Origin of the sequence: Martelella alba (genome assembly GCF_006516955.1) — a bacterium.
GTDB lineage: Bacteria > Pseudomonadota > Alphaproteobacteria > Rhizobiales > Rhizobiaceae > Martelella > Martelella alba.
On the sequence record NZ_VHLG01000015.1, the window covers coordinates 56,327 to 113,997 of the forward strand.

Consider the following 57,671-nt stretch of genomic DNA (forward strand, 5'->3'; position numbering starts at 1 on the left):
CGCCAAAAGCGGCCCTACGGCAAGCATAAGGCCGTCAATGCACGGTTTTGAACAGGAAACTCTACCTTCTCAGGCCGGTAGACGGGCCAACAGGACACTCCGCGTTGCATCATCGACAAAACCCGCCTCAATGGCTGTGCGCGTCATCCGGGCGATTTCATCGACCGAGAACCCCATTTCAGTCTCGGCGCGCTGATATTCGAGCGAAAGCGAGGTATGGAAGAATGGCGGATCATCCGACGACAGGGTGACCTTCACGCCAGCATCAAAAAGCCTGCGCAGCGGATGCGCCGTGAAACTCGGATAGACACTGAGCGCAATGTTGGAGCCGGGGCAAACCTCAAGAACCACACCTTCATCGGCCAGGCGCTTGACCAGTGACGCATCCTCTATCGCACGCACGCCATGGCCGATCCGGTCTGGGCGCAGGCAATCGAGCGCCTCGCGCACCGAAAACGCCCCCTCCAGTTCGCCGGCATGAACGGTGAGCTTCAACCCGGCATCGCGGGCGATATCGTAGGCACGGGTAAAATCGGCCATGCGGTGCATGCGCTCATCACCGGCAATGTTGAAACCGGTCAGCAGCTTGCCCTGATAGGCACTGGCATAAAGTGCGGCACCTTCCACCTGCTCCGGCCCCATATGCCGCTCGCCAATCATCACCATACGGCATTCGATACCTGTCTTGTCGCGGGCGCGCTCAATGCCTTCAACGACGGCGCGCATATAGCCATCACGTGAAAGCCCGGCCGAGAGCCCCTGCTCTGGCGAAACGAAAAGCTCGGAATAGATCGTACCGGCTTCCGCCAGTTCGGTGAGATAATCCTCTGCCAGCGCAGCGAAATCATCCTCCGAGCGGAACACGCTGGCAATAGCGGCATAGGCTGCGACGAAACTGGTGAAATCATGCCACTGATAGACGCCGTCTTTCAGATAGGCGCCGAGATCGACGCCGTATTTGTCTGCCAGACGTGCGGCGAGTGCGGGCGGCGCTGCCCCTTCGATGTGACAATGAAGCTCTGCTTTCGGCATGATCATAGGAAAGATGTCCCGTGTTTTCCGCGTTTGAGACCAAGATGGAGCGCTATAGTCTCGCCAATATCGGCATAGCTGCGGCGCACGCCGGATGATCCTGCGGTAATTCCGGGGCCAAACAGCAGAACCGGCACGCGTTCACGGGTATGGTCGCTGCCGCGCCAGGTCGGATCACAGCCGTGATCAGCCGTCAGGATAACGATATCGCCTGGCTTCATCTTCTGGATGATCTCGCCAATGCGCCCGTCGAACGCCTCAAGGGCTGCGGCATAACCCGGCACATCGCGGCGATGGCCGAATTTCATGTCGAAATCGACCAGATTGGTGAAAACCAGATCGCCATCGCCCGCGCGATCCATAGCGCCAAGACTTGCATCCACCAGCGCCGCATTGCCATCGGCCTTGAGGCTCTGCGTCACGCCCTTGGCGGCGAAGATATCGGAGATCTTGCCAACGCCGATCACCTGCCGTCCGGCGGCCTTCAACCGGTCCAGCAGGGTTTCCTCCGGCGGCTCAACCGAAAAATCGCGGCGGTTGCCGGTGCGCTCGAAATTTCCCGGCGCCGTGCCGATGAAGGGCCGCGCGATGACCCGGCCGATATTCAGCTCATAAGTCGCCTCGCGCACGATCCGGCAAAGTTCGAGCAGCTGACTGAGACCGAAATAATGCTCATGCGCGGCGATCTGAAATACGCTGTCGGCAGAGGTGTAGAAGATCGGCTTGCCGGTGCGGATATGCTCCTCGCCAAAGGCGGCGATGATCTCGGTTCCGGAGGCGTGGCAATTGCCAAGACTGCCGGAAAGCCCGGCCGCCTCATAAATGCGCTGCAACAGCCATTCGGGAAAACAGTCGTCCTGATCGGGAAAATATCCCCAGTCGAACATCACCGGCGTGCCGGCGATCTCCCAATGGCCGGAGGGTGTGTCCTTGCCGCGCGAAACCTCGCTTGCAGCGGCATAGCGGCCGAGCACCCGCTCAGGGCGGGTAACGCCTGCGGGATAAAGGCCGGTGGCAAGCCGTGCCGCCTCATAAAGGCCCAGCATCGCCATATTGGGCAGATCAAGCGGCCCTTCGCGCAACCCTTGCCGGTCACCAAGTCCGGCCGCGCAGAACTCGGCGATATGGCCCAGCGTGTCGGCGCCGTTATCACCATAGTCCCGCGCATCCGGGGCACCACCAATGCCGAAGGAATCGAGAACGTAAAGAAAGGCCCGTGCCATCGCGATCCGCCTCCTGAAGACTTTTCTGCGCCTGAAGAGCGGCATGTTTAGCGCGCCAGCCGGGCCTTGGCAAACCTTGCCGTGAGGCGAACAGCCTTCATGTTTTGCTAACCATGTCCCTTAACGCGACTGAAGGGCTGTCTGAACGAAACTGTGGACAGTTAAGATTATCGGAAAAAAAGTAATGCGTGACCACTCCGACCTTGCAGACGACGTTATGGATTCCGGCAGGCTCGGCGATCTTGCCGTGCTTGCCGCCGCCATTCTTGCCGCCACGCTGACGGTGGCGACAGCCTGTATCAGCCTGATCAGCCTTTTCCCGTAACCGCATCCATCAGGCCACCGATGAAAGCCGCATCAGCGCCGACAGCATCAGCTCGGCGCCCTTTTCGATATCGGCCCATTCGGAATGTTCCTCCGGTGCATGGGAAATGCCGTTGCGGCTCGGCACGAAAATCATGGCCGAGGGGCAAAGCGCCATCATCGTCTGCGCGTCATGGCCGGCACCGGAAATCATCGATTTGGCCGGCAGTTTCAGCCGTGCAGCCTCTTCTGTCAGCAGACCGACAAGCTTGCGGTCGAAGGAGACGGGCGGAATAAAACTCCGCTCTTCAATCTGATAGGTTAGGCCATGCGCCCCGGCCACAGCCGCCGTCACATGCGCAAACAGCGTCTGCAAACCGCGCATGACGTCTTCCGACCGGTCACGGATAATAACGGAAAACAGCGCTTCCCCCGGAATCGTATGCGTATGATTTGGCCACAGCTCCACCTTTCCAATGGTGATCCGGGCAATATCCGAGCGTGACCGCTCGATCATCGCCGGGATCTGCGTCGCAATCTCTGCAAGACCGGCGAACGCATCGGCGCGCATGTCCATTGGCGTGGTTCCCGAGTGATTGGCCGTACCCGTCAGACGTACAGACAGGCTGAGGATCCCCGTCGCCCCCGTCGGCAGACCAATCGGCAGCTTTTCCTGTTCCAGCACCGGCCCCTGCTCGATATGCAGTTCCAGAAACGCCTTCACATCGCCGCGCCTGCGCGCCGCCCCCATCAAGGCGCCTGCATCGAGCCCCTGAGCGCGCATGGCATCGCTCAGCAAAAGACCATCGGCATCGGCCGCATGTTCCAGCCATTCCGCCGTCAGGCGACCGGCGATGGTCTGGGAGCCGAGCATTCCGCCGAAACGTCCCTCCTCTTCCGAGGTCGCCACGACCTCGATCGGCACGCGCGGGGAAAAGCCGGCATCTTTCATCGCCCGCACACATTCCAGCGCAACGGCGACGCCGAGCGCACCATCAAAGGCACCGCCATCAACAACCGTATCCAGATGAGAGCCGGCCATGACTGAAGGACCTTCGGCGGCACCAAACCGGCCGAAAAGCGAATTGGCAGCATCGCGCGAGACAGCAAGGCCGTCCGCCTCCATGATCGCGGCAAAGCGATCGCGAACCGCCATATCGGCATCACAGAAGCCGATTCGATTGAAGCCGCCGGTTTCCGGGGAGAACCCGAACGTATTGATTTCAGATAATAATTCCTGAAGCCGTCGCAGGTTGATTCTTGGTTCATCTGGCATGTCGCATTCACTCCCTGACCGTCCATTGCAGCGTTCTTTTATATGGATGGAACCATACTCTCATAAATTTATTATAATAATTATCTTGAACATGACGAAATTTTCATGATTAATTATGAAAAATCCAACAGAGGAGAACTGACATGAAGCGCCTCATCGCTGCGGCCCTTGCCGCTGCGTCACTCATGTTTGCTGTGCCGGCCATGGCCCAGACGCCGCCCAATGTTCTGGTTGTCGGCCAGATTGCCGAGCCGAAATCACTCGACCCCGCCGTTGATACAGCGGTCAACGATTTCCGCATCCTCACGAATATCTATGACGGTCTGGTGCGCTACAAGGATGGCACGCTGGAAGTGGAACCCTCGCTTGCCACAGGCTGGGATATCTCCGATGACGGCACCGTCTACACCTTCCACCTGCGCGACGGTGTGACATTCCACGATGGATCGCCCTTCAATGCCGAGGCGGTGAAGTTCAACTTCGACCGCATGCTGGATGAGAACAGCCCCTATCACGACACCGGCCCCTTTCCGCTGTCCTTCAATTTCTCATCGGTCAAAAGCATCGATGTCGTTGATGATCTGACGGTCAAGTTCACGCTGTCGGAACCCTATGCGCCCTTCCTGTCGAATCTTGCCTATCCGACCGGCCTGATCGTCTCGCCGGAAGCGGTGAAGCAATATGGCAAGGATTACGGACGCCACCCCTCCGGCACCGGCGCCTTCAAGTTTGAGGAATGGGATCCAAACGCCAAGGTCGTTGTTTCGCGCAATGATGATTACTGGGATGGCGCACCGCCGCTTCAGGCCGTTGTCTTCCGCCCGATCACCGATGCCAATACCCGCGTTGCCGAGATGATGTCGGGCGGGCTCGACGTGATGGTCGAGGTGCCGCCGGACAGTGTCCAGCAATTCGCGAGCGATGCCAATTACACCGTCTACGAGCAGTCCGGCCCGCATGTCTGGTTCCTGATCCTCAACATGAAGGATGGCGTTTTCGCCGACAAGAAGATCCGTCAGGCCGTCAATTACGCGGTCAACAAGCAGGCCATCGCCGACAATATCCTGCAGGGGACAGCAAGTGTCGCCGCCGGCCCGATCGCACCGGCCTTCGGCTGGGCCTATGACAAGAATCTCGACCCCTATCCCTATGATCCGGAAAAGGCCAAGGAACTGCTGAAGGAAGCCGGCTATGACGGTAAGGAACTGACCTTCTACGTCACCGAGGGCGGTTCTGGCATGCTGGAACCGCAGGCCATGGCCACCCAGATCCAGGCTGATCTCGAAGCGGTCGGCATGCCGGTCAAGATCGAGACCTATGAGTGGAACACCTTCCTCGGCAAGGTCAATCCCGGCCTGGAGGGCAAGGCGGACATGGCCGAAATGGCCTGGATGACCAATGACCCTGACACGCTGCCCTTCCTGACGCTCAGGACCGAAGCCTTCCCCGACAAGGGCGGTTTCAACTCCGGCTACTACTCCAACCCGGAGGTCGACAAGCTGCTGGAAGAAGCCCGCACCGCCACCGATCAGGACAAGCGCGCCGCGCTCTATGTCAAGATGCAGGACATTGTTCACGACGACGCACCTTGGCTCTTCGTTGCGAACTGGAAGCAGAATGCGGTGACCAAGGCTTCGGTTGAAGACTTCAAGCTGCAGCCCTCCTTCCTTCTGGAGCTGCAGAAGGTTTCCAAGCCGAACTGATCCGCCAGATCCGAAAGGCCCCGGAGTCCGTCTTCGGGGCCTTTTTCATTCAAAGGGACCTGCCATGGCTCGCTATATTCTGAAGCGCCTGCTGACGCTCATTCCCGTTTTATTCGGCCTCACCATCATTGTCTTTGCCATCATGGCGATGATCCCCGGCGATCCGGCGACAGCCATTCTCGGCTCCTATGCAACGCCGGACAATGTCGCGCGGATCAACAAGGCGCTCGGTCTCGACAAGCCGCTGGTGAGCCAATATTTCATCTGGCTCGGCAATCTGATGCATGGCGATTTCGGCCGTTCCTATACCCAGAACCGGCCCGTCATCGACATCATCTCCGAACGTTTCGGCAATACGCTGATTCTTGCCGGTACGGCGCTGGTGCTCTGTTCCATCTTCGGGCTTCTGGCCGGCATCATTTCAGCCGTGCGCCAATATGGCTTCACCGACAAGGCTGTCACCTTTCTGGTGCTGATCGGCATTTCCATTCCCTCCTTCTGGCTTGGCCTGCTCTTGATCCTGGGCTTTGCCGTCAAGCTGCACTGGTTTCCGGCAAGCGGCATGGAGGCGATCTATGGCGGCGGCGGTCCGCTTGACCTTCTCCACCATCTGGCGCTGCCCGCCATCACCCTTGCCGTCGTGGCAACCGGCGTGATCGCGCGGCTGACACGCACCGCAATGCTGGAAGTGCTGAGGCAGGACTATATCCGCACCGCCCGTGCCAAGGGGCTGAAGGAGCGGCGGGTGATCATGGTGCATGCCTTCAAGGCCGCCCTCGTCTCCGTCATTCCCGTTCTCGGCATTCAGGCCGGCTTCGTGCTCGGCGGCGCCGTCTATATCGAAACCGTGTTCCAGTGGCCGGGCATCGGCTCGATGCTGGTGACCGCCATTTCCACGCGCGACCTGCTTTTGGTGCAGGGCGGCGTGCTGGTTGTCGCCGCAGCCTATGTGCTGGTGAACCTTCTCGCCGATGTCATCCAGACCATGCTTGACCCGAGGCTGCGCTGATGAGTGATACAGTTTCCACCACAACCATCGACAAGCCGGCTGCGAAAAAGGGGCGACCCAGCACGTTCGCGCTGCTGCTGAACAACACGCTGGCAACGGCAGGCCTGGTGATTTTCGTCGTGATCGCGCTTGTGGCACTGGCGGCACCGATCCTGCCGCTTGCCCCGCCCAATATCACCGATCCGGCAAAAAGGCTTGCGCCCATCTTCACGCAAGGCCACCTGCTTGGTACCGATGCGCTGGGCCGTGATCTGCTTTCGCGGCTGATCTGGGGTACCCGGGTCAGCCTTGCGGTTGGCATCTCGGCGACACTGATTGCCGCCTTTTTCGGCTCATTGATCGGCCTTGTCGCAGGCTATGCCGGTGGGCGCACCGACAATATCCTGATGCGCGGCATCGATATGGTCATGGCCTTTCCCTATATCCTGCTGGCACTGGCGATCGTCGCCGTGCTTGGCCCCGGCCTGCTGAATGCGCTTTATGCGATCGCCGTTGTCAATATCCCGTTTTTCGCCCGCAACATACGCGGCATGACGCTGGGGCTTTCGCGGCGCGAATTTGTCGAGGCGGCACGGCTTTCCGGCAAATCGCATACGGCCATCCTGTTCGGTGAGGTGCTGCCCAATGTGATGCCGGTGATTGTCATCACCATGTCGACCACGATCGGCTGGATGATCCTCGAGACGGCGGGGCTGTCCTTCCTCGGCCTCGGCGCCCAGCCGCCCCAGGCAGACCTCGGTTCGATGCTGGGCGATGGCCGCAAGGTGCTGTTCACCAATGCCCATGTCTCGATGGTACCCGGCATCATGATTTTCGTGCTGGTGATGAGCATCAACCTTTTGGGCGACGGTATTCGTGATGTGCTCGATCCGCGGCTGAAATCCGGAGCACTGGCCCGTCCCGGCGCCCGCACCGCCGTCAGACGCGGCGCGACGCCCGAGGCGACGCCGCGCGAAGACAGCGTGCTCGATGTTCAGGGGCTGAAGACCCAGTTTCATGTCGGTGGCGATGTCTATCACGCCGTCGGCGGTGTCGATCTTCATCTGCGCGAAGGCGAGTGTCTCGGCCTTGTCGGTGAATCCGGCTCCGGCAAATCGGTGACCGCCATGTCACTGATGGGACTGGTGCCAACGCCGCCCGGCCGCATTGCCGGTGGTGTAGCCTTCCTCGATGGCGAGGATCTGTTTGCCGTTTCCAACGAGCGGATCCGCCAATTGCGCGGCGCGGCCGTCAGCCATGTGTTTCAGGACCCGCTTTCCACGCTGCATCCGCTGTTTCCCGTTGGTGACCAGCTGATCGAGGCGATCCGGGCCCATGCGCCGCTTTCAAAGGCGAAAGCACGGGACAAGGCGATGCGCCTTCTTGAACAGGTGCGCATCCCCAATCCGGCCGAACGGCTGAAGGCCTTTCCGCATGAGCTTTCCGGCGGCATGCGCCAGCGCGTTTCCATCGCCATGGCGCTCGCCAATGATGCAAAGGTCATCATCGCCGATGAGCCGACGACAGCGCTGGACGTGACCGTGCAGGCGCAGATCCTGGAACTGCTCGATACGCTGCGGCGCGAGCGTCAGACAGCGATCCTGTTCATTACCCATGATTTCGGCGTCGTCTCCGCCATCTGTGACCGGGTTGCCGTCATGTATGCCGGACGGATTGTCGAAACCGGGACAACGGCGGAACTGCTTGCGAAGCCTGCCCACCCCTATACCGCCAAGCTGATCGAATGCGTGCCGGTTCTGGGCGAGCCCGAGCGCCGGCTCGACGCTATTGAAGGGCGCCCGCCGGTCGTCAATGCGCTTCCCGATGGCTGCGCCTTTGCCGATCGCTGTCCCTTCGTGCAGGACGATTGCCGTAGAGGCGATATCGCGCTTGAGGCACTCGGCGCCGAGCGCGGCGTGCGCTGTCTTCATCCCTTAAACCGGGAGAAAGCCGATGACTGACGAGATGCTGATTTCAATCGAACGGGCCGAACGCGTCTTCGGCGGCGGGAAAACCCTGTTCGGCCGGAAATTGCCTGCCGTCCACGCCGTGCAGGATGTCACCATTGACGTCAGAAAAGGCGAAACGCTTGGCATTGTCGGCGAATCGGGCTGCGGCAAGTCCACCCTTGCCCGCATGCTGACCGGCCTGGACCGCCCAACGGGCGGCACGCTCACCTTTCAGGGCCTTGATCTGGCAGAAGAGGCGAAGAAAAACCCGAAGGCGCTGGCCCGCCGGGTGCAATATGTGTTTCAGGACCCTGTCTCTTCGCTCAATCCGCGCAAGAAGATCCGCGATGTGCTTGAAGCCCCGCTGATCCACCTGCTCGGTCTGTCCAGGGCGGAGCGGGCAAAGCGGCTGGAAACGCTGATGGACGCCGTCAATCTGGCGCCCGAATTCCTCGACCGCTACCCGCATGAGTTTTCCGGCGGGCAGGCCCAGCGCATCGGCATTGCCCGCGCGCTTGCCGCCAATCCAGAGGTCATCGTGCTGGATGAGCCGGTTTCAGCGCTTGATGTTTCCGTGCAGGCGCAGGTGCTCAACATACTCGATGATCTGAAAGCCCGCTTCGGCCTGACCTATATTTTCATCAGTCATGATCTGTCGGTGGTGGAGACGATCTCCGACCGGGTGGCAGTGATGTATTTCGGCCGGATCGTCGAACTCGGCGGGCGCGAGGCGGTCTTTGGCAGAACCTTGCATCCCTATACACGTCTGCTCTTGAATTCGGCACCGGCTCCGGGCAAAACCGCTGTCTCCGGCGGCGATCGTGATGCGGAACTGCCGGACCCGTACAATCCGCCAAGGGGCTGTGCCTTTGCCGCACGCTGCTCTGAGGCAACTGAGATCTGCGCAACGACCGTGCCGCCGGTCGAGGCCAAGGACGGACGAGACGCCGCGCATCAGACCGCATGTCACCATCCATTGATGGAAAGGACTTCATGAGCAAGCCGACACCAGAGCGACGGCAGAGTTTCGCCACACCGCTTGCGGAGAAAAAACGCAAGCGGCCTGACATGACGGCCGACCTCCTGCGTGAACGCCTGCTTGATGCCGGGCTGAAACCCGGTGACCGCATGCCGGCCGAATGGCTGGCACCGGAGGCACTGAAAGTATCGCGCGGCACGTTGCGCGAGGCGTTGAAGATCCTCGAATTTCAGGGATTGATCGCTTCCAAGACCGGCCCTGGCGGCGGCATTTTCGTGCGCGCCATGACGCCATCCGACGCGATCCAGACCGCGACCAACCTGTTCTTGCAGCGCCCGCCGACCATCACCGACATCTACGCCCTGCGCAAGCAGCTGGAACCCGAACTTGCCGCTGATGCTGCCACGCATCTGCCGGATGAGGCCCTTGTGACGCTCAAGGAAACGATCCGGATCTATGAGAAGCGGCCCGAAAGCGGCGAGGAGGAATATCTTCAGCGTCTCGCCGAACTCGATTTCCATGCCGAGCTGGCCCGCAATGCCTCCAATCCGGTGCTCGGCTTTACCTGTGCCCTGCTTTTGAACCTGTTGCGCGATCTGCCGCAATGCCGGGCCATCTATCAAAAACCCAATCCGGGCCTGCGGGAGACCGGCATCTTATACCAGATCGAGCTGATCCGGGCGATCGCCGAACGCGACCCGCTGAAAGCCCGCGACATCATGACCGGCCATATGATCGAGGCGGAGCGTTATATGCAGACCCGTGAAAGGCTGTTGCTTGAAGACAGCGAGACGGGCGCAGGCGGTTAAGGGAGAGAGCCATGGCGAAGCTTAAGGGCCACACCATCCACAGCAAACACTGCCATTGCGGCTGGAACAACGCATTGGACCCGGCCTTTCATGTCACGTCCGGCGAGACCATGACCTTTTGCTGCCGTGATGCCGGCAACGGCCATTTCCACGCCGGAAGCACCGATGCCGATGTGCTGAGTGAAAACCCGGACGAGGCCAATCCGCTGACCGGTCCGGTCTTTGTCGAGGGTGCGGCGCCGGGCGACGCACTCAAGGTCACGATCAACGCGTTCTCCCCCTCCGGCTTTGGCTGGACGGCGATCATTCCGGGCTTCGGCCTGCTTTCCGATCAGTTTGCCGCACCAAGACTGAAGCTTTGGAACTATGAACGCGATGCGGCAACACCGGCTGTCTTCTCCGATATCGCCCGTGTGCCGCTGCGCCCCTTTATCGGCACGATCGGTGTGGCACCGGCCGCGCCCGGCCTCCATTCGGTAATCCCGCCGCGGCGCGTCGGCGGCAATCTCGACATCAAGGATATCGCTGCCGGAACGACGCTCTACCTGCCGGTCGAGGTGGACGGCGCACTGCTTTCGCTTGGCGACACCCATGCCGCCCAGGGCGATGGCGAGGTCTGCGGAACGGCAATTGAAAGTGCCATGGATGTTTCAATCACGGTCGAGCTCATCAAGAACGCAGCCCCCCGGACACCCTATTTCGTCACCCCCGGTCCCGTCTCCCGCCATCTTGACGGCAAGGGTTACGCGGTGACGACGGGCATCGGCCCTGATCTGATGCAGGCCGCGCGCGATGCAGTCTCGGCGATGATCGATCACCTGGCAGCCACGCGGAACATGAATCCAGAGGATGCCTATATGCTCTGCTCGGTCTGCGGCGACCTGCATATTTCCGAGATCGTCGACGCGCCCAACTGGGTCGTGTCCTTCTATTTCCCGCAGATCGTCTTCGAATAGGCAGAGCGCCGGACGGGGGCGGGCAGACGGCAGACAAAGCCATTCAGATTGCATGTTTGAGGCGGAATGCCCCCTCCATCGTCATCCCCGTGCTTGTCACGGGGATCCAAATTTATAAGGCATTGAATAAGATGAGTCTTTCGCCGCGCGGACGCGCGTCGGCTGGATGCCTGTGACAAGCACAGGCATGACGTCAACGAGATGTGGCGAACTTTGTCAGCAGCCTTTACACTAAACCGAGGCGCGCTCTGACGTCAGGCATGGCCTGGGTGATGCGGTGCATCCGGCGCATCAAGGCGCTCATCCTCGACATCGCGGGACAGATCCTGATTGGCCGCCCCGGTCGGCTGGCGGGTAAAGCCGGTAACGGGCCCCTTGTTGAGGAAATCGCGTTTGATTTCGACCTCGGAGGTCAGATAGACGGTGATCAACTCGGCAAGCGAACGCAGCGCATGCATGTGAATGCGCTCATAGCCATGGGATGCATCAACACCGAAGGTGATCAGTGCCGTACGCACATCCGCACCGGCTTCCACCGCACTGGCGCTGTCCGAGCGGTAATAGCGAAACACATCCTTCTGGTAGCGGATATCGTGCCCCTTGCAGAGATCGACGAGCTTCTTTGTCAGGTGAAAGTCAAACGGCCCGGTCTGGTCCGCCATGGCGATGGTGACGCCGAATTCGGACGAATTCTGGCCCGGCGCCGTGGTGCCATTGTCAACAGAAACCAGCGAGGCCACATCATCGGCAACAATGGATGAGGCGCCGACGCCGACCTCCTCGGCAATGGTGAACAGCCAGTGGCTGTCGACGGGCGTTTCGACGCCGTCATCCTGCATCGCCTTCAGTGCGGCAAGCATCAATGCCACACCGGCCTTGTTGTCGAGATGACGGGAGACGATGAAGCCGTTATCAAGGAATTCCGGCTGCGGATCGATCGCAACAATATCGCCGATCTCGATACCCAGCCGGTCAAAATCATCCATGTCGCGGGTGAGCGCATCCACCCTGAGCTCGACATAATCCCAGCCAATCGGCAGCGTGTCGACCTCGTCATTATAGGTATGTCCCGAAGCCTTGAGCGGCAGGATCGTGCCGCGATAACTGCCTTTTTCGGTGAAGATGGTCGCCCGCGCGCCCTCGGCAAACCGCGCCGACCATGTACCGATCGGCACCAGCGAAAGCCGGCCATTGTCCTTCAGATATTTGACCTGAGCACCCAGCGTATCGACATGGGAGACGATGGCGCGGGCACCCCGCGGCTCCACGCCGCGCCTGACGGCGCGGATTGCGCCGCGCCGCGTCAATTCAACCGACAGTCCGAGTTTTTCGAGTTCACCCGAGACGAAACGCACGACGGGATCGGTATAGCCGGTGGGAGAAGGGATCGAAAGCAGCGCCTTCAGCATATCGGCCAGATAATCGGCATCGATGGTCAGTCTCGGCATGTCTTACTCTTGTTTCTGGATCTCGCGATGAGAGGCCCGGGCAGCCGCCGGCATGGATAGCGGAAACAGAAGATCGACGAAACGTTCCGCCGTTGGCTGCGGTTCATGATTGGCAAGGCCGGGCCGCTCATTGGCTTCAATGAAAGCATAGTCGGCATTTTGCGGTGATTTGACCATGAGATCAATGCCGACAACGGGAATATCGATCGCGCGGGCCGCTTTGACCGCTGCATCCACAAGACGCGGATGCACAATGTCCGTCACATCATGGATGGTGCCGCCGGTATGCAGATTGGCCGTCCGCCGGACGCGGATATCTTCCCCCTCCCGCGGCACATCGGCAAAGGTATATCCGGCCGCGCGCACCGTGCGCTCCGTCTCGGCATCGAGCGGGATATTCGATTCGCCACCTGTCGCCGCCGCCCGTCTGGCACTTTGCGCAGCAATAAGCTGCTCGACGGTGGAGCGGCCATCGCCGACCACATGGGCCGGACGGCGGATTGCAGCCGCCACAAGACGGAAATTGATGACGATCAGACGCAGATCCTCGCCCTCGACCATCTCCTCGATCAGCACGGTGTCGCAATAGGCCTTGGCCTTCTCAACGGCAGCGCCAACCTCTTCAAGCGTCGTCACGCCAACGGAAATCCCGCGCCCCTGCTCGCCGCGCGCTGGCTTGACCACCAGAGCACCGGCATCCTCCAGAAAGCCCGAAATCGCCTCGGTACCGGCATCGGCCGTCATCTGGCGCGGAACGGCAACGCCAGCCTGTTCGACAAAACGGCGGGTCACCGACTTGTCGTCGCAGATCGACATGGCCGTTGCCGAGGTGAGCTCTGACAGGCTTTCACGGCAGTGAACACTGCGCCCGCCCTGCGACAGGCGGAAAAAGCCACCGGCAGCATCGGTAATCTCGACCGAAATGCCGCGGCGGCGCGCCTCGGTGACAATCAGCCGGGCATAGGGGTTGAGGGCCTCATAGTCTTCTGCCTCGGGCCCGGTAAACAGCTTCTCATTGATCTGGTTCTTGCGCTTGATGGTGAAGAACGGTACCCGGCGAAAGCCGAGCTTCTCGTAAAGCCCGATCGCCGGATCGTTGTCATGCAGCACCGACAGATCGAGATAGGCAGCGCCGCGCGCGATGAAGTGCTCGGCAAGCCGGCGCACCAATGCCTCGCCGATACCGCGATGGCGCGCCTGCGGATCTGACGCCAGACACCAGAGCGAGGCGCCTTTTTCCGGATCATTGAACACGCGGACATGATCGATACCGGTGACGGTGCCTAGGACCTCGCCCGTATGCTCATCTTCGGCGACGAAATAGACCAGCGAGCGTGCATCACGCTGGCGCCAGAAGAAGTCCGGGCGAACCTGCACCATGCCGCGCGCGGCATAGATGCGGTTGATCGCCTGCGCATCGATTTCCGACGTCAGGCGACGGATAAAAAAGCCCTGCGTCGGTTTCGATGCGGCCCGATAGGTCGAAAGATCAAGCCTGTAGGTATGTGAGGGATCGAGAAAGATTTCCTGCGGCGCCGTCGCCAGCACCACATGTGGATCACGGACATAGATGGCGATATCGCGCCGGTCCGACCCTTCGGCACGCAGGGTCTCGATCAGCAGCCGGGTATCGGAAAAGGTCTGGCCGAACACCACCCGGCCCCAGCCGCAGTCAATCGACCGGTCCGGCTGCATTGCGCCTTCATCCGGGCCGATCGGCGGCTTCATCCCCTGCGTTCTGAGGCGCTTCAGCCGGTGCGAATAGGCATCGCTGCCACGATGCTCCCGGCCTTCGCCTGCATCCTTGCCGCGCTTGTCACTGACCATTCCGGCCTCCCTCAGATGTCGTGAGACTGCAACCACATTTCCAGCAGTGCCACCTGCCAGAGTTCCGAGCCCCTGAGCGGCGTGATATGGCCGATCGGATCCAGGAACAGATCATCAAGATAGGATTTGTTGAACAGGCCGCGCTCGGAAGAGACCTGGCTCGTCAGTGCATCGCGCACCATGTCGAGATATTCGCCAGAGATATATTTCAGCTGCGGAACCGGGAAATAGCCCTTCTTCCGGTCGATCACCTCATGCGGCACGACCAGACGGGCGGCATCCTTCAGCACACCCTTGCCGCCATCATTGAGCTTGAATTCGGCCGGAATGGTTGCCGCCAGTTCGGCCAGTTCATGATCGAGGAAGGGCACACGCGCTTCCAGCCCCCAGGCCATGGTCATGTTGTCGACGCGCTTGACCGGATCGTCGACCAGCATCACCTGGCTGTCGAGCCTGAGCGCCCGGTCAACCGGCCCGTCCGCACCATCGGCCATCAGATGGGCCGCAACGAATTCGCGGCTGACATCGGTTTCCGCCAGCCAGTCGGGCGACAGATGCCGCGCAAGCTTGGCGCGATCACGGTCAAAGAAGCCCTTTGCATAGTCGCCGACGACATCACCGGAATTTTCAAGCGGCGGATACCAGTGATAGCCGGCAAAGATTTCGTCAGCGCCCTGGCCGGACTGCACCACCTTGATATGTTTCGACACTTCGCGCGACAGCAGGAAGAAGCCGATATTGTCATAGGACACCATCGGCTCCGACATGGCATGGATCGTATCCGGCAAAGCGCTCATCAGATCGGAAGACGGCACGAAGATCTTGTGGTGATCGGTATCGAAATGCCTGGCGATCAGGTCGGAATAGGTGAATTCATCGCCCTTTTCGCCATTGGCCTCTTCAAAGCCGATCGAGAAGGTCATCAGATCCTTCTGGCCTTCTTCGGCCAGCAGGCCGGTGATGATCGATGAATCCACGCCCCCCGACAGCAGCACGCCGACCGGCACATCGGCCACCATGCGGCGCTTGACGGCGAGGCGCAGCGCTTCAAGCACCCGGTCACGCCATTCTTCCCGCGACAGCGAGGCCGTTGCCGGATCACGCTGATGCGGTGGGTTCCAGTAACGCTCGTCTTCGTAAGAACCATCGGCGGCAAAGACCCGCGTCGTTGCCGGCGGCAGCTTTTTCACGCCCTTCAGGATCGTATGCGGCGGCGGCACCACGGCATGAAACGACATGTAATGATGCAGCGCGACCGGATCGATATTCCTGTCGATGCCGCCACCCGCCAGAAGGGCGGGAAGCGTCGAGGCAAAGCGCAGGCGCTTGCCCTCTTCAGCATAATAAAGCGGTTTGATGCCGAAACGGTCGCGCGCCATGATGACCTTGCCGCTGTCACGCTCGGCAATGACGAAGGCGAACATGCCGTGGAAGCGCGACACGCAGTCGCGGCCCCAGGCGTGATAGGCCTTCATGATGACTTCCGTATCGCCGGTGGAGAAGAAGCGATAGCCCTTGGCCTCAAGCTCGGCCCGCAGCTCTGGATAGTTGTAGATGCAGCCATTGAAGACGACCGTCAGCCCCAGCTCGGGGTCGACCATGGGCTGGGCCGCCTTTTCAGAGAGATCGATGATCTTCAGCCGCCGGTGTCCGAAGGCATAGCGCCCCTGGGCGACCACACCGCTTCCATCCGGGCCGCGCGGGGCAAGGGCTGCGGTGATCCGCGCCACAGCTTCCGCATCGGCAAGGCTTCCATCAAATCTCAATTCTCCGGCAATTCCACACATGATCGGTTCGTCGTCTCCATTGTTGTTACGCAATCAGAACGGGCGAGCGCCCGAAAGGTTTCGCGAAATCCATTACATCAAAAATCATTTGAGTTCAAATTATCTCTGTTGTAATAATATCGTCATGACTGAAACGCCCCTGACCGAAGACAATCAAAGAGCCTCTGAAAGCGCCCGCTCGGTGATGAAATCTCTGCGGCGGATTGCCCATGCCATGGACACGCGCTCCAAGCGCATCAGCCGCGAAACCGGCCTGACCATACCGCAGATCGCCGTGCTGGAAGCCGTGCGGGATCAGGGCGCGCTGACCACAATGGCGATCTCGCGCCATGCGGATCTGAGCCCGGCCACCACGGTTACGATCCTTGACAAGCTGGAGGCCAAGGGCCTGATCGAGCGGCACCGCTCGCGCGAGGATCGCCGCATCGTCCGCGCTGTCCTGACGGAAGCGGGTCGTGAAACACTGACGACCGCACCCAATCTTTTCGGAGCGCAGTTTGCGACGGACTTCACCCGTTTCTCTGCGGAAGAGCGCGCCGAGATCGCTTCAGCCTTCCGCAAGGTCGCCGATCTTTTCGACCAGCCAAACATCACGCCGCCCCACACCGCCGACCTTCCGGCTGGCGGCTGATCAGCCATTGCCCGGCTGGCTCGGCTTGATTGTTCTTCGTTGCTTGCACGATGAACGAGCCAGGGCGACAACAGGTTCCCGGCCTTTTGCTATTCTTGCATCCTACACCGCGCTTCGGCCGAGCGGATGATATCCTTCAGCGCGGCGGCAACGCGGGTCTCGTGGGCAAAGGCGCCATCGGGCGACAGACCCGGATCCTCATCCTGTTCGCGCACATTCAACAGCCCGCCGATCGCGCGACCGAAAGCGGCGCTGAGCGTCTTGTCCTCAAACATTGCTGCCAGCATGGCCACCACTGTCTCGTGCTGGGCGGCGACCCGGGCCTCCAGCTGTTCGAAGCGTTCATCATTCATCGTGTGATCTCCCGTTCCTCATAAAATCAAGCTGGCCATTCCGGACATTTTTTCAATCCCGGCATCGCATTCGTCATTGAAAGATTTGCCATCAGGGGGTGTTATGGTCTTGTCCAATCCTCCTCTCCCCAAGGATGCCAGAACGTGAGCAAAGCGATTAAGCCGAACATTCTGCTGATCACGGCCGACCAGTGGCGCGGCGACTGCCTCGGTGTTGCCGGCCACCCGACGATCAGAACGCCGCATATCGACGCGCTGGCCGATGAAGGCGTGACCTTCCTCAAACATTATGCCGGGACAGCGCCCTGTTCGCCAGCGCGCGCCACGCTCTATACCGGCCTCTACCAGATGAACCACCGCGTTTGCCGCAATGGAACGCCGCTTGATGCCCGGTTTGACAATCTGGCGCAGATGGCACGGCGCGCCGGCTATGATCCGACACTTTTCGGCTATACCGACACCTCGCCCGATCCGCGGTCCCTGTCCGAGCGCGATCAGCAGCTGACCAGCTATGAGGGCGTTCTGCCGGGCTTTACCGTGCGCCAGCTTTTGCCCGAGCATGAGAAGCAATGGCTCTCCTGGCTACGCCTGCGCGGTCATGAGGACGCTCTCGACCGTTCCTATCACACCGCAACCGGAAAACACGGCGACGGCGTTTCCAATGCACCGCCGCGCTACGGCAAGGACGAAACCCAGACGGCCTTTCTGACCGACGAATTCCTGCGCTGGCATTCCGAACAGGAGGCAAGCTGGTTCGCCCATGTCTCCTTCCTGCGCCCGCATCCGCCCTATGTGGTGCCTGAACCCTACAACACCATGTTCTCACCCGAGCAGAATATCGCCGCTGCCCGCGCCACAAGCCGCGAGGAAGAAGCAAAGCTTCACCCCTTCGTCCGCTGGCTGGTCGAAGATCAGGGGACAAAGAAGAAAAAGAGTTTCATTCCCGGTGCCAAGGGCAAGATCGAGGAATGGGATGCGTCCGCCTTCGACCAGATCCGGGCCCTTTATTATGGCATGATTGCCGAAGTCGATGCCCAGATCGGCCGTATGCTCGCCGCCATCCGCAAGGCCGGCCAGTGGAACAACACCATCATCATCGTCACTTCCGATCACGGCGAGCTGATGGGCGATCACTGGTTGCTCGGCAAGGGTGGCTTTTTTGACGGTAGCTACCATATTCCGCTGATCATCCGCGATCCGAAGAGCCCGAAGGCCTATGGCCGCAAGGTCAAGGCCTTCACCTCCGCCGCCGATATCTTTCCAACCCTGGCCCAGCGGCTGCAGGTGGAGCCCCGGACCCACCCCGACGGAGCTTCGCTGATGCCCTTCATCAAGGGCAAGACGGCACCCGGCTGGCGTGATGCGGCCTTTTTCGAATATGATTTTCGCGGCATTGCCAAGGAGAAGGCAGAGAACCATTTCGACCTGCCCTATCAGCGCTGCAATCTCGCCGTGGTGCGTGATGACCGGTTCAAATATGTCCACTTCCCCGGCCTGCCGCCGCTGCTCTTCGACCTTGAAGCCGATCCGATGGAGCTGGACAACCTTGCCGATGACCCGGCCTTCCACGAGATCCGGCTTATCTATGCCGAAAAACTGCTTGACCTGAGAGCAAGCCATCTCGACCAGACTCTCGCCTCCATGGAACTGACAGGCGACGGGATTGTTAAAGCCTGAGACCGCGGCAAAGCGCTCACCTTTCCGCCAGCATTCCGGCCGGAAGCCGGAATGTTTTTGGCGCCAGCACGCTGCATTGCAGCAAAACGCTTTTGCAGTGGGACGCAATTTCCTCTAGACCGGGACAAAATCAAAATTCACGACTGAGAAAAATCTGAAAAGAGGTGGAATATGGCAAAGACGGTTCTGATCACGGGAGCGACGGCCGGGTTCGGACTGGCCGCGGCCAGAAAATTTGCTGAAGCCGGCTGGAAGGTCATCGGAACGGGGCGCCGCGCCGAACGGCTGGAGGCGCTGAAGACGGAACTTGGCGATAATTTCCTCGGACTTGCCTTTGATATCGCGGATGAAAAGGCGATAGCCGCAGCACTCGCGTCACTGCCGGAAGATTTCAGGGCTATCGATGTGCTGGTCAATAATGCAGGGCTGGCGCTCGGCACGGCACCGGCGCCGAAGACCAGCCTTGAAGACTGGAACCGGATGATCGACACCAATATCCGCGGCCTCGTCACCATCACCCATCACATGCTGCCGGGCCTGATCGCCGAGAAGGGCGTCATTATCAACCTGTCCTCGATTGCGGCGAAATACCCCTATCCGGGCGGCAATGTCTATGGCGGCACCAAGGCCTTCGTGAAGCAGTTCTCGCTTGGCCTGCGCTCCGATCTGCATGGCACAGGCGTGCGCGTTACCTCAATCGAGCCCGGCATGGCCGAAAGCGAATTCACACTGGTGCGCACCCATGGCAGCCAGGAAGCCTCCGACAATCTCTATCGCGGGGCAAAGCCGCTGACGCCGGAAGATATCGCTGAAACCATCTTCTGGGTCGCCACCCAGCCGGCACATGTCAACATCAACGCACTGGAACTGATGCCGGTCAGCCAGTCCTGGGCCCCCTTCCAGGTGCATCGCGAAGAAGGCTGAGCCTGCCGGTAGTAGAATGGCGGCCTTTCGGCCGCCATTCTGATTGCTAACAAACCTAGTCCCCATCTCTAGCGTCATGCCTGTGCTTGTCACAGGCATCCAGCCACCGCGCGTCTGCGCGGCGAGGAATCGTTTATCCAATGCCCTGAAGAGCCTGGATCCCCGTGACAAGCACGGGGATGACGACGGAGGGGCGGCTATTCCACCCCAAACGGACAACCTGAATGGCTTTGCCAGCAGCCAGAATGGCGGTTCGAAAACCGCCATTTGCATCCGTTCAGCCGTCGACATCTTCCGGCTCGCCGACAAGAAATTTCTTGAACCGCTCATAGTAAGTCGGATGCCAACGCGACAACGGCGGACGGTTTTCAACAATATCGCCCGCAGCCCAGAGGATGCGCTTTTCATCCGTTGCGCGATCAACCTCGCCATCGGGGCAGAGAATGTAGAAATCATCCGTGCCGAGCTTTTCGAGGAGAAAGGCCACCGTCTGTTCCGGGGTCCAGGCGCCTTCGGGCTTTTCGGTCCGGCTGCCTGCCGTCAGCGGCGTGAAGACAAAACCCGGAATGAAAAGCCGCGTATCGACCTTGCAGCCATCTCGGTTGCGCAGGTCGTAATGCAGTGCTTCGGTGAAGGCCTTCACGCCGGCCTTGGCAACATTATAGGCAGGATCGCCCGGCGGTGTGGTGATGCCCTGTTTCGAACCGGTATTGATGATCACCGCATCCTCACCATGATCAATCATCTCAGGTCCGAATATCCGTGTGCCGTTGATCACGCCCATCAGATTGATATCGATGACGCGGCTCCAGGCCATCTGGCTACCGAAAATGGAACTGCCGGGCTGGATCGCTGCATTGTTCATCAGCACATGCACATTGCCAAAGGCCTGCGAGGCCGCGCGCTCCAGTTCCTCAAGCGAGGACAGATCCGACACATCGGTGGCCTGGGCAAGCACACCGCCGCCATTGGGCTCGGCAACAGCCAGAACCGTCTCGGCCGCGCGGACAAGCTTTTCACTCTTCAGGTCGGCAATGACGACATTCATGCCGCCTGCGGCAAAACGAAGGGCTGCAGCAAGGCCAATGCCCGACGCGCCACCGGTTACGACTGCGGTATTGCCGGCCTTGATGGCCGGATGCGATTGCGCCATGTCTTCCTCCCGTTTCTATCCCTGCTCATATAAATGTGACTGCGGCCAGCCCCGGTTGCAAGCCCCTTAAGCCGATAGGCGTAAGGAGAAGTGCTTCTCACACGTTGTTTTCCTTGCACGTGGCGACAAAGGCGCTAAAACGGCAACAAATGCTTGAAAACGGCTTCTCGAAGCCTTTGACCAGATGGACTGAAACACACATGGCCTCGCACAATAACATCAAGAAGGTCGTGCTCGCCTATTCGGGCGGCCTCGACACCTCGATCATCCTGAAATGGCTCCAGACCGAACTCGGCGCTGAAGTCGTTACCTTCACCGCCGATCTCGGCCAGGGTGAGGAGCTGGAACCCGCACGCAAGAAGGCAGAAAATGCCGGTGTGAAGGAAATCTATATCGAGGATGTGCGCGAAGAATTCGTCCGCGACTTCGTCTTTCCGATGTTCCGCGCCAATGCCGTTTATGAAGGCGTCTACCTGCTCGGCACCTCGATTGCCCGGCCGCTGATTTCCAAGAAGCTGATCGAGATCGCCCGCGAAACCGGCGCCGACGCGATTGCCCATGGCGCCACCGGCAAGGGCAACGACCAGGTCCGTTTCGAAATGTCGGCCTATGCGCTGAACCCCGACATCAAGATCATCGCCCCGTGGCGCGACTGGACCTTCAAGAGCCGCACAGAGCTTCTGGAATTTGCCGAAAAGCACCAGATCCAGATTGCCAAGAACAAGCGCGGCGAAGCGCCCTTCTCGGTTGACGCCAACCTGCTGCATTCCTCTTCCGAAGGCCGCGTGCTGGAAGATCCGGCGGTCGAAGCACCGGAATATGTGCATATGCGCACCATCTCGCCGGAAGCCGCCCCCGACCAGCCGACCATCATCAAGATCGGTTTCAAGAAGGGCGACGCCGTTTCCATCAATGGCGAGAAAATGAGCCCGGCAACGCTGCTGGCCAAGCTCAACGATTATGGCCGCGACAATGGTATCGGCCGTCTCGACCTCGTCGAAAACCGCTTTGTCGGCATGAAGTCGCGCGGCGTTTATGAAACGCCCGGCGGCACCATCCTGCTTTCCGCCCACCGTGCGATTGAAAGCATCACGCTTGACCGGGGTGCAGCGCACCTGAAGGACGAGCTGATGCCGAAATATGCAGAGCTCATCTATTACGGCTTCTGGTTCTCGCCCGAGCGCGAAATGCTGCAGGCCCTGATCGACAAGAGCCAGGAACATGTTGAAGGCGAAGTCACGCTGAAGCTCTACAAGGGCAATGTCATCGTCATCGGCCGCGAGAGCGACAAGTCGCTCTATTCGGAAGCCCTCGTCACCTTCGAGGACGACCATGGCGCCTATGACCAGAAGGATGCTGCCGGCTTCATCAAGCTGAACGCACTGCGCCTGCGTACGCTCGCCAAGCGCAATCAGCAGGGCTGATCACAGTCCGCATCCAAATCACGAAAGGCGGCCCGACGGGCCGCCTTTTTGTTATCGCGTCAGTGCCTTATGCCGGAGCGACGGCTGCATCTTCGGCCTCACTGGCCGCATCTTCAGCCTCGCAGGATCTGTATAGATCGACCAGCACCACGGAAATATAGATGAGGCCAAATATCTCGAATGCAGCCCTGAAGGTGATCAGCGCTATGATTGATGGCGAATACTCACTGTTGGTCAGCACGAAGGCAAAGATTGGCGCAACATCCAGAATGAAGCCTGGTAGCGCGCAGACAAGTGAAAAGCGCCAGAACACGAACCAGAAATGCCGCTGCCCTCGGACGAGAGCCTGGCTGAACGACGCCCTTCCCTCAATTGTTGCCGGAAGCCATGTGCCGAGCAGGGAAAGGAAAACAGACAGGGATATGTAGAGCAGTGGTGACGCTACAAAAACCATGAGTACATTCGCGATCCTGCGATCAAAACTCGTTACAAAGTAGATAGTCAGCGCGAAGACCGGAACCCCGGCCAACGCCAAAATCAGCAACGTCCGGAACATGAAACCCCACAGCGTTGATGGCTTTCCATGACTGCGCAACAACCGCAAGGGAACACCTGCCAGTCTCGCCTGCATGAACATGTTAAACGCACTGATGTAACCAACGACCAGGCCGACAGCAATTCCTTTTGAACTTCCGAAAGAACGTTCCAGAACAAACGGCAAGCCTACAATGACCACAAAGATCGTCGTGAACACCCAGACATTCTGCCTGATCATTGAGAATGTATCTTTCAGCATGGAGTCCCCCCTCAAATACTGCTTGATATCACAACCTGAATTGACATAATGGAAAGGTACGGCAGCCGGTCAACCGAAAAGTCTGTATCGGCCATCATGCCACACGACAGCGCATCCTGGTTCGCTGAAGTCGCGCTAATCAGCAGCCTCGACAGCAGAGCGGAACGGCTCCTCTGCATCATCCCCTCGCGGCACCCCCCCCACACCATCCGGCACATGGCGCTCGGCAAACATCAGCCAGAGATAGGAAAGAATGGCAAGCGCGCCCATCACCGGCACCACGATCTTCAGCGCCAGAACCGGCGAGCCGAGTGCCGCGGCAAGCGCGCCGGTCAAAAGGCCCGAGCCCATCTGCATGAACCCCATCATCGCCGAAGCGGAACCTGCGATGTCCGGGAAGGGCAGAAGCGCCGCATTGGTCATATAGGGCAGCACGAAGGCGATGCCGAAGGCGAAAAGCCCGACCGGCAGCATGACAGAGAGATAGGAGATCGGCAGCACTTCCGTCGAGATCGCCATTGCCGTTGCGCCACAACCGATAAAGACGAGACCGGCCAGAACCAGGCTTTTGGACGAAAACCAGCGCAATACGATACGGAAGACCACCGAGCCGGAAAAATAGAGCCCGGTCTGCATCAGCATGCCGATACCATATTGGGTCGGCGTTAGCCCGGCCACCTTGATCAGCACGAAAGGCAGGATCGACGACAGCGCGTAAAGCGTGCCGACGGAGGCGGCAATCACCATGGATGAGGCAAGAAAGCGCTGGTCGGCAAGGATGGTGCGATAGGCATCGACAAGCGCCTTAGGCTCCGCCTTCTTCGGGTCTGGCACCGTGGTTTCCACCATCAGCAGCAGCACCAGCGCCAGAAGCACGGCGCCAAAGGCGACCATGGCAAAGAAGATCGCGTACCAGCCGGACACAAGCAGGATCAGACCGCCGATCGTCGGCGCGATCGCCGGCCCGACCGCCAGCATGATGCCGATCATGTTCATGATCCGCGCTGCGGTCTCACCAACGAACTGGTCGCGCACGATCGCCCGGCCGACAGTCAGCCCGACCGAAGCACCAATGCCCTGGATCAGACGGCCGATCAGCAGATATTCAACCGATGGTGCCAGCGCACAGGCGAGCGCCCCGATCAGGTAGATCGCCATGAAGATGATCACCGCCCGGCGACGGCCGAGTGCATCGGAAAGCGGCCCCGAAATCAGCATCGCGAAGGCAAAGCCGCCGAAGAATAGCGACAGCGACATCTTGATCGCCGCATCGGTTGTGCCGAAGGCTTCGGTCAGCGCCGGCATGGCTGGCGTGTAAAGCGCAAGCGAGACCGGCCCGAGCATGGTCAAAAGTGCGCCGATCAGGCTTGTCTGCGCCTCACTCATTGGCGTTCTGGAAATGGGCTCTTGCGCGGCAGCGCTGGATTTGGTCGACATGTCAGGTTCCGGTTTCAGATCCGCCGGGCTGGCGGACCTTCTTCAGCATCCTGATGACGAACAAGCGCTCAGAGCGCCGCGAACTTGTTGCGCAATGCAACCAGTCCCGCCTTCAGCCCGTCCCGCTCATCCGGCGAGAAATCTTCCAGCAGCCGGTCGAACAGTGTGTCGGAAACCGAACGTATGGCACCAAGCACGGCATTTGCCTCGTCTGTCGTACTGATCAGCTTGGCACGCCGATCCGCCGGATCGGCCACGCGGCTGATGAGCCCCGCCACCTCCAGACGATCAAGATAGCGGCAGAGCGTCATAGGCTCGATACCGAGATGCTCCGCAATCACATTTTGACGCGCCCCCGACATGACCGAGATCCTGACCAGGGTACGCGCCTCGCCCGGCGTGAGATCAAGCCCCGCTTCGGCGATGGCCCGTTCAAAGGCCTGCCGGAAAAGCCGGGCAACATCTGCGAGAAGAAAACCGAGCCGGTTGGGGTCGGAAGATGCCGCCATATTCTGTCCATCATCAAAGATAAGCTTCACTTATTGTTTTTTGCCGCAGGAGGCAACCTGCCTTGCACAGAAGGCAGACATGCGGCAAACACAGTGCTGGCAGCATGTTTTTTCGTAATTTCGCCTGCAAAAAGCATAAAAACAGGAAATATACCATGTCGGATCAAGCAAAACCCAACGGCGCCATCTTCGAGTGGGACGGATTTCAGGGCCTGCCGCGCTTTCAGGCCATTTATGATGGCGACTATGCGCCAGCCTTTGCCCTTGCCATGGAGGCGCATGATCACGAGATTGCCGCAATTGCCGAAAACAGCGACGCGCCGAGCTTTGACAATACGATTGTGGCACTGGAAATCGCCGGCGACCAGCTGTCGCGTGTCTCTGCGCTGTTTTTCAACCGCGCCAGTGCCGACACCAATCCGGCAATTCAGGCACTGGAGCGTGAAATTGCACCGAAATTGTCCGACCATTATTCGAAGATCGGTGCCAACAAGGCCCTGTTCGAACGTGTTGATACGCTGTGGCAGACCCGCGAAACGCTTGAGCTGACAAAGGAAGCCAGCCGTGTTCTTGAGCGGCACTGGAAGGGCTTCATCCGCTCCGGAGCCAGACTGGGCGCCGATGAACAGTCGCGGCTGGCAACCATCAACGGCCGCCTTGCCGAACTCGGCGCCGCCTTTGGTCAGAATGTGCTCGCCGATGAAAGCAGCTGGGCGATGTTTCTGGACGGGGACGCAGATCTTGCCGGCCTGCCGGAATTCCTGATCGACGCCATGGCAGGCGCCGCCGCCGAACGCGGCCGCAAAGGTGCCTATGCCGTCACGCTTTCCCGCTCGATCATCGAGCCCTTCCTCACCTTTTCCGCCCGCCGCGATCTGCGCGAAAAGGCCTTTGCCGCCTGGATTGCCCGCGGCCTTTCAAAAGGCGAACACGACAATCGCCCCGTCATGCGCGAGACGCTGGCATTGCGCGACGAGAAGGCCAAGCTTCTCGGCTACAAGAATTTTGCGGCCCTCAAACTCGATAACACCATGGCCAAGACAGCCGAAAATGTTGACGGCTTGCTCAGCGATGTCTGGTCGAAAGCCGTTATCGCAGCCGCCCATGATGAAGCGGCATTGTCAGAACTGGTGATTGAGGAAGGCGCAAATCACGCCATCGCCGCCTGGGACTGGCGCTATTATGCCGAAAAGCTGAAAGGCCGCCGCTTTTCCTTCTCCGAAAGCGAGGTCAAGCCCTATCTGCAGCTGGAAAACATGATTGCCGCCTGTTTTGCGGTGGCTGAACGCCTGTTCGGTATCAAGGCCGTGCCAGCCGAAAATGTCGCGGGCTATCACCCCGACGTCCGCGTGTTCGAAATCCGCGATGCCGATGACAGATTAAAGGCGCTGTTTCTCGGCGACTATTTCAACCGCCCGTCGAAGCGGTCAGGTGCCTGGATGAGCTCTTTCCAGAGCCAGCATCGGCTGACGTTGAAAAATGGCGCCAAGGGCGAGATCCCGATCATCTACAATGTCTGCAACTTCGCCAAGCCGGCCGAAGGCAAGCCCGCTCTGCTCTCGCTGGACGATGCGCATACGCTGTTTCATGAATTCGGCCATGCATTGCATGGCATGCTGTCGGACGTCACCTATCCCTCCGTTTCGGGCACCGGCGTGTCGCGTGACTTCGTCGAACTGCCCTCACAGCTTTACGAACATTGGCTGACCGTGCCTGAGGTCCTGTCCGAATTCGCCGTACACTACCAGACCGGTGAAACCATGCCAAAGCCGCTGCTCGACAAGATCCTTGAAGCGGCAACCTTCGGCCAGGCCTTCGCGACCGTGGAATTCACGGCTTCGGCTCTGGTCGACATGGCGCTGCACACGGCAGAAAATCCGCCGGAAGACCCGCTGGCGCTTCAGGCGGAAACCTTGGCCAAAATCGGCATGCCCGACGCCATTGTCATGCGCCATGCCGCTCCACATTTCCTGCATATCTTCGCAGGAGACGGCTATGCAGCCGGCTACTATTCCTACATGTGGTCGGAAGTACTGGATGCCGATGCGTTCGAAGCTTTTGCGGAAACAGGCAACGCCTTCAACCCGCAAATGGCGGAAAAACTGAAGGAAAATATTCTTTCCGTTGGCGGTTCGGTTGATGCAGAGGAGGCCTATACCGCCTTCCGCGGTCACATGCCGGGACCGGATGCCATGCTCAAGGGGCGCGGCCTCATCTAGAGTATCAGGCAAAAAGTGGCTCGCGCTTTCTCGATAACCCACGCATCAAAAGAATGGACCGGCAGCATCGGGCGATGCCGTCGAGCTGTTCAATTGTTCTTCACCGTCGCTTCTATGCGGCGGTGAAGGCGCCTGACCCGCTTGCGGGCCTCCCTGTTCCAATAAAGCTGTCCGAAGTTCACAAGGTTGCGAGCAAGCAACTGCCGGATGGAAAGATCCGGCCGACCGGCAGCATTGCGCAGATTTTCAAAGATCGCACGCAGTTCGCCATCGGCTGCCCCCATCAATGCGCGGATCATTTTCGGCTGGTGATGCAGACCTTCCGCCAACAGGGAAAAGCCAGAGACACGCGCGGTATTGTCCCCATCCCTGACACTGGTGAAATAGAGGCTGTTTGAGCAGGCAAGCGCGACCAGATCGGCCAGGCTGCCAAGGTTGCGTTCAAAAACATCACCTTCATTGTGATAATGAAGCCCCAGATCGCCGGTATCGGGTACGGCACCAAGGGTCAGCACCTCTGCGCAGCCGGCAAGCAGCCCCGGAGCTTCCTGCTGGACAGCATGACTGTCTGTGCACAAAAGCACGCGTCGCCCGGCAAGTGCGGGCGCGATGCGTTTCAGAAAACCCTGATAGTCCGTCTTCATATCGGTATGGCGCACGTGAATTGCATCGTAATCGGCACCGAGAGGGATGATCCGCCGAAGAATGGCATTCGCCGCCTCTGAGGTAAAACGGACATGGCGCAGGAAGTCGATTGATTCGAGGCCGCCGCCGCATTGCTCATGGACAAGAAGCCGTGCGTCATGCTTCACGCTGAAATCAAAGCTCAGACGGATGTCACTGCCAGCAAGCAGGAAGACCGTCCCCGCCTGGCTGAACTGATAGTCCCTGATCCGGCCGCCAATCTCAGCCGGAACCACGTCGTTAATCTCAGCGAGATGCCGAGCCATGTCCATCGACCAGGCACGTCCGACGGGCCCGAACCCCGGCAAGGGCTCGAAATAGCGCTGAAAATCGTCTTTCCAGCCACTTCTGTTCATGTCAACGACAAGAACGCGCGCATGGGACGCGGCGTAAGCGCGACACAGCTCAATCTGAACGAGCATATCATTCAGCCCACCATGGGGCCGGCAGAGCAGATAATTCTCGATCTCCATGTCCGGTTCCTTACGGCTTCGCCGCCCTGCGTCTCTGACACCGGCTATAAACAGATTGGCAACCCTGCGCAACTCAGACCGAACGCGCCTCCTGGCCAGGATAAAAACGCCGGTGATCGACATATACGGGCTACGATGCTATCCTAGGCTGTATTTATTTTGCGGCGGCCGTGTCTTCCGTGCATCTTGCGTTTTCACCGCGCTGGCGATATGTGTCAGAACCAAGATAACAGGGCAAGAGCAGAGCAAAAGTGCCTGCATCCTGCATTCGGCTGTCGCCGAACCCGCGCTCCGGGGGGACAAGTAGACATGTTCTTCTCTGCCCGGATCGAGAACAGGTAAAGGTTTTCGCGTGTTCAAATCGTTTCTGGATCGGCAGAGCAAAACGCTTCTGGTGCGCTTGCTTTCCGAAAATCTTCGTAAACAATATCCTTGGTATACGATCGCGATTTGCGCGATGCTGGTGACCGCTGGTGTGACAGCGCTGAGCGCATGGATCATGAAGGATATTGTGAACGAGACGGTCGTTTCACAAGATCTTCAGCGCGTTCTGATGCTTTCTGTCGGTGTGGCGGTGATTTTCATTGTCAAGGGCTTTGCGACCTATATTCAGGCCGTGTTCCTGAGTAAGGCTGGCAACAACATCATCGCCGAAGTTCAGCGCAAGGTCTTCAATCTCGTACTGCTGCAGGACATCCGCTTCTTTGCAAAATTCCCGTCTTCCGAACTGGTCATGCGTATTACCAACAACGCACAGGCTGCCCGTTCGGTGATCGATCTGATGGTCACGTCCTTTGTGCGCGACCTGTTCACCCTGATCGGTCTTGTTGTCGTGATGATCATCCAGCAGCCAATGCTTTTCCTGGTTGCCATCATCGTCGGCCCGATATCCTTCTACGGTGTGCGCGTCCTGACCAAAAAGGTACGCGAAATCATGCAGCAGGAGCTCGCCTCGTTGGCGGCGATCATCCAGAATGTGCAGGACACCGCCACAGGCATTCGCGTCATCAAGACCTTCAATCTTGAAAACTACATGAGCGATCGCATGGACAAGGTTGTCCGGCAGGTCGAGACCCGTTCGAACCAGATTGCCCGCCTGAGTGCTGCCACCAGCCCGATCATGGAGACCCTTTCCGGTCTCGCGATTGCCGGTGTTATTGCACTGAGCGGTTTCTGGGTCGTCGGCAAGGGCAATACGCCTGGCGAAATGATGTCCTTCATCACAGCGCTGCTACTCGCCTATGAACCTGCCAAGCGCCTGGCACGCATGCGCGTCAACCTTGAAGCCGGCATGGTCGGCGTTCGCATGCTTTACGAGATTAATGATTATCCCGTCGGCATGAAGGAAAAACCGGATGCCATCGCCCTGCCGGAAGGCCATGGCAGCATCACCTTTGAAAACGTCCATTTCGCCTATGACGCAGAAAACCCGCTTTTCACCGGCCTCAACCTGAACGTGCCAGCCGGCAAGATGACGGCGCTTGTTGGCCGTTCCGGCGGCGGAAAATCAACGATTGTCAGCCTGGTCATGCGCCTGTTTGATGTCGACGAGGGTGCCGTCAAGATCGACGGCGTTGATCTTCGCGATATCACCTATCAAAGCCTGCATGGCCGAATGGCCTATGTCGGGCAGGATACTTTCCTGTTCAAAGACCTGACCATCCGCGACAACATCCGCCTTGGCCGTGAAGGCGCGAGTGATGAAGAAGTTATAGAGGCAGCCAAAGCGGCCAACGCGCATGACTTCATCACCCATATGCCCCAGGGCTACGACACACCTGTCGCGGATAATGGCTCGAACTTTTCCGGTGGCCAGCGCCAGCGACTGGCGATTGCCCGCGCCATCCTTCGCCAGGCCGAGATTCTCATCCTTGACGAAGCGACCAGCGCACTGGATTCCCATTCCGAGGCATTGATTCAGGAAGCAATCGAGCGCCTGACCCGCGGCCGCACGGCCATCGTTATCGCCCACAGGCTTTCGACGGTGGCAGCCGCCGACAATATCGTCGTCGTTGAAAATGGTTCCATTGTCGAGCAGGGCCCGCCTGACGAACTTCTCTCGCGGCAGGGTGCCTACCGCAAACTCTACGAAATGCAGCTTTTGCCGCGGATCAACCAGGAAGCGCCCCATCTCGCAGACGAGCGGGAAAGGGCCTGAGCAGGCCCCGAACCCATACTGAACCTCATCAAAAAAGGCTGCAGGCTCATGCCTGCAGCCTTTAAAATTGGGCACCAGTAAGCACTGGCCTTCAACCACCCGACGACAGTTTGTAACCAAGACGACGTTTCCGGTCCCGGTGCTTGAGGCGAAGATAACGAAACAGCTGACGTATATGCTGTTCCCGCCAGCTTTCCGCCCAGGGTGTCTGGTTGCGGTAATCCCAGTAAAGCTCACTCAGGGGATGGACGCATTTGCGCTTCCATGGCTTGGCCTTGCCTGAGAAATGAATGATCGACGGCTCTTTCGCAGCCAGGTTCCCCTCTGCCTCATCATAGGAGGGTTCCAGAGCGTTTTCCTCATATAGCTTCGTCACGGCATTCCAGCGCAGATGCAGCATTTTGACATTACCGCAGAACAGGAGATTGAGGATGTCGTCAACATGGGAAACCATGTCACTCCCCTTCTCCCGCATAATCGTCAGAACAGCCTGATCGAAATCCATCCTGCGCATAGTGGCAAGATCGATGAGCAGAACCCCCGCAGAAAAATAACGCGATCCATAGGGCATGCGCAGCCGTCTGCTGTGAAGAAGCCCGGCACTTTCCGGTGCCGCGGCAATGCCACATCCCTCAAGATCGGTCTCCCACAAATGCTCCAGCGGCTCGATCAGCAACAGGTCAGCATCAAGATAGATGACCCTGTCAACCGTGTCAGGCAGAAGCCGATGCAGAGCAAGGCGATAATAGACCGCCGTTACGCTATTGGGCCGTTCTTGCGGCAGCCAGCGCAAACTACGATCATCGAAATCAACGAAACTCAGCCGAGCGGCGTAGCGCCCCGCAAGCGCCATCAACCTGTCGCGATCGGACGCACCGATCGAGCCATCATTAACGACGAAGATGTTGAGACGTGCCGGATTGGCCGTTGTCTGCAGGCAGGACAGGATAGAAGTCGCCAGATGGGCCACATATCCCTTGGTGATGGTGAAGGCCACATGAATATCTTCGCCACCCTGAGCAGCCGGCAGCTGCTCCTGCACCCGGCGCAAACCGCGCGCGCGCGCCAGAGCCTGCTCCGGGCTGATTTCGGGAACGGGGCGCGTTCCCCAGGCAAGCGGCAATTCCTTCACCTTGGCATCATGAACCGCTTCGGCATACAGCACATAGGCATTGGTCAGATATTCCGCCAAAAAACCCCAGATGCGCCCCTGATAGGCGTCATAATCACCCAGGTCCCGCCGCTTTTCTGCTGCCTCGATCACCGCCGTCAGCCAGTCGGCATATTCAATGAACAGAGCCTTGCGCATGACGGTAATGTTGTTGAAAAACACGCGCCGGCCCGTCAGAACCCGGACGAAATAGGGATAGATATGCGGCGACTGCTCGCGCACGATCTCCTCAATAAGCGCCATATCGGCGATCTGATGCTGATGTGCATAAAATTCGAGTGGCGTCAATTCAAGCTCGGGCATGCCAAAAAGCAGAACCGGGCGCCTTTGTGGTATCAGGATATCATTTTCCGAACAGGCCTTTTCAATGAGCGCATCGTCCCAGCCGAATCGCTCATACTCGCTCTCGCCAACCGCGCAAAATGGCAAATGATGCGGCGCTTTGGCCGAGAAACATAAAAGGCGCCTATAATGCATCGTACCGTAGTATTCAGCATCAACATTATGGCGCATCCAGTATATTGCCGTCAGCTCGTTCCAGGCAGCGTTCTTTACGGAAATATTATCTCCACTATCATCGCCCAAAATTCCATCCAGTCTTTCCCGGCCAGCAACAGCTGCGCCAGCCTGAACCGGATTCAGATACGCTGTACGAATGACCTCAGATTTCTTGAAATATACGACTGAGACAAATATTTTCTTCGAGATCATTGACGCGATTCCAGACAAATATTCCGTCAAACTATTCTGCCTTGAGCTCGCATTGCAGCCAAATACCCCATCTGCTCAAGAAAATCCGAACACGATACAGACGCCCGTATAGAAAGATTTCCCCGTATAGTCCAATGAAAAGCCCCCCATCCGGGCGTATTTGGACAGTAGCGCTACAGTCGTCGAAAATGTAAGTCAGTGCAATATTTTACGCTGGCACAAAGGTCAAAACGTAAATTCATTTCGCGATACGTTGCCCAAAAGCATCGATGACCGCAGCGACATCGATGCGTCGGAGGAAGGCCTGAAACCCCGTTCAGTCGCTCAGGCAGAGATGTCCCGGCGCGACTTCATAGTAATTGCGGGCCTTGGCAGCGAAATCGAGCGGGCGGATGGGGCTTTTAAGCTCTTCCACCTGGCCGCCGCGCCGCATGCCGAGACGTGCGGGATCGGGGATCGGCACCGCCTCCATCAGCTTGCGCGTATAGGGATGCTGCGGATTGGAAAACACCATGTCACGCGGTCCGATCTCAACGATCTCACCCAGATACATCACCGCCACCTGATGACTGAGCCTTTCGACCACGGCCATGTCGTGGGAGATGAACAGGAAGGCAATATTCATGCTCTCCTGAAGATCGAGCATCAGATTGATCACCTGTGCCTTGATCGACACGTCGAGTGCCGAAACACTTTCGTCGGCGATGATCACCTTCGGATCGAGCATCAACGCCCGGGCAATACAGATGCGCTGGCGCTGCCCGCCGGAAAATTCATGCGGAAACCGTTTCGCCATATCGGCGGACAGGCCGACCTTTTCGAGAATTTCGGCCGTCTTGTCGCGTGCCTGGCTTCGCGTTCCCATTCCATGTTCGAGAAAGGGTTCGGCCACCGCCTCTCCGACAGTCATACGCGGATTGAGGCTGGCGAAAGGATCCTGAAAGATCATCTGCACCGATTGGCGCAGTTTGCGCATTTCACTACGGCCATAGCCGAGCACGCTTTCGCCATTGACCAGGACTTCACCGCCATCCGGCTCGATCAGGCGCATCACGGCACGGCCGGTTGTCGATTTGCCACAGCCGCTTTCACCCACGAGCGACAGGGTTTCGCCTGCATGAAGCTTGAAGGAGACGTTTTCGACCGCATGGACGCGTCCGGTCAGGCGCGACAAAAGGCCGGAATGGATATCAAAGCGCTTGCTCAGGTTCCGGACTTCAAGCACCGGCGCATCGCTACGCTTCACCGTATCGCTGGTCTCACGGACTTCTTCCGTCTCACCGCTTTTGACATCCATGACCGGAAAGCGCGCCGGAAGCGCTGCCCCCTTCATCGAGCCCAGAACCGGAACGGCAGACAGAAGCGCCCGCGTGTAAGGTTCAACGCTTTTGGCGAAAATATCCGCCGTCCGGCCTGTCTCGATCTGCTCACCGCGAAACATGACGACGGTGCGATCCGCCACCTCGGCGACCACCCCCATATCATGGGTGATGAACAGGACAGAGGTCCCCTCCTCATCCTGAAGCGTCTTGATGAGATCGAGGATCTGCCCCTGGATGGTGACATCAAGCGCCGTCGTCGGCTCATCGGCGATCAGCAGCTTGGGCTTTGCCGCCAGTGCCATGGCGATCATCACGCGCTGGCGCATGCCACCGGAAAAGCGGTGCGGATATTCATCAAAGCGCGATGCCGCCGAGGGGATGCGCACCTTCTCCAGAAGCCGGATGGTTTCCAGCCGCGCATCCTTCTTCGACATGCCGGAATGACAACGGATCGCCTCGGAAATCTGGTCACCGATGGTGAACAGCGGATTGAGGCTGGTCATCGGCTCCTGAAAGATCATCGAGACATCGGCGCCGCGCACGCCCCGCATCTCCCGATCCGAGAGCGCGAGAAGATCGCGTCCGCCAAGCATGATGCTGCCCGTCACCTTCGCCGTGTCACGCGGCAAGAGCCCCATGATCGACAGCGAGGTAACGCTTTTCCCCGAACCGCTTTCGCCAACGATCGCCAGTGTCTCGCCAGGCATGACATCAAAGGAAACATTGCGCACGACGCTGCTCCACACGCCATCGGAAAAGAAGGCGGTGGTCAGGTTTTCAACCGACAGGACGGGTTCCGGCTGGTTCGCGGCTTCATGGCTCATCATGGCGATATCCCCTTTGTGTTTATTGAATAGCGACGCTGGCCACTCAGTCAGGCCAGCGGAGCAGGCCGTCAAAGCGATGGCGGCTGAGCTCTTCGATCGGCGTGGCGATGATCGCGTTGGAGCGCTGGGCCTTGTCGAGTTCCTCACCGAGACGCCGTGCCACGATCTCTTCCTGCCCCGGATGCAGATTACAGGGATCAAGATAGAAATAGTGATGCTCCGCCTCGTGATCGCGCACGATGATCGGCGGATCGCCCGCCGCCAGTGCCGCTGCCAGATCCCAGGCAGTGATCCGTGCCTCCGACGGATCGATGAGCACTTTCAGCCGGTCGAGCGGGTTGTTGGTCGGATCGGGATCGATCACCGGATTGACGCCGGGACGGCCGGACAATATCGCCTTCCAGAGATCAAGATAGCTGGTCTCACGCGCACGGATACCCTCATGATCGCGGGTTTCCCAGGCTTCAAGCGCCGCCATGACGCCGAAGATGCTTTCCTTGCCGACCTTCATGCCCCGGCCGATACCGAGATTTTGCAGATAGGCGTGACGCACCATTTCCTTTTTGCCCGCGACGATGCCCGACGTGGGACCGCCGAGGAACTTGTGCCCAGAATAAAGCGCAAGATCCGCCCCGGTTTCCAGAAAGCCGCGCAGATCGTATTCCGACGCGGCATCGACAATCACCGGAACCCCGCGCGCATGGCAGATTTCGACGAATTCGGAAAGGTGCAGCAGACCGTAATCGACCACGTGGTGGGAAACGACATAGACGGCAGCGGCGGTGTTTTCCGTGATCGCATTTTCAAGATGGAACCGATGGGTCGAGGTCGCCTGACCGATCGGCACGACGGTGGCACCGGCAAGCCGGATCGCCTGATCGACCGGAGCGCCGTAATTGACCATATGGCCGACCTGGACCAGAACCTCTTTCTTCGCCGTCCTGACTTCTGGCAGACGTTCAACCGCCAGAAGATCCGTGCCCGTGATGGTACCGGCAACGGCAAGCGAGATGCCGGATGAGCAGGATGCCGTGACGAAACCGGCTTCCGCCCCCGTCAGCCGGGCAATGATTTCACCCGCCTTGCGCTGGAGATCATTCATCTCCACGAATTGCGGCATGATCTTCTGAACGGCTGCCACCGCCTCCGGCACGGCGATCGAGGCGCCAAGGCTGGTCATCGTTCCCGAGACATTGATCACCGGTCTCAAGCCAAGCGACGGACGAATATCCTCACTCATGTCATTCTCCTAGAAAATGCCGAAAGCACCCTTTGCAACTCGACATATATATCATAATAACGTAACAACACTCAAAGATCAGGAATAGCCAAAGCTAAAATCATGACCGATAGCGCCGAAGAAGCCAAAACGAGCGAAACCAAAGCCAAGCGCAGCCGTGTTAGCGGTATTGACCGCGTGCTGCAGATCATCGATTTCCTCTACGAAACCGGCGAGCCGGCGGGTGGCTATGCGATTGCCAAGGGGATCAAGGCGCCGCTTTCCACCGTCTACACGATTGTTGACGACCTCGTTGAGAAGACCATTCTGACACGTGCCAGCGACGGCACGCTGTGGCTGGGGCCGCGGCTTTACAATTACGGCATCGCCTATGCCCGGTCGGTCGATTTCATGCGCGTCGCTACCCAGGAAATGCACGACCTCTGCCGCCGTGCCGCCGAAACGGTGCAGCTTTGCGGCCGCGACGGGCACCATATGCTGGTCATGGCCATGGCCGATGGGCCAAGCCATTTTCAGGTCATGTCGCGTGTTGGTTCGCGCATTCCGCTCAACTGGACCGCTTCGGGCAGGCTTCTCGTCGGCCATATGCCCGACAGGGAACGCATCGAGCTTTTCAAGCGCGGTGCGCGCGCGTCGCCAACGGGCCGCGCCGCGATTGATCCGGTCGACCTTTCCAGGGCGGCGGGCGAAGCCTTTGAGAAGCGGCTTTCGGTGCAGGTCGGCGAATCCGATTATGCCGTTGCCTGCATCGCCTCGCCCATTCTCAACACGGAAGGCGAATGCGTTGCCACGATCTCCATCGTTCTGCCCGAGCACAAGGCGACATCCGGCGACCAGCCCTATGGCGACTTTGTCCGCCAGTCTGCAGCGCATATCGAGACGTTGATGGGCTGGCACTCGCATTGATCTCAGTCCTTCAGCGCCACAATGGCTTCGATCTCGACCGTGATATTGTTCGGCAATGAACCGAGACCAACGGCGGAACGGGCATGAATGCCGTTCTCACCGAACACCGAAACGAAAAGATCGGAGCAGCCATTGATGACGCTCGGATGGGCGGTGAAATCCGGGCTCGCATTGACCATGCCGAGGATCTTGACGATATGTTTGATGCGGTCGAGATCGCCGACGGCGTCCTGCATCACGGCCAGAAGGTTGAGCCCGGTAAGCCGGGCATGCTGATAGGCATCCTCAACACTGACCTCGGCGCCGACCTTGCCATAATGCTGCGATCCATCTTTTTCGCTCGGCCCCTGACCGGAGAGATAGAGCATGTTGCCCTCCTGCTTGAAGGCAGCGAAATTGGCAATCGGCGGCGGTGCTGGCGGCAGTTCGATCCCGAGCTCTTGCAGTCGAGTGGCAACCGACGGTGCCTGCATCTTTTCCATTTCAGACGTGTTGGACACAAATGCTCCTGTCATTTCAATTTCCTTCGCCCGATCGCGCTCGCAATCAGCGGAATGCGTAATTCTGTCCGTTATAGCCAGCGCGCCAGGTGCCGGGCGTGTGCCGAGATGCCTTGACGGCGTGGGGGCCGATCACCGCATATTCGGGGTCGAAAAGCCGGGTCATATGCGCCGGATCACCATTGGAATCGACCACGTCCAGCTCTTCATCCTTGAGATTGAAGACCGTGAATTCGGCGCGCGAACCGGGCTTCAACAGATCATCCATCGGCAGGCCGATAACCTGAGCCGGCGCATGAGTAACGGCCTCGATCACTTTCTCGAACGGCATGCCGACCGACAAAAGCTTAGACATGGTGGTCGCCATATCCCAGACCGCGCCGTTCAGCGAATGACCATGCAGATCCGTTGAGATCGAGAACGGCATCAGCCCGCGCTCGATGGCAGCCTCCGCCACCTTGAAGGAGAAGGAGGCACCGCCATGACCGATATCGAGCCGCACGCCCTCGCCAGCGCAGCGCTCGGCGAGATTGAACAGATCCTCGTCTTCCATGATCGAGGAGCCAAGCTTGCCATTGAAGCAATGGGTGATGATGTCGCCGGGGCCGAGCACGTCGAGAACATCCTCGTAAAGCGCCGGCGGCTCACCGACATGCACCATCATCGGCAGTTTGAGGATCTTGGCGATCTTCTTGCCGAGCTTGACCGGCGTGATGCCCCAGGAACCCGTGATCACGTGGCTGGCGCGCACCTTGATGCCGATGATGTGGTCGCGGTTTTCCTCATAGCATTGTACGATCCGGTCGAAATCGACATCCTTGATATCTCTGAGTTCCGGCACGCGGTTGCAGGCGACTAGACCGATGGAACCGAGATTGAGGAAGGCCTTGATCCGTTCGACCGACGGTTCGATGATATATTCGCGAAAGCCGTGGAAATTGGCCTCCCCTGCCGAACCCGCATCGACCAGCGTGGTGACGCCGCGCTCCACACCGCATTGCGACGGCCGGATCGAGATATCCGTTCCACCATGCCAGATATGAACGTGAAGATCGGTCCAGCCCGGCGAGATAAAGGCGCCGTTCCCGTCGATCACCTTAGTACCTTCGGCAACCGGCAGGCCACGCCCTGTCGCGGCAATCCTGCCATCGGCACCGACGGCGATATCGATCTGCCCTTCCGGCGTGTCGCTTCCGAAGGCGACAGGACGGACATTGCGGATCAGAAGAGGTGAACCATTCAGTTCAGCAGGCATTTTCAGAGGTCCTTTTTGAGCCGGGGATCGAGCATATCGCGCAGACCGTCGCCGACGATTTGAAGGGAAAGAACGGCCAGGATGATCGCCACACCGGGAAAGAACGTCATCCAGTCGGCAGAACCGAGATACTGGCGTCCCGCAGAGATCATCGTGCCCCAGGTCGGCACTTCCGGGCTGACGCCAAGGCCGAGGAAGGAAAGTCCCGCTTCCGCCAGAATGGCATTGGCAAACAGGAAGGTGGCCTGCACCAGAATGGGTGACACGAGATTGCGCAGCACATGCCGGGTCATGATGTGGCTGGTGGAAATCCCCATAGCTTCCGCTGCTTCGACAAAGGGCAGCTCGCGCAGCACCAGGGTCGAGGCACGGACGATGCGGGCAAGTCGCGGGGCATAGACGATCGACAGCGCAATGATGACGGTCATCAGCGACGGCCCGAGGGCTGCGACCAGCGCAATCGCCAGCAAAATGTCCGGGAAAGCCATCATCGCATCGATCAGTCGGGCAATCGGCGTATCGAGCCGCTTGAAGAAACCGGCCAGCAGACCGAGCGTCACGCCGACCAGCGAAGACAGAACCACGACACAGGCCCCGACCAGCAGTGAAAGCCGGCCGGCGAAAATGGTGCGGGTAAAGACATCGCGGCCGAATTCATCCGTACCGAACCAGTGCAGATCACTCGGCGGTTTCAGCCGGTTGGCGATGGAAAGCTTCGAAGGCGAAAACGGTGTCACCCATGGCGCAAACACGGCGAGCAGGATGAAGATCGCCAGAATGATCAGCCCGACGGCAACACTTCTGCGCCTGAACAGCTGTTTGATGAATTTTTTCCGGTCGCTGCCGGCTGTCTGAATATCGGCCATCAGTAGCGAACCCTCGGGTCGACGAGCAGATAAAGCATGTCGATTGCGAAATTGATGAGAACATAGAGCCCGGCAATCACCAGAAGTGCGCCCTGGATCACCGGATAATCGCGCCTGAGCACTGCGGAGACGACGAGACTGCCGACGCCGGGAAGTGCAAAGACTGTTTCGGTCACCACCGCGCCGGCCACCAGCACGGCAGCCGTCAGGCCCAAAACGGTGAGGATCGGGATCAGCGCGTTTTTCAGCGCATGTTTCAGCACGACCCTGCCTTCGGAAAGACCCTTGGCGCGGGCGGTGCGGATATAGTCGTCATTGAAGACATCGAGCATCGCCGCACGGGTGAAACGCAGGATCAGCGCCGATGAAACCACGCCAAGCGACACCGCTGGCAGGATCAGGTGGTGCAGCCGGTCTGCGAAACTGGCATCCGGCCCGCCATAACCCGAAACCGGAAAGAAACCAAAGCGCACGGCAAAGACCTGGATCAGGATCAGACCGAGCCAGAAACTTGGCACGCTCGCCGCCGTCATGGCAATCACGGTCGAGGCCTGATCGATGAAAGAACCGCGCCGGTAAGCCGCATAAATGCCGACCGGAAGGGCGATGACAGACGCCAGTATGAGCGAGAACAGGGTCAGGAAAAAGGTCGGCTCGGCACGCTGGGCGAGCGCCGTCGTTACCGGAATATTGAGGAAGATTGACCGGCCGAGATCGCCATGCAGCATGCTGACGATATAGAGGACATATTGCTGTAGGATCGACTGATCGAGACCGAGCTTGGTTCTAAGTTCGGCGATATCCTGTGGCGTCGCATCCGGCCCCAGCATCACGGCGGCCGGATCGCCGGGCGTGACGCGCACGATGATGAAGACGATCGTCACCACCAGGAACATCACGACGACCATTCCGACCAGGCGCTTGAGAATATATCGGATCATGGGCAGATCTTTCCGTTTCGCCGGGCCGCGCGCATCACAAGCGGCCGGTATCCTTGATGAAGGTCGTCACAGCGCATTGTCAGCGATGACCCCGGCCAGCCAGTGATAGGAAGCCTTGGGGATGCGTTGCAGCGTCGGGTAATCGACATAGACAAGGCCGAAGCGTTTGGAAAAACCGCGGCCCCACTCGAAATTATCCATCAGCGACCAGGCGAAATAGCCACGCACGTCATGGCCTTCATCCAGCGCATCGAGCAGCGCGCCGAGATACTGACTGAAATAGGAAATCCGCTCCCGGTCAACGATGGTGCGATCGGGCCGCAAGGCATCGGGATAGGAGGCACCGTTTTCGGTGATATAGATCGGCGGCCTGCCATAGCGGTTGGAGGTGTCGCGGATCTGTTCGAGGAAGGCCATCGGGTCAACGACCCAGTTGACATCGGTGAGTGGGCCCATGCCGGACGGTGGCATCACCTCTGAATAGCCAAACGTCGCGTTCGGATTGGGTGCGACGAAGACCGGATTGTAGTGGTTGAGACCGAAGAAATCGAGTTTCTGGCTGATTTCCTCCATGTCGCCGGGCTTGATCAGCGGCGCGATCTTTTCGGCGAGCGGCTCGGGATACTTGCCGAGCCAGAGCGGATCGACCATCACCCGCCGCCACATGCAGTCACCGAAGACGCGCGCCTCTTCATGTGCCGCGTCGTCATAATGCGGGCGGACCGGGCCGAGCGAGACGATATTGCCAATCTCCGCACCCGGTGCCTCGGCACGAACGGCCGACACCGTCTTGCCATGGGCGAGATTGAGATTGTGGATCGATTGCAGGCAGGCCTCATAGCTCTGCTTGCCCGGCGCATGACGGCCGAGATTATAGGCAACCCAGGGAATGACATTGGGTTCGTTGATCGGCGCAAAACGCTTGACCCTGTCAGCGAAATGCCGCGCCACCTCGGCGGCATAATCGCCAAAAATGCTGGCCGTATCGCGCGAGCGCCAGCCGCCTTCCGCCTCGATGGCAACCGGCATGTCCCAGTGATGCAGGCAGATCCAGGGTTCGATCCCCTCATGCAGCATCAGGTCGATCAGTCGGTCATAGAAATCGAGACCGCACATATTTACCTTGCCCTTGCCGTCGGGGAAAATCCGCGGCCAGGCGATCGAAAGCCGGTAGGCGCTGACGCCAAGGCCGCGCATCAGCGCGATATCTTCCGGGTAGCGATGATAGTGATCGCAGGCGATATCGGCGGTATCACCATTGACGATATTGCCCGGAACCTTGGCGTAGGCATCCCAGACGCTCATCCCGCGGCCATCTAGCTCGGTCGCCCCTTCGGTCTGGTAGGCAGAGGCTGCGACACCCCAGAGAAAATCACGCGGAAATTTACGCACCATCGATCACGATCCGTCAGCAGCCGCAAGACGCCATCCGCCACAAAGATGCGGAGACGAGCCGGGCCGGAATGCACACAAGAAATAGCGGGAGAGAGACCGGCGCCCCATAATGGGCGCCGGTAACGGGATCAGCAGATCCGAAACGGCTTACTTGCCGTTTTCGGTGCTGACATTCCAGAAATAGGGCCAGGGCGACGGGTTGAAGTCTTCCAGCGTCTTGGCTTCACCGCTCAACGAATTGAAGTCACCGACCTTGAAGACCGGTGCATCGTCGTAGAAAGCGGCCTGAACCTCGGCGAAGAGTTCCTTGCGCTTGGCCGGATCGGATTCCGCCAGGAAGGGATCGGTAACGGCGTGCTTTTCGGCAGATGCCCACCAGCCCGGATAGTCATCCGACATCCAGCCATTGAGCGCCGGCTCTGCCGGGAACGGACCATGGGTGATGAAGATATCCCAAAGCCCCGGATCGGCACGGCGCTGGGTCAGCGTTGCCCAGTCATAGACTTCCAGATCGACCTTGAAACCGGCAGCCTTCAGATATTCGGCGGCAACCTGAGCCATCTTGTAATGGAACTCATACTGGCGGCTGGTGAGGATGCGCAGCGTGCTGCCATCATAACCGGCCTCTTTCAGCATCTTGGCAGCCGCTTCCGGATCGCCGTCGCCATAGCGTTCGACGCCCTTGTCGGTGTGCCAGACATAGCCTTCCGGATAGAGATCGCCATCAACGGCGAAAAAGCGCGGATCACCAAAAGCGGCGAGCAGCATGTCTTCTGGATTGAGCGCTTCCTGCACGGCGTGGCGGATTTCCTTGTTGGTCATCATGCCTTCCTTCGTGTTCATCACGAAGACGGGCGCGCCATAGGGAGCAAGGATAACCGGAAGCGCCTTGTCGGACTTTTCAAGACGGTCATAGCTTTCCGTCGGCAGCGAGTCGGCATAGTCGAACTGGCCGGAGGAAATGCCTTCAAGACGCGTATTGGCATCGGCAACCGGGACAAAGCGGATCTCGTCAAGGATCGCCTCGCGCTTGCCGCCAAAGCCGCTGGCCGGTTCGCTGCGGGCTGCATAATCATCGAAGCGGACGAGCTGGATATACTGGTCGGCCTTGTGATCCTTGAGCATATAGGGGCCCGTGCCGATGAACTTGGTCAGCGGCTCGGCCAGATCTTCCTTCGGCATAATGACGGCGGCCGAATTGTTGAAGGCAAGCAGCGACAGAAGCGGAGCATAGGGCTTGTTGAGCTCGATACGGATCGTGTCATCGCCCGTCGCCGTCACGCTCTTGATATAGGGCGCGGCCTGCTTGCCGCGCGATGCGATATCCATCCAGCGCTCAATGCAGGCAACCACATCGCTCGAATCCATGATCGAGCCGTCGTGGAAGGGGACGTTGTCCCGGAGCTTAATGTCGTAGATCGTGCCGTCACCGGAGATCTCCGGCATGGTCTCGGCCAGAAGCGGCACGACATTCCACTGATCATCATAGGTGAAAAGCGTTTCAAATATATGCTGCGTCGTCATGCCGACGACATCGGCAGTCGAAGCCATCGGATCGAGGGTCGGCGGCTCGCCGATCGTCGCAACATCGATGATACCAGACGCATTTGCAGCCATGGGTACGAGCGGCAGCGCCATACAGGTCGCCGCCAGAAGCAGTCTCTTCAGCATTTGAGTTCCCTTGGTTATTCCACAGTTATGAACTATAGATCATTATTACGTCATTAAAGTTAAGTTCGCCCGAGCTGTCAAGTACCCGGCAGTTCTGAACGCCGACATAGACGCCCCCAACCACGGCCATCCACGCGGAGCCGCCGTCGCAGACGGGCCCGATCATGGCATGGGCACAGCCGGAATTATTTCGAAAATTTTCTATAAGAATATGATATAATTGAAATATTTATCGGAAACGCCGTTAAGAGTGCGATCCCTCTTGGAGGTTGCATGAGCGCGTCATTGTCGGTCATGCATCCCGGCACACAAACGGAAAGAACCGGCCGGGGCAGCCACCGGCTCAGACTGTTGACAAAGTCGTTCAGAATGCCTGTTCGGGGCGGAATAGCCGCGCCCTCCGTCGTCATCCCCGTGCTTGGTCCACGGGGATTCAGACCCTTCATAGCATTGATTATAAGAGCCTTTCGCCGTGCAGACGCACGGCAGCTGGATGCCTGTGGACCAAGCACAGGCATGACGTCAGCGAAAGGAGGGCGGTTTGTCAGCAATCTGTGCTGGTAAGCCACCGGCAGGCTCTTTTCCAATTGCGAGGAAGTTCGACGGCTACTCGGCCGCTGTCGCCATAGACCTCGAAAACGGGCTTAGTCCGACGCTTTGCGACGCGCGATAGATGCCAGCGGCATCGAACACCAGAACGGGATTGCCCGTTCTGGCAACTGCGACAGGACCGCCGCCTTCAACGTCCGGTCCCGTCATATTTTCATCATTGCCGCAATATCGCGGGAGGCGATCTTTGACAGATGTTGTTCGTCCATGAGGCGTGCGAGGCATAAGGACGAGCCCCGTCAGGCAAGGCCGGAACTTCAGATCATGCTGGCCGGGCAGCATGATCATGAAAGGATTGATCCATCAGCGCCCGGCCTCACTCAGCGCGGCAAGCTCATCTTCAGCCAGCGTCAAACCGGCCGCCCGGGCAAAGCTTTCAACCTGTTCGACAGTGGTGGCACTGGCAATCGGCGCCGTTACACCCTTGCGCGCGATCAGCCAGGCAAGAGCCACTTCCGCCGGCTTGGCAGAATGGGCAGCGGCGACCTCCTCGAGAACATCCAGCAGTTTCATGCCCCGTTCGGTCAGATATTTTTCCACCATACCGGCACGCTTGCGGCCTTTAAGATCGGCATCGGAGCGATATTTGCCGGAGAGGAATCCGGAGGCAAGACTGAAATAAGTGATCACGCCGAGGTCTTCCTTAATCGCAAGATCACGCAAGGGACCATCGAAACCGTCACGGTCGTAGAGATTATATTCCGGCTGAAGCACCTGGTAGGCTGGCAGACCCTCGGCGCTTGCAACGCCAAGAGCGCTTGCCACCATTTCCGCATCGTAATTCGATGCGCCGATTGCGCCAATCTTGCCGGCCTTTATAAGCTTGTCATAGGCGTCCAATGTTTCGGCATGGGTAACGCTGGCATCTGGCCAGTGGGAAAAATAGAGATCGATATGGTCAGTCTGAAGCCGCTTCAGCGACCGCTCGACCGCTTCGAGGATCCAGCGCCCGGAAAGCCCCTTTTCGCCCGGTCCGCCCATATCCGAGCCGACCTTGGTAAACAGCGCCACCCTGTCGCGCATGCCCGGACGGGCCGCGAACCAGCGCCCGAGGATGGTCTCGGATTCACCGCCCTTATTGCCATCGACCCAGGCGGAATAGACATCTGCCGTATCGATGGCATTGAAGCCGTGATCGATGAAGGCATCCAGCACGCGGAAGCTTTCCGCCTCATCAAGCGTCCAGCCGAAAACATTGCCGCCAAAGACAATCGGCGCGATCTCAAGCCCGGTCTTTCCGAGCGGTTTCCTGTTCATCGATCAGATCCTTTCATGATTTTCGAAGTTTCAGTGCAGCGCATGGGCAGGCGCATCGAAGCGTTTGAAGGTCTTCATGGCGAAAGCACCGGGGCCGAGAATGGCAAGCACGATCTGCATGAAGATCCACAGCATCGGGAATTCGTAGCCGCCATGAATGGCCCAGATCCCGTTCGGAACCCAGACTTCCAGTGCCGGCAGCAGGATGACCAGAAGGGCAAGCGACATGGTGCGCACATAAAGGCCGAGCACCATGCAGATGACAGCGATCACTTCCAGCGTGATATCGCCCCAGGCAAACCAGGCAGGATAGCCAAGGCCGACAAACATATGCTCCGTCGCGCCCATGCCCTGATGAATAACCTTGTAGCACCAGTGGACGCCCCAATAGAGGGCCAAAACCAGACGCATGAGAAAAATGCCGTAGGGCGTTGCCCCCTTCGCCTCTTCAAAGGCGTTGAGAAATTTCATGTTTCTTCTCCTTCAAACTCTTTTCAGACGAGGTCAGGCGATGGCCCCTCCGCCATCGACAAAGACCGTCGAGCCGGTCATGTACGGGTTCGCCATGAAGGCAAGCGCCTGTATGGCCACGTCTTCCGGCGTACCGACCCGCCCTGTTGGCAGGCGCGCTGCGGCGCCCTCAAACATCGCCTGCCGGCCATCGCCGGCAAGCGTGTCATACATCTCCGTCATGATCAGGCCCGGGGCGACGCAATTGACGCGCACGGGCGCAAATTCAAGCGCCAGACCGCGGGCCAGCCCTTCCATTCCTGCATTGATGGCGCCCTGAATGGCAGCCCCTGCTTTCGGCCGCGCCGAAAGAAAGCCGGTGGTAAAGGTCAGCGAGCCACCATCGACAATGCGGGCGGCGCGAGCCAGCCGGTATGCACCCCAGAATTTCGAATTGAACGACGCATAAGCATCCTCAAGCGGCAGGTCCCGCACCGCCGCAACCCTGGTGCTTGCGGCGGATGAAAACACATGATCAAAGGGATCACGGGTGGCAAAAAAAGCCTCCAGCATGGCCGCATCGCCGGTATCAAGAACCGTCCCTTCCACCGATCCGGTGAGGCGCGCCAGTGCCCCGGCGACCTTCTCCCGCGCGCGCGACGCGATCGTCACGGCGGCACCCTGTTCAAGTGCTGCCTTTGCCACGCCGAAACCGATACCGGATGAACCGCCCAGTACCAGCAGTTTCTGTCCTTCAAGCATCATGTCATTTGTCCTTATCGCTGCCCGGCAGCCAGCGCTCAGCCGCAGTGCCTGGGTCATAGGTCATGGGCGAAGAAAAGCGCTCGAACTCGATCAGCAAACCCCAGGGTGTCAGTCCGAAACGACCGAGATTGCCCGGCCCCTCTTCCTGACCGGTCAGCCCGTAAGGGCCTTCCAGCAGCGTGCCGCCTGCCTCCGCAAAGCGTTTTGCCGCCGCTTCGATATCATCAACGTTGATCGAGAAATGGCTGATGCCGATATCGGCGATATTGCCGCCGCCCGGCATTCCGGGCCGATCAATCTCGAAAATCTCGATATTGGCGCCATTGGCGAGACGCAGCATCGAAACGGCGACGATGGCCGTTTGGGCATTCAAGCCGTTTTTGGCAGCAAGATCCGCGCCTTTCAGCGGCGCTTTCGTCTTGTCGGTCAGCGAGAACAGCACTTCAGCACCAAAGGCTTCAGCGAAGAAGGCAACGGCCTCTTCGTGATCAGGCACGGTAATGCCGATATGTTCGATACCCCGGATGGTCATGGAATGATCTTCCTTTCGCGGAATTCGTCAAACAGACGGATGAACATCGTTTCACTGTCAACAGCCGAGGCAAAGCCAGCCTGACGGATCCGTGTGGTCGAGGAAATGACGTCCCAGTCGCAATTGAAGATGAAATCTCCAAAACCCCAGGCGGCGACCTTGTCAAAGGGCACATCGGCAAGACCGTATTTCGCCTTGATCGCGCCCCACAGCGGCGCCTTGTCAGCCATCATGGTCGCAAGACTGATCGGCATCGGCTCCGCCGGGTCCATGTCGAAATAGGCAGCGATGCGCTTCCACAGATGCGACCAGCGGAAGATATCACCATTGGTGAGGTTGTAGGCGGTATCGGCCGGTGCTTTCGTTGCGGCGAAGACGGAACCTTCCGCGAGCTGGGCAGCATCCGTCACCTGGGCCAGCTTGCCATAGCATGTGGGTGATCCCGGAAACCGCAATGGCAGGCCCAGTTCCTTCGAAATCGCTGCATAGACGGCGATCACCATGGCAAGGTTCATTGGATTGCCGATGGCAAAGCCGCAAACCACATCCGGCCGCAGCACCACGAATGACCAGGCTTTTCCCCTGGCAAAGGCCTTCAGCCAGTCCTCCTGATCATAATAGAACAGCGGCGGCATGACCCGCGGATCATCCTCATGGGCCGGGGTGGCAAAGGCACCGAGATGAGCGCCGTAATATTTCGCACCTTCATAGAGCAGGACCCGCTCCAGCGCGGGTGATACCGCCTCCGCTGCGCTGATGCAGTTTTTCAGCATCGCCAGGTTGACGTCGACCTGCGCTTTGGGATCATCAAATTCCTGATAGGCCGCATAAAACACATGGGTGAAAGGCCCGGCAGCGGCAATCGCCAACCGCGCGGCCGTCTCGTCGGTGAGATCGACCGACAGATAATGCGCCGCAGTTTCAAAATCCGGCTCCCGGCGGGACAAGGCGGTAACGGTCCAGCCCAGCCTATCAGCGAGATAAGTCACCAGATTGCGACCAATGACGCCAAGCCCGCCCGCGACCAGGGCATGCGGGTTTTGCGTTGGTGAATTTCGGTCAGGCATGTCTTGCGGTTGCTGTTGCATCAAGGTGTCCACGACTTCGTATTGTCCTGCAGTCAGAGATATATTGCGATCAGTGAAAAAGAATGCTTCAAGATTGCAAATGACTTTTCGATGGATATGAACAATGGACGATCCGAGCCTGATGCGCCTGTTCGTGGCGATTGCCGAGCGCGGCTCGCTTTCCGCGGTCTCGCGCGCCTGGGGCGTTGCGCCATCAACGGTGACGCTCGGGCTGAAGCAGCTTGAGGAGCGGATCGGTACCCAGCTGATCAACCGCACCACCCGCAGCATGGCGCTGACGCCGGAGGGCGAGCGGTTTCTGCAGGAATGCCGCCGTGTCCTGACAGATCTCGACACGCTGATGGGCAGTTTCTCCGAGGACGGGCCACTCTCGGGCACGATCCGGATGACGGCGACCATGGACCTCGGCCGTCAGCGCATTGCGCCCCTGATTGAGACATTCATGAGGCGCCACCCTGACGTCAATGTGCAGCTCTATCTCAGTGATTCCGTTGTTGACCTGGTCGATGCGGGACTTGATCTCGGCCTGCGCACCGGTCCATTGCAGAGTTCAGATCTGCGCGCCCGCCTGATCGTGCGCGGTCACAAATGTGTCTGTGCGGCACCCGCCTACTGGGCCCGGCATGGCAAACCCGCCCTTCCCGAAGACCTTGCCGGACATAATTGCATGGTCTTTGCCACGCCAGGAGAAACCCAGACAAGCTGGCAGTTTGGCAATAAGGGCAAGCGCTTCCGTGTCCGTATTCACGGTGACCGCACCGCCAATGACGGCCAGGTACTGAAGGATTGGGCGATCGCTGGCGCCGGCGTGGTGCTGAAATCAACCTTCGACATTGCCCTCGACCTTGCGGCCGGACGACTTGAGGCGGCGCTCGAGCCCTTTACGACGGAGGCGACCAATCTTTACGCCGTCTTTCCGCCGCGACAGCGTCAGCCCCGGTGGCTGGAAGCCTTTCTTGACCATCTGAGCGAGGGCCTGTCCGCCGGCCTGCCCTCAAAATAGCGCAGTCCAACCAGAGACGCGGGCTGCCTCATCAAGTGGCCGGATCTGCATCGCTCCCCCTGTTGCAAAGCCGGTATGAAACTATGCGAACTTTGCGATACCCTCGGCGCAGATCGCCCGATAAGGTCGCCTGCGAAAACAAGCATGCGGGGAAAGCAATGCAAAATCCGGCACCTATCAGACCACGAGCCCTCGGCATTGCCTTCGGCCGCCACGAGACCGGACCGCTGAACGCCATTACCGATGTTGCCGGTGTTATGGTTGGCCATGCGACCCTGATTGAAGGCGATCGCACCCGTACGGGCGCGACGGCGATCCTGCCGCATGATGGCAATCTTTTTCAAGACAAGGTGCCAGCCGGTTTCAAGGTACTGAACGGATACGGCAAATTCGCCGGCAGCACGCAGATCTTTGAGCTTGGGGAAATCGAAACTCCGATCCTTTTGACCAACACGCTTGCCGTTGGCCGCGCGATCGAGGCAATCAACCGCTTCACGTTGGAACAGCCCGGCAATGAGCGCGTCACCTCGCTCAATGCAGTGGTCGGCGAAACCAATGATTCCCGCCTCAACGATATCCGCGCACAAAGACCGAGCACCAGCGAAATGATTGCCGCGATCAAGATCGCGCGCGGCGGGCCGGTTTCGGAAGGCGCCGTCGGGGCCGGGACCGGGACCGTTGCCTTCGGCCTGAAAGGCGGCATCGGAACCGCCTCGCGCCGGGTCGCGATCGCCGGAGAAAACTATACGCTCGGCGTCCTCGTCCAATCCAATTTCGGCGGCAGTCTGCGCATCGACGGACGCCCGCATGACAATGACATTCACGCCGACAAGGACGGCTCCATCGTCATGGTTCTGGCGACCGACGCACCACTTCTGTCACGCAATCTGACCCGTCTTGCCGAGCGCTGTTTCGGCGGGCTTGCCCGCACGGGTGCCGCGCTTTCCAACGGATCCGGCGATTATGCGCTGGCCTTCTCCACCCATGAGGCCGTTCGGCGAACGCCGAAACGCCGGCGTGGTGTCGCATCGGCTGACGAGCTGGCCAATGAGAGCATCTCGCCCCTGTTTGAGGCCGCGATCGAGGCAAGCGAAGAAGCCATCATCAATTCGCTCGCCATGGCGGTCCCGATGGAAGGTTACGACACCGCCAGGGCCCGGCCCTCATTCTTTGACGCTCTGAGACTGCCCGCACAGAGCAGCTGACCCCTTTTCAATCCTGACCGAAAGGAACTCCCATGTCCGGTGAACGGACCCGCATTGTCTATCTGAACGGCGCCTTTCTACGAGAAAACGAAGCCCATATTTCCATTTTTGACCGCGGTTTTCTGTTTGGCGACGGCATTTACGAAGTCACTGCCGTGCTGGATGGCAAGCTGATCGACAGCGACCTGCATATGGCCCGCCTTGAACGCAGTGTCCGTGAGATCGAAGGCAGGCTGCCGATCACGACCGATGCGATCGTTGCTATCGAGAAGAAGCTGATCGCCGATAACGGCCTCACAGAAGGTGTCGTCTATCTCCAGTTCACCCGCGGCGCCGAGGACCGGAATTTCCTCTATTCCGACGATCTCAAGCCGACCCTGCTGCTGTTCACCCAGGAAAAAACCATCGAACATGCGGCAAGCGCCGAAAAGGGCATCAAGGTCAAGACCGTTCCTGACCAGCGCTGGGCCCGGCGCGACATCAAGACGATCTGCCTTCTGCCACAGGTCATCGCCAAGCGGGAAGCCAAAGCGGCCGGTTGCGGTGAGGCCTGGATGCTGGATGGAGACTTTGTCACCGAGGGTGCTTCCTCGACCGCCTATCTGATCACCCGTGACGGCAAGATCATCACCCGCGGCAACAGCCAGATCACCCTGCCCGGCTGCACCCGGCTCGCCATTCTGGATCTGGCGCGCGAAGCCGATCTCGCCATCGAAGAACGCCCCTTCACCTTGAAAGAAGCGCTGGATGCCGAAGAAATCTGCCTGACCAGTGCATCCAATTTCATCGCACCTATTGTTGAAATCGATGGCAAGCCGGTCGGCGAGGGAAAACCCGGCCCGGTCTATCACCGTTTGCGCGAACTCTATATCGAAAACGCCCGTAAAAACGGCATCTGAGGCAGCTCTTAAAAATCAGGGCGGGCCAGTTCCGCCCAGATCTGCTCGACAATGGCGCGCCGGTTTTCGCGCGAGCGATAAAGTCTGATATCAACGTCGATGCGCCAGTCACCCGACCCGGCCTCGACCAGCGTTCCGGTTGCAATTTCCGCATGCACCAGGCTTTCGGGTACCCAGACCACGCCCCAGCCGGCCGCAGCCATGGCCTTCAGCCCGACAGACATGCTGCCGACATGAACGCGGTTTTCAACCGGCAAGCGATCGGCCAGCGCGCCGGAAACCAGCTGCCCGAAAAACGAAACTTTCTGATAGGCGACCGAGTGAAAGCCGTTCTCGATCCTGTGCAACGGCGTCCCGTCAGGCGCGGGCGCACTGACGGGCAAAATGGTCTCGCTACCGAGGTGACAATATTCGAACTGACCCGGATCAAGCAGCATCGGCACCACGGGATGCTGATAAGTCAAAAGGAAGTCCGACCGGCCGTCGACCAGCGAGACGACATTATCCTCCAGTGAGCCGGAATCGGGCAGCATCTGCGATGCAAGCTGACCAATCCTCTGATCCAGCCGGCTGAACCAGGCCGGAAAGAAGGTGAAGGATAACGTATGCAGGGCCGTCAGCGTTACCTGCCGCGCCTCTGCCATTTCTTCCGCCTGAAAACTTTTGCGGACATCATAGAGATCCTGCAGCATCTGCGTGGCAACCGGCAGGAAACGGACCCCCGCATCTGTCAGGCGCGAGGGATAGGTGGCGCGATCGACCAGCGTCGTCCCGAGCCAGGCTTCAAGCTGCCGGATACGACGCGAAAAGGCGGACTGGGTAACATGCCGTTCCTCCGCCGCCCGGGAGAAGTTGAGCGTCGACGCCAGCGCCAGAAAATCCTCAAGCCATTTCACTTCCATAGCGCATTCCTGAGCGATAGCCCGCTATCCGGGCCGAAGCTGGCCTTCTGTAAGGCTTCAGGCGCATTTTGGCAATCGCGAACGACTTAAGCAAGACGCCGATATTCGATCATGCGGGCACGGCTCAGCACCAGTTCCAGCCGGTTCTCACCAAGCCGGTGAAGCAGGATCCGCTTTGTCCAGGGACCATCAACAAGGGTAAACAGGAAACGCCCCTTGCCCAGCGACGTCAAAGCCATGCGCTGACGAACCGGCCCAACCCCCATGATCACCGCATCGCCATCAATCTCAAGCATTGCCCCTTCCGGTGAGAGATAGCGTCCAGACAGCGCTTTCGGCACACCATCATTCACAGCCGGGCGGAAGCGGCGTTCAGCATGGCCGATGACGCCGATGATATCATCGCCGTCACGTCTGAGAAGCGCGGGCGATGTCGGCGAACGGGTTGACACAACACCGCCCTCATCGGCGTAAAGTGTATCTTCGTTATCCAGATAGGTGAGCGCCGACTTCTTAACCTCAAGCCACCACGGGCCTGTCTCGGTCACATAAATCCCGTCGGGCAGTTCGTCACTGATAACAGGCAGTGCCTCCCCGGTAAGCGCCGCCATGGTTTCCAGCGCAATCTTGTAGGCGTTAACGTCTTCGCGATTGGCAACAACGACAATACCGGTATTGCTGCTACGATCGACCAGGAAATGGCTTTTATAGCCCGGATGCGAACCGCCATGGCCGTAAAGCATGCGTGAACCGAGCGCCACCTGGCGGATACCGAGACCGTAGCCGGTCTCACGCCCGTCGGCAAAATGGCGTGACTTTGCCAGCTGATCGAAGAGACCGGCATGGCCCCCCGCCCCCATCATCAGAGCACCAACCCAGCGCGCCAGCGCTGTCACACTGCCGGTCATGCTGCCGGATGCGGAAATATGCAGGCCCGCGGCTGAAAGCTGCCAGCCCTTGCCGTCATACCAGTAGCCGGGCACGAGACCATCAACGGGATCATTCCAGACATCCGGTGCATCAAGACGAACACCAAGGGCTTTACCCTCATCGCGGATATAGTCGCGGAAGAATATGCCCCTGCGCTCCAACGCCGCCTCGACCAGCCGGTAGCCGGTATTGGAATAGGAAATTTCCGCGCCGGCGGGAAAATTCAGCCGCGACATCCTGAACAGGAATTCAAGCAGGGGACCGGATTTGGTTTCCGTAAAAACAGACAGGCCCAGAAGGGTCAGGCATTCTCGCACATCCGGCAGGCCACCGGTCATGTCGAGCGCCTGTCCCACCGTCACGTCGGAAAGTGGCGGCTGCAACTCGGGCAGATGGCGCCATAGCGGGTCTTCCAGCGCGATGACATCCCTATGGGCCAACACCAGAGCGGCGAAGGCATGTTTGGTGACAGAGGCATAGCGGACGACGCTTTCTTCCGTGAACGGCGCCCTGGTCGAGAGACTTTCCAGACCACCTGCGGTGATCACACGTGGACCGGACGCATCGAAAACGATGACTGCACCACCCGGCTCATCAGCGCCCCAGCCCGCTGAAAATCCCCTGGCTGCCTTTTCCGCCGCATTCCAGTCCAACACTGCCATGTCCTTTATCCTGCTATTGCATGAGCCCGTTTCAGGGCAATATCTCCGTCTCCGGCTCTTCAAGCTCAATGCTGAGCGCCCGCAATTCCTTTGTGTGCGGGTGCGAAACATTGCCGTGACGCAATTTCTCCGCCGTAACCTGTTCCACCATCTCACCGCCAAGCATGACGCCGACATCCGCGCACATATGGGCAACGACCGCCAGGTTATGACTAACCATAACAAAGGTGAGATTGTGTTCGCGGCGCAGCGCCACGAGAAGATTCAGGATTTCCGCCTGTACCGAGACATCGAGGGCAGAGGTCGGTTCATCAAGCAGCAGCACCTCAGGCTCGGCAATCAGGGCTCGGGCAATCGCCACGCGCTGGCGCTGACCGCCGGAAAGCTGATGGGGAAAGCGAAACCGGACCGATTGCGGCAGGGCGACATCATCGAGCGCATTGGCGATGCGCGCGTCAATCCGGTCCATGCCATGAACCAGCGGCAGTTCGCTCAGGATGCGATCAATCGTCTGGCGCGGATGCAGCGAGCCGTAAGGGTCCTGAAACACCATTTGTACCTTGCGGAAAAAGGCGCGGTCGCGCTGCGCCCCGACGGCATTGCCGCCAAAGGAAATTCGCCCCTGCCAGTCGTGATTAAGGCCAGCCATGGCCCGCAAGACCGTCGATTTGCCCGAGCCGCTTTCACCGACTATGCCGAAACTGCCGCCAGCCGGCACATGGAAGGAGACCCCTTTCACCACTTCACGGCCGGAAAAGGCAATGCGCAGGTTGTCGATATCAATGTCGATCATTTCAGCCACTCCGGATCGCGCTGAAGCACGGGCAGTTCGTCGCGCGGATGCGTGAGCGACGGCATGCAGTTCAACAGCCCTTTCGTGTAGGGATGTTTCGCCCGGGCAAGTTCGGATGCTTCAAGCTCCTCGACCACGTGGCCGGCATACATGACCATGACGCGGTCGCAGAAATGCGACACCAGCGACAGGTCATGGCTGATCATGATCAGCCCCATGCCACGCTCAGAGACAAGCCGGTCGATCAGCCGCATGATTTCCGCCTGGACGGTGGCATCCAGCGCCGAGGTCGGTTCGTCGGCAATCAGAAGTTCCGGATCTGGCGCCAGCATCATGGCGATCATGACGCGCTGGCCCATACCGCCGGAAACCTCATGCGGATAAGAAGCCGCCACTTCGCGCGGATTGCGGATCTGCACCTTGTCGAGCAGATCGATCGCCGCCTCGCGCGCTTCACGACGGCTGCCACCCTTGTGGAAACGCCAGCTTTCGGCCACCTGGGAACCGATGGATTTCACCGGATTAAGCGAATATTTCGGATCCTGCAGAATGAACCCGGCCCGTTTGCCGCGGATCTGGCGCATGCCGCGCTCATTGGCCCTGAGGATATCGATGCCGTCGAAATTGATGGCATCGGCGTCCACCTTTGCCTGTGGCGGCAGAAGTTTCAGCAGCGCCCGCGCGGTCAGGCTCTTGCCGGAGCCGGACTCACCGACGATGCCAAGCTTCTCGCGACCGAGATGCAGCGAAACGCCCTTGACCGCCTCGGAAATACCACCGGACCGCGTCGGAAACCCGATCCTGAGATTTTCAATATTCACCAGCACGATCAGTCTCCCTTCGGATCGAGAACGTCATGGAGGGCATCGCCGAGGAAATTGAAGGCGAGCGAGACGATGAAGATGGCCGCACCGGGAGCCGCCGCCACCCACCACTGATCGAAGATGAAGCGCTTGGCCGTGGCAATCATCGCCCCCCATTCGGGTGAAGGCGGCTGCGCACCCATGCCGAGAAAGCCGAGGCTGGCGGCGGTGATGATGATCGAGCTCATGTCGAGCGTCACCCGCACGATCATGTTCGGCGTGCAGAGCGGCGCGACATGATGAAAGACGATGCGCCAGTTGGATGCCCCCGTCAGCCGGTAGGCAGCGATGAAGTCCGAATTGCGCACCGTCAGCGTATCGGCGCGTGCCAGCCGCGCATAAGGTGGCCAGGCGGTGAGCGCGATGGCAAGGATAGCGCTTTCGACACCCGGTGTCAGGGCCGCAACAAAGGCAAGCGCCAGAATGAGGCGCGGAAAGGCGAGAAACACATCCGTCACCCGCATCAGCGCCTTGTCGACGATGCCGCCGAAATAGCCGGCAATCGCACCGATCGCCAGCCCGATGGGGGCGACAATGATGACCACCGAAACCACCATGCCAAGCGTAACACGGCTGCCGTAGATGATGCGTGAATAGATATCGCGACCAAGCTCATCCGTGCCCAGCCAGTATTCGGCAGACGGCGGCGCCAGGCGCAGATCGAGGTTCTGCGCGGCGGGATTATGGGTCGCCAGCAGCGGCGCGGCCAGCGCCATGAAGAAGAAGAGAAGCACGATGACAAGGCCCATCATGCCGAGCGTATTATGGCGCAGTGACAACCAGATACGATAGCGGTTGGCCCAGCTGGCCTGTCGTCGCGACGTTGGCGCTTCATCAAGCAGCCAGTCGGAAAGTTTTGCAAACATGTCAGCGAACCCGTGGATCGAACAGGCGGTAGAGAAGATCGGCCAGAAGATTGAGCCCGACATAGATGACACCGATGAGCAGCGTCGCGCCCACAACCGGGTTCATGTCGGCGTTTAGAAGCGCCGTGGTCAGATACTGGCCGAGGCCGGGCCAGGCAAACACCGTCTCGGTGACGACAGCACCTTCCAGCAGTCCGGCATAGGTGAGCGCCAGCACGGTGACCAGCTGCACCGCGACCGTCGGGAAGGCATGCGACCAGATAACCGAGCGAAGCGGCAACCCCTTGGCACGGGCGGTAATGACGAATTCACCTTTGAGCGCGTCGATCATGAAAGCGCGTGTCATACGGGCGATATAGGCCATCGAGAAATAGGCAAGAATGCAGACCGGCTGCGTCAGATGCGCAACGGCGTCCCAGAAGGCACCGGTATCGCCGGCAAGCAGCGAATCGATCGTCAGGAGACCGGTTTTGACCGGAACCATGCCATCATAGATGATGCCCTGACGGCCCGGACCGGGGGTGAGCCCCAGAGCCTTGTAGAAGACGATCAACGAAATCAACGCCAGCAGGAAGACCGGAATGGAATGACCGGCAAAGCAGACAATGCGGATGACCTGATCGGTGACGGAGCCCTGACGCACGGCAGCCCAAACACCGAGCGGAATACCGATAATCATCGACAGGATGAGCGCATAGGTCGCCAGTTCGAAGGTTGCCGGGAAATAATGGCCGATGTCGTAGGTGACCGGATTTTTGGTCAGGATCGACATGCCGAGATCACCATGCAGCAGCTGCCAGATATAATCGGCGAACTGCACCGGAAGGGGCTTGTCCAGCCCCATGGCGATCCGGGTCTGCTCGACCACGGATTGCGGTGCGTTGTCGCCAACGGCGGCAATGACCGGATCGACCGGCATGACCCGGCCGATCAGGAAGGTAACGACCGTCAGCCCGAACAGCGTCACGAGGACGCTGCCCAGGGTGCCGGAAAAGCCCTTCAGAAAACCCTTCACGACTTGGTGGTCTCCTCATAGCTATTCGAGGAGGAGAAGACCTGAAGGCGGAAGCCGTCGATACCGGTGCGGCAAACGGCCGTATCGGTCTTCTGGAACATGAAGGCGAAGGGGCTGTTATCCATGTAGTCCTTCTGCAGGGCTTCATAGAGTTCCAGACGCTTTGCCGGGTCCTTCTCGTCACGCGCGGCCTTGGCGCGCGCGGCGAAATCGGCATTCTGGAAATGCGAACGCCAGATGAACGGCCGGTCCTTGGCGTCATCGGCATTGTCTTCATTGATGCAGAAGACTTCCGCATTCGAGTTCGGA

The 57,671-nt window shown here is 59.2% G+C and carries 51 protein-coding genes (1 of these 51 cut by a window edge); 17 read left to right on the forward strand and 34 right to left on the reverse strand.

The genetic code is table 11. From position 1 onward, the window contains the following. Positions 1-69: 69 nt before the first annotated feature. Both FJU08_RS19105 and FJU08_RS19110 read right to left on the reverse strand, forming a co-directional pair. Complete coding sequence (locus FJU08_RS19105; protein WP_141150712.1) at positions 70-1,032, reverse strand: adenosine deaminase; 963 nt, start codon at positions 1,030-1,032, stop codon at positions 70-72. Positions 1,033-1,034: 2 nt separating this feature from the next. Further along, positions 1,035-2,255 (reverse strand): phosphopentomutase, encoded by a 1,221-nt coding sequence (locus tag FJU08_RS19110; RefSeq protein WP_141150648.1) that lies wholly within the window; start codon positions 2,253-2,255, stop codon positions 1,035-1,037. Between the two features lie 184 nt (positions 2,256-2,439). Here FJU08_RS19110 and FJU08_RS22850 point away from each other — a divergent pair, with 184 nt between their 5' ends. Then, a complete protein-coding gene (locus FJU08_RS22850) occupies positions 2,440-2,580 on the forward strand; it encodes a hypothetical protein (RefSeq protein WP_181409930.1) in 141 nt (46 codons plus the stop codon). Positions 2,581-2,589: 9 nt separating this feature from the next. Here FJU08_RS22850 and FJU08_RS19115 read toward each other — a convergent pair whose 3' ends face one another. Then, positions 2,590-3,834: a Zn-dependent hydrolase gene (locus tag FJU08_RS19115; protein ID WP_141150649.1), complete on the reverse strand. Its 1,245-nt coding sequence runs from the start codon at positions 3,832-3,834 to the stop codon at positions 2,590-2,592. A 143-nt stretch (positions 3,835-3,977) separates the two neighbouring features. Here FJU08_RS19115 and FJU08_RS19120 point away from each other — a divergent pair, with 143 nt between their 5' ends. The 6 genes from FJU08_RS19120 (at position 3,978) to FJU08_RS19145 (ending at position 11,218) form a co-directional block, all read left to right on the forward strand. Then, on the forward strand, positions 3,978-5,537 hold the full coding sequence (locus FJU08_RS19120) for an ABC transporter substrate-binding protein (protein ID WP_141150650.1): 1,560 nt from the start codon (positions 3,978-3,980) through the stop codon (positions 5,535-5,537). A gap of 64 nt (positions 5,538-5,601) precedes the next feature. Continuing rightward, on the forward strand, positions 5,602-6,546 hold the full coding sequence (locus FJU08_RS19125; protein ID WP_141150651.1) for an ABC transporter permease: 945 nt from the start codon (positions 5,602-5,604) through the stop codon (positions 6,544-6,546). Next, positions 6,546-8,486, forward strand: coding sequence for a dipeptide/oligopeptide/nickel ABC transporter permease/ATP-binding protein (locus FJU08_RS19130; protein ID WP_141150652.1), 1,941 nt, complete (start codon positions 6,546-6,548; stop codon positions 8,484-8,486). The genes FJU08_RS19125 and FJU08_RS19130 overlap by 1 nt, the downstream gene beginning before the upstream one ends. After that, a complete protein-coding gene (locus tag FJU08_RS19135) occupies positions 8,479-9,471 on the forward strand; it encodes an ABC transporter ATP-binding protein (protein WP_141150653.1) in 993 nt (330 codons plus the stop codon). Before FJU08_RS19130 ends, FJU08_RS19135 begins: the two co-directional genes overlap by 8 nt. Then, entirely contained in the window at positions 9,468-10,262 is a 795-nt protein-coding gene (locus FJU08_RS19140) for a FadR/GntR family transcriptional regulator (protein WP_141150654.1), read from the forward strand. The genes FJU08_RS19135 and FJU08_RS19140 overlap by 4 nt, the downstream gene beginning before the upstream one ends. Before the next feature lie 11 nt (positions 10,263-10,273). Next, a complete protein-coding gene (locus FJU08_RS19145) occupies positions 10,274-11,218 on the forward strand; it encodes an acetamidase/formamidase family protein (protein WP_141150655.1) in 945 nt (314 codons plus the stop codon). 254 nt (positions 11,219-11,472) lie between these two features. On the opposite strand, the gene FJU08_RS19150 is transcribed toward FJU08_RS19145, so the two are convergent. From FJU08_RS19150 to FJU08_RS19160, 3 genes are read right to left on the reverse strand one after another with little or no spacing between them, the layout of a single operon-like run. Then, complete coding sequence (locus FJU08_RS19150; RefSeq protein ID WP_141150656.1) at positions 11,473-12,666, reverse strand: osmoprotectant NAGGN system M42 family peptidase; 1,194 nt, start codon at positions 12,664-12,666, stop codon at positions 11,473-11,475. 3 nt (positions 12,667-12,669) lie between these two features. After that, positions 12,670-14,493 carry an N-acetylglutaminylglutamine synthetase gene (ngg, locus tag FJU08_RS19155; protein WP_141150657.1) on the reverse strand — a complete coding sequence of 608 codons (1,824 nt, stop codon included), beginning with the start codon at positions 14,491-14,493 and terminating at the stop codon, positions 12,670-12,672. Between the two features lie 11 nt (positions 14,494-14,504). Then, positions 14,505-16,280 carry an N-acetylglutaminylglutamine amidotransferase gene (locus FJU08_RS19160; RefSeq protein ID WP_141150658.1) on the reverse strand — a complete coding sequence of 592 codons (1,776 nt, stop codon included), beginning with the start codon at positions 16,278-16,280 and terminating at the stop codon, positions 14,505-14,507. A gap of 124 nt (positions 16,281-16,404) precedes the next feature. Between FJU08_RS19160 and FJU08_RS19165 the strand changes: the two genes are divergently transcribed. Further along, positions 16,405-16,911, forward strand: a complete 507-nt coding sequence (locus tag FJU08_RS19165; RefSeq protein WP_141150659.1) for a MarR family winged helix-turn-helix transcriptional regulator — start codon at positions 16,405-16,407, stop codon at positions 16,909-16,911. A gap of 89 nt (positions 16,912-17,000) precedes the next feature. Here the strand turns inward: FJU08_RS19165 and FJU08_RS19170 are convergent, their stop codons facing one another. Continuing rightward, the gene (locus tag FJU08_RS19170; RefSeq protein ID WP_141150660.1) at positions 17,001-17,264 is read right to left on the reverse strand and encodes a hypothetical protein; all 264 of its coding nucleotides are present in this window, start codon (positions 17,262-17,264) and stop codon (positions 17,001-17,003) included. Between the two features lie 144 nt (positions 17,265-17,408). On the opposite strand from FJU08_RS19170, the gene FJU08_RS19175 reads away from it, so the two are divergent. Both FJU08_RS19175 and FJU08_RS19180 read left to right on the forward strand, forming a co-directional pair. Next, on the forward strand, positions 17,409-18,941 hold the full coding sequence (locus FJU08_RS19175; protein ID WP_141150661.1) for an alkaline phosphatase family protein: 1,533 nt from the start codon (positions 17,409-17,411) through the stop codon (positions 18,939-18,941). Positions 18,942-19,112: 171 nt separating this feature from the next. Beyond that, positions 19,113-19,865 carry an SDR family oxidoreductase gene (locus FJU08_RS19180; RefSeq protein ID WP_141150662.1) on the forward strand — a complete coding sequence of 251 codons (753 nt, stop codon included), beginning with the start codon at positions 19,113-19,115 and terminating at the stop codon, positions 19,863-19,865. 277 nt (positions 19,866-20,142) lie between these two features. On the opposite strand, the gene FJU08_RS19185 is transcribed toward FJU08_RS19180, so the two are convergent. Further along, the gene (locus tag FJU08_RS19185) at positions 20,143-21,018 is read right to left on the reverse strand and encodes an SDR family NAD(P)-dependent oxidoreductase (protein ID WP_141150663.1); all 876 of its coding nucleotides are present in this window, start codon (positions 21,016-21,018) and stop codon (positions 20,143-20,145) included. Positions 21,019-21,218: 200 nt separating this feature from the next. Here FJU08_RS19185 and FJU08_RS19190 point away from each other — a divergent pair, with 200 nt between their 5' ends. Then, positions 21,219-22,442: an argininosuccinate synthase gene (locus tag FJU08_RS19190; protein ID WP_141150664.1), complete on the forward strand. Its 1,224-nt coding sequence runs from the start codon at positions 21,219-21,221 to the stop codon at positions 22,440-22,442. 67 nt (positions 22,443-22,509) lie between these two features. On the opposite strand, the gene FJU08_RS19195 is transcribed toward FJU08_RS19190, so the two are convergent. From FJU08_RS19195 to FJU08_RS19205, 3 genes are all read right to left on the reverse strand, one after another. Then, on the reverse strand, positions 22,510-23,238 hold the full coding sequence (locus FJU08_RS19195) for a hypothetical protein (RefSeq protein WP_141150665.1): 729 nt from the start codon (positions 23,236-23,238) through the stop codon (positions 22,510-22,512). Positions 23,239-23,373: 135 nt separating this feature from the next. After that, positions 23,374-24,675 carry a multidrug effflux MFS transporter gene (locus tag FJU08_RS19200; RefSeq protein ID WP_235890835.1) on the reverse strand — a complete coding sequence of 434 codons (1,302 nt, stop codon included), beginning with the start codon at positions 24,673-24,675 and terminating at the stop codon, positions 23,374-23,376. A gap of 68 nt (positions 24,676-24,743) precedes the next feature. Then, on the reverse strand, positions 24,744-25,214 hold the full coding sequence (locus FJU08_RS19205; protein ID WP_141150666.1) for a MarR family winged helix-turn-helix transcriptional regulator: 471 nt from the start codon (positions 25,212-25,214) through the stop codon (positions 24,744-24,746). 125 nt (positions 25,215-25,339) lie between these two features. Between FJU08_RS19205 and FJU08_RS19210 the strand changes: the two genes are divergently transcribed. Then, positions 25,340-27,403 (forward strand): M3 family metallopeptidase, encoded by a 2,064-nt coding sequence (locus FJU08_RS19210; protein WP_141150667.1) that lies wholly within the window; start codon positions 25,340-25,342, stop codon positions 27,401-27,403. Between the two features lie 89 nt (positions 27,404-27,492). Here the strand turns inward: FJU08_RS19210 and FJU08_RS19215 are convergent, their stop codons facing one another. Next, complete coding sequence (locus FJU08_RS19215; RefSeq protein WP_141150668.1) at positions 27,493-28,560, reverse strand: O-fucosyltransferase family protein; 1,068 nt, start codon at positions 28,558-28,560, stop codon at positions 27,493-27,495. A gap of 352 nt (positions 28,561-28,912) precedes the next feature. Here FJU08_RS19215 and FJU08_RS19220 point away from each other — a divergent pair, with 352 nt between their 5' ends. Further along, positions 28,913-30,718: an ABC transporter ATP-binding protein gene (locus FJU08_RS19220; protein ID WP_141150669.1), complete on the forward strand. Its 1,806-nt coding sequence runs from the start codon at positions 28,913-28,915 to the stop codon at positions 30,716-30,718. 91 nt (positions 30,719-30,809) lie between these two features. Here the strand turns inward: FJU08_RS19220 and FJU08_RS19225 are convergent, their stop codons facing one another. From FJU08_RS19225 to FJU08_RS19235, 3 genes are all read right to left on the reverse strand, one after another. Continuing rightward, positions 30,810-32,600 carry a DUF4422 domain-containing protein gene (locus FJU08_RS19225; RefSeq protein WP_141150670.1) on the reverse strand — a complete coding sequence of 597 codons (1,791 nt, stop codon included), beginning with the start codon at positions 32,598-32,600 and terminating at the stop codon, positions 30,810-30,812. Between the two features lie 316 nt (positions 32,601-32,916). Continuing rightward, complete coding sequence (locus tag FJU08_RS19230) at positions 32,917-34,749, reverse strand: ABC transporter ATP-binding protein (protein WP_141150671.1); 1,833 nt, start codon at positions 34,747-34,749, stop codon at positions 32,917-32,919. Positions 34,750-34,792: 43 nt separating this feature from the next. Continuing rightward, positions 34,793-35,989 (reverse strand): aminotransferase class V-fold PLP-dependent enzyme, encoded by a 1,197-nt coding sequence (locus FJU08_RS19235; protein ID WP_141150672.1) that lies wholly within the window; start codon positions 35,987-35,989, stop codon positions 34,793-34,795. 102 nt (positions 35,990-36,091) lie between these two features. Between FJU08_RS19235 and FJU08_RS19240 the strand changes: the two genes are divergently transcribed. Continuing rightward, entirely contained in the window at positions 36,092-36,895 is an 804-nt protein-coding gene (locus FJU08_RS19240) for an IclR family transcriptional regulator (RefSeq protein WP_141150673.1), read from the forward strand. A gap of 2 nt (positions 36,896-36,897) precedes the next feature. Here the strand turns inward: FJU08_RS19240 and FJU08_RS19245 are convergent, their stop codons facing one another. The 12 genes from FJU08_RS19245 to FJU08_RS19295 all read right to left on the reverse strand — a co-directional run bounded on the left by FJU08_RS19245 (position 36,898) and on the right by FJU08_RS19295 (position 48,203). Beyond that, entirely contained in the window at positions 36,898-37,410 is a 513-nt protein-coding gene (locus FJU08_RS19245) for a RidA family protein (protein ID WP_141150674.1), read from the reverse strand. 31 nt (positions 37,411-37,441) lie between these two features. After that, complete coding sequence (locus tag FJU08_RS19250; RefSeq protein WP_141150675.1) at positions 37,442-38,650, reverse strand: amidohydrolase/deacetylase family metallohydrolase; 1,209 nt, start codon at positions 38,648-38,650, stop codon at positions 37,442-37,444. 2 nt (positions 38,651-38,652) lie between these two features. Beyond that, positions 38,653-39,516, reverse strand: a complete 864-nt coding sequence (locus FJU08_RS19255; protein WP_141150676.1) for an ABC transporter permease — start codon at positions 39,514-39,516, stop codon at positions 38,653-38,655. Continuing rightward, positions 39,516-40,457: an ABC transporter permease gene (locus FJU08_RS19260; protein WP_181409932.1), complete on the reverse strand. Its 942-nt coding sequence runs from the start codon at positions 40,455-40,457 to the stop codon at positions 39,516-39,518. Before FJU08_RS19260 ends, FJU08_RS19255 begins: the two co-directional genes overlap by 1 nt. Positions 40,458-40,523: 66 nt before the next feature. Next, complete coding sequence (locus tag FJU08_RS19265) at positions 40,524-41,852, reverse strand: GH1 family beta-glucosidase (protein ID WP_141150677.1); 1,329 nt, start codon at positions 41,850-41,852, stop codon at positions 40,524-40,526. Between the two features lie 147 nt (positions 41,853-41,999). Beyond that, positions 42,000-43,523 (reverse strand): ABC transporter substrate-binding protein, encoded by a 1,524-nt coding sequence (locus tag FJU08_RS19270; RefSeq protein WP_141150678.1) that lies wholly within the window; start codon positions 43,521-43,523, stop codon positions 42,000-42,002. Between the two features lie 606 nt (positions 43,524-44,129). Next, complete coding sequence (locus tag FJU08_RS22855) at positions 44,130-44,282, reverse strand: hypothetical protein (RefSeq protein WP_181409933.1); 153 nt, start codon at positions 44,280-44,282, stop codon at positions 44,130-44,132. Between the two features lie 153 nt (positions 44,283-44,435). Further along, a complete protein-coding gene (locus FJU08_RS19275; RefSeq protein WP_141150679.1) occupies positions 44,436-45,389 on the reverse strand; it encodes an aldo/keto reductase in 954 nt (317 codons plus the stop codon). A 30-nt stretch (positions 45,390-45,419) separates the two neighbouring features. Then, positions 45,420-45,860: a DoxX family protein gene (locus tag FJU08_RS19280; RefSeq protein ID WP_141150680.1), complete on the reverse strand. Its 441-nt coding sequence runs from the start codon at positions 45,858-45,860 to the stop codon at positions 45,420-45,422. 33 nt (positions 45,861-45,893) lie between these two features. Continuing rightward, positions 45,894-46,604 carry an SDR family oxidoreductase gene (locus FJU08_RS19285; protein WP_141150681.1) on the reverse strand — a complete coding sequence of 237 codons (711 nt, stop codon included), beginning with the start codon at positions 46,602-46,604 and terminating at the stop codon, positions 45,894-45,896. 1 nt (position 46,605) lies between these two features. Continuing rightward, positions 46,606-47,136 (reverse strand): VOC family protein, encoded by a 531-nt coding sequence (locus FJU08_RS19290; protein WP_141150682.1) that lies wholly within the window; start codon positions 47,134-47,136, stop codon positions 46,606-46,608. Next, on the reverse strand, positions 47,133-48,203 hold the full coding sequence (locus FJU08_RS19295; protein WP_141150683.1) for an SDR family oxidoreductase: 1,071 nt from the start codon (positions 48,201-48,203) through the stop codon (positions 47,133-47,135). Before FJU08_RS19295 ends, FJU08_RS19290 begins: the two co-directional genes overlap by 4 nt. 124 nt (positions 48,204-48,327) lie before the next feature. Here FJU08_RS19295 and FJU08_RS19300 point away from each other — a divergent pair, with 124 nt between their 5' ends. From FJU08_RS19300 to FJU08_RS19310, 3 genes are all read left to right on the forward strand, one after another. After that, positions 48,328-49,227, forward strand: coding sequence for a LysR family transcriptional regulator (locus FJU08_RS19300; RefSeq protein WP_141150684.1), 900 nt, complete (start codon positions 48,328-48,330; stop codon positions 49,225-49,227). A gap of 158 nt (positions 49,228-49,385) precedes the next feature. Next, entirely contained in the window at positions 49,386-50,432 is a 1,047-nt protein-coding gene (locus FJU08_RS19305) for a P1 family peptidase (RefSeq protein ID WP_141150685.1), read from the forward strand. A gap of 32 nt (positions 50,433-50,464) precedes the next feature. Next, positions 50,465-51,331 carry a D-amino-acid transaminase gene (locus FJU08_RS19310; RefSeq protein WP_141150686.1) on the forward strand — a complete coding sequence of 289 codons (867 nt, stop codon included), beginning with the start codon at positions 50,465-50,467 and terminating at the stop codon, positions 51,329-51,331. Between the two features lie 8 nt (positions 51,332-51,339). Here the strand turns inward: FJU08_RS19310 and FJU08_RS19315 are convergent, their stop codons facing one another. The 7 genes from FJU08_RS19315 to FJU08_RS19345 form a co-directional block, all read right to left on the reverse strand. Continuing rightward, positions 51,340-52,233 (reverse strand): LysR family transcriptional regulator, encoded by an 894-nt coding sequence (locus FJU08_RS19315; RefSeq protein WP_141150687.1) that lies wholly within the window; start codon positions 52,231-52,233, stop codon positions 51,340-51,342. An 86-nt stretch (positions 52,234-52,319) separates the two neighbouring features. Beyond that, complete coding sequence (locus FJU08_RS19320; RefSeq protein ID WP_141150688.1) at positions 52,320-53,825, reverse strand: serine hydrolase domain-containing protein; 1,506 nt, start codon at positions 53,823-53,825, stop codon at positions 52,320-52,322. Positions 53,826-53,856: 31 nt separating this feature from the next. After that, complete coding sequence (locus FJU08_RS19325; protein WP_141150689.1) at positions 53,857-54,618, reverse strand: ABC transporter ATP-binding protein; 762 nt, start codon at positions 54,616-54,618, stop codon at positions 53,857-53,859. Continuing rightward, positions 54,615-55,445 (reverse strand): ABC transporter ATP-binding protein, encoded by an 831-nt coding sequence (locus FJU08_RS19330; protein WP_141150690.1) that lies wholly within the window; start codon positions 55,443-55,445, stop codon positions 54,615-54,617. Before FJU08_RS19330 ends, FJU08_RS19325 begins: the two co-directional genes overlap by 4 nt. 2 nt (positions 55,446-55,447) lie before the next feature. Next, positions 55,448-56,347 (reverse strand): ABC transporter permease, encoded by a 900-nt coding sequence (locus tag FJU08_RS19335; protein ID WP_141150691.1) that lies wholly within the window; start codon positions 56,345-56,347, stop codon positions 55,448-55,450. Between the two features lies 1 nt (position 56,348). Beyond that, positions 56,349-57,362, reverse strand: coding sequence for an ABC transporter permease (locus FJU08_RS19340; RefSeq protein ID WP_235890837.1), 1,014 nt, complete (start codon positions 57,360-57,362; stop codon positions 56,349-56,351). After that, positions 57,359-57,671, reverse strand: the end of a protein-coding gene (locus FJU08_RS19345) for an ABC transporter substrate-binding protein (RefSeq protein ID WP_141150692.1). It continues 1,283 nt past the right edge of the window; only the last 313 of its 1,596 coding nucleotides appear in the window; the start codon falls outside the window, past its right edge; its stop codon occupies positions 57,359-57,361. Before FJU08_RS19345 ends, FJU08_RS19340 begins: the two co-directional genes overlap by 4 nt.

Coding starts and splice junctions, on each gene's coding strand:
- FJU08_RS19275 (WP_141150679.1), bottom strand. CDS start 45,389: ATGAACAGGAAACCGCTCGGAAAGACCGGGCTTGAGATCGCGCCGATT.
- FJU08_RS19180 (WP_141150662.1), top strand. CDS start 19,113: ATGGCAAAGACGGTTCTGATCACGGGAGCGACGGCCGGGTTCGGACTG.
- FJU08_RS22850 (WP_181409930.1), top strand. CDS start 2,440: ATGCGTGACCACTCCGACCTTGCAGACGACGTTATGGATTCCGGCAGG.
- FJU08_RS19215 (WP_141150668.1), bottom strand. CDS start 28,560: ATGGAGATCGAGAATTATCTGCTCTGCCGGCCCCATGGTGGGCTGAAT.
- FJU08_RS19135 (WP_141150653.1), top strand. CDS start 8,479: ATGACTGACGAGATGCTGATTTCAATCGAACGGGCCGAACGCGTCTTC.
- FJU08_RS19130 (WP_141150652.1), top strand. CDS start 6,546: ATGAGTGATACAGTTTCCACCACAACCATCGACAAGCCGGCTGCGAAA.
- ngg (WP_141150657.1), bottom strand. CDS start 14,493: ATGGTCAGTGACAAGCGCGGCAAGGATGCAGGCGAAGGCCGGGAGCAT.
- FJU08_RS19260 (WP_181409932.1), bottom strand. CDS start 40,457: ATGATCCGATATATTCTCAAGCGCCTGGTCGGAATGGTCGTCGTGATG.
- FJU08_RS22855 (WP_181409933.1), bottom strand. CDS start 44,282: ATGACGGGACCGGACGTTGAAGGCGGCGGTCCTGTCGCAGTTGCCAGA.
- FJU08_RS19280 (WP_141150680.1), bottom strand. CDS start 45,860: ATGAAATTTCTCAACGCCTTTGAAGAGGCGAAGGGGGCAACGCCCTAC.
- FJU08_RS19230 (WP_141150671.1), bottom strand. CDS start 34,749: ATGATGAGCCATGAAGCCGCGAACCAGCCGGAACCCGTCCTGTCGGTT.
- FJU08_RS19150 (WP_141150656.1), bottom strand. CDS start 12,666: ATGCCGAGACTGACCATCGATGCCGATTATCTGGCCGATATGCTGAAG.
- FJU08_RS19105 (WP_141150712.1), bottom strand. CDS start 1,032: ATGCCGAAAGCAGAGCTTCATTGTCACATCGAAGGGGCAGCGCCGCCC.
- FJU08_RS19240 (WP_141150673.1), top strand. CDS start 36,092: ATGACCGATAGCGCCGAAGAAGCCAAAACGAGCGAAACCAAAGCCAAG.
- FJU08_RS19200 (WP_235890835.1), bottom strand. CDS start 24,675: ATGTCGACCAAATCCAGCGCTGCCGCGCAAGAGCCCATTTCCAGAACG.
- FJU08_RS19315 (WP_141150687.1), bottom strand. CDS start 52,233: ATGGAAGTGAAATGGCTTGAGGATTTTCTGGCGCTGGCGTCGACGCTC.
- FJU08_RS19300 (WP_141150684.1), top strand. CDS start 48,328: ATGGACGATCCGAGCCTGATGCGCCTGTTCGTGGCGATTGCCGAGCGC.
- FJU08_RS19265 (WP_141150677.1), bottom strand. CDS start 41,852: ATGGTGCGTAAATTTCCGCGTGATTTTCTCTGGGGTGTCGCAGCCTCT.
- FJU08_RS19145 (WP_141150655.1), top strand. CDS start 10,274: ATGGCGAAGCTTAAGGGCCACACCATCCACAGCAAACACTGCCATTGC.
- FJU08_RS19285 (WP_141150681.1), bottom strand. CDS start 46,604: ATGATGCTTGAAGGACAGAAACTGCTGGTACTGGGCGGTTCATCCGGT.
- FJU08_RS19165 (WP_141150659.1), top strand. CDS start 16,405: ATGACTGAAACGCCCCTGACCGAAGACAATCAAAGAGCCTCTGAAAGC.
- FJU08_RS19170 (WP_141150660.1), bottom strand. CDS start 17,264: ATGAATGATGAACGCTTCGAACAGCTGGAGGCCCGGGTCGCCGCCCAG.
- FJU08_RS19270 (WP_141150678.1), bottom strand. CDS start 43,523: ATGCTGAAGAGACTGCTTCTGGCGGCGACCTGTATGGCGCTGCCGCTC.
- FJU08_RS19255 (WP_141150676.1), bottom strand. CDS start 39,516: ATGGCCGATATTCAGACAGCCGGCAGCGACCGGAAAAAATTCATCAAA.
- FJU08_RS19320 (WP_141150688.1), bottom strand. CDS start 53,825: ATGGCAGTGTTGGACTGGAATGCGGCGGAAAAGGCAGCCAGGGGATTT.
- FJU08_RS19195 (WP_141150665.1), bottom strand. CDS start 23,238: ATGCTGAAAGATACATTCTCAATGATCAGGCAGAATGTCTGGGTGTTC.
- FJU08_RS19335 (WP_141150691.1), bottom strand. CDS start 56,347: ATGTTTGCAAAACTTTCCGACTGGCTGCTTGATGAAGCGCCAACGTCG.
- FJU08_RS19245 (WP_141150674.1), bottom strand. CDS start 37,410: ATGACAGGAGCATTTGTGTCCAACACGTCTGAAATGGAAAAGATGCAG.
- FJU08_RS19325 (WP_141150689.1), bottom strand. CDS start 54,618: ATGATCGACATTGATATCGACAACCTGCGCATTGCCTTTTCCGGCCGT.
- FJU08_RS19125 (WP_141150651.1), top strand. CDS start 5,602: ATGGCTCGCTATATTCTGAAGCGCCTGCTGACGCTCATTCCCGTTTTA.
- FJU08_RS19225 (WP_141150670.1), bottom strand. CDS start 32,600: ATGATCTCGAAGAAAATATTTGTCTCAGTCGTATATTTCAAGAAATCT.
- FJU08_RS19250 (WP_141150675.1), bottom strand. CDS start 38,650: ATGCCTGCTGAACTGAATGGTTCACCTCTTCTGATCCGCAATGTCCGT.
- FJU08_RS19110 (WP_141150648.1), bottom strand. CDS start 2,255: ATGGCACGGGCCTTTCTTTACGTTCTCGATTCCTTCGGCATTGGTGGT.
- FJU08_RS19235 (WP_141150672.1), bottom strand. CDS start 35,989: ATGAGTGAGGATATTCGTCCGTCGCTTGGCTTGAGACCGGTGATCAAT.
- FJU08_RS19305 (WP_141150685.1), top strand. CDS start 49,386: ATGCAAAATCCGGCACCTATCAGACCACGAGCCCTCGGCATTGCCTTC.
- FJU08_RS19115 (WP_141150649.1), bottom strand. CDS start 3,834: ATGCCAGATGAACCAAGAATCAACCTGCGACGGCTTCAGGAATTATTA.
- FJU08_RS19290 (WP_141150682.1), bottom strand. CDS start 47,136: ATGACCATCCGGGGTATCGAACATATCGGCATTACCGTGCCTGATCAC.
- FJU08_RS19295 (WP_141150683.1), bottom strand. CDS start 48,203: ATGCCTGACCGAAATTCACCAACGCAAAACCCGCATGCCCTGGTCGCG.
- FJU08_RS19160 (WP_141150658.1), bottom strand. CDS start 16,280: ATGTGTGGAATTGCCGGAGAATTGAGATTTGATGGAAGCCTTGCCGAT.
- FJU08_RS19140 (WP_141150654.1), top strand. CDS start 9,468: ATGAGCAAGCCGACACCAGAGCGACGGCAGAGTTTCGCCACACCGCTT.
- FJU08_RS19120 (WP_141150650.1), top strand. CDS start 3,978: ATGAAGCGCCTCATCGCTGCGGCCCTTGCCGCTGCGTCACTCATGTTT.
- FJU08_RS19185 (WP_141150663.1), bottom strand. CDS start 21,018: ATGGCGCAATCGCATCCGGCCATCAAGGCCGGCAATACCGCAGTCGTA.
- FJU08_RS19310 (WP_141150686.1), top strand. CDS start 50,465: ATGTCCGGTGAACGGACCCGCATTGTCTATCTGAACGGCGCCTTTCTA.
- FJU08_RS19210 (WP_141150667.1), top strand. CDS start 25,340: ATGTCGGATCAAGCAAAACCCAACGGCGCCATCTTCGAGTGGGACGGA.
- FJU08_RS19190 (WP_141150664.1), top strand. CDS start 21,219: ATGGCCTCGCACAATAACATCAAGAAGGTCGTGCTCGCCTATTCGGGC.